At 62.8% G+C, this 57,671-nt stretch carries 47 protein-coding genes, 1 tRNA gene and 1 pseudogene (2 of these 49 running past the window's edge); 20 read left to right on the top strand and 29 right to left on the bottom strand.

What is annotated here, in order from left to right; all coding sequences use genetic code 11:
* Positions 1–498, top strand: the 3' portion of a protein-coding gene (locus tag ACOYR3_RS10385) for a DNA ligase (protein WP_422846344.1). It extends 432 nt beyond the left edge of the window; 498 of the gene's 930 nt are visible here — the last part of the coding sequence; its start codon lies beyond the left edge, outside the window; its stop codon occupies positions 496–498.
* Between the two features lie 157 nt (positions 499–655).
* Here ACOYR3_RS10385 and ACOYR3_RS10380 read toward each other — a convergent pair whose 3' ends face one another.
* Positions 656–3,028: an Orn/Lys/Arg decarboxylase N-terminal domain-containing protein gene (locus ACOYR3_RS10380; RefSeq protein WP_422846343.1), complete on the bottom strand. Its 2,373-nt coding sequence runs from the start codon at positions 3,026–3,028 to the stop codon at positions 656–658.
* Positions 3,029–3,174: 146 nt separating this feature from the next.
* Between ACOYR3_RS10380 and ACOYR3_RS10375 the strand changes: the two genes are divergently transcribed.
* From ACOYR3_RS10375 to ACOYR3_RS10360, 4 genes are all read left to right on the top strand, one after another.
* Positions 3,175–3,600, top strand: a complete 426-nt coding sequence (locus ACOYR3_RS10375; RefSeq protein ID WP_422846342.1) for an NfeD family protein — start codon at positions 3,175–3,177, stop codon at positions 3,598–3,600.
* Between the two features lie 104 nt (positions 3,601–3,704).
* Positions 3,705–4,634: an SPFH domain-containing protein gene (locus ACOYR3_RS10370; RefSeq protein WP_422846341.1), complete on the top strand. Its 930-nt coding sequence runs from the start codon at positions 3,705–3,707 to the stop codon at positions 4,632–4,634.
* Positions 4,635–4,813: 179 nt separating this feature from the next.
* A complete protein-coding gene (locus ACOYR3_RS10365; protein ID WP_422846340.1) occupies positions 4,814–6,049 on the top strand; it encodes a GGDEF domain-containing protein in 1,236 nt (411 codons plus the stop codon).
* A gap of 77 nt (positions 6,050–6,126) precedes the next feature.
* Positions 6,127–6,216: transfer RNA gene (locus ACOYR3_RS10360), tRNA-Ser, on the top strand.
* A gap of 145 nt (positions 6,217–6,361) precedes the next feature.
* Here ACOYR3_RS10360 and ACOYR3_RS10355 read toward each other — a convergent pair.
* From ACOYR3_RS10355 to ACOYR3_RS10340, 4 genes are all read right to left on the bottom strand, one after another.
* Positions 6,362–7,627 carry a hypothetical protein gene (locus ACOYR3_RS10355; protein ID WP_422846339.1) on the bottom strand — a complete coding sequence of 422 codons (1,266 nt, stop codon included), beginning with the start codon at positions 7,625–7,627 and terminating at the stop codon, positions 6,362–6,364.
* Between the two features lie 165 nt (positions 7,628–7,792).
* Positions 7,793–8,362: a hypothetical protein gene (locus ACOYR3_RS10350; protein ID WP_422846338.1), complete on the bottom strand. Its 570-nt coding sequence runs from the start codon at positions 8,360–8,362 to the stop codon at positions 7,793–7,795.
* 45 nt (positions 8,363–8,407) lie between these two features.
* A complete protein-coding gene (locus ACOYR3_RS10345; protein ID WP_422846337.1) occupies positions 8,408–8,734 on the bottom strand; it encodes a type I restriction endonuclease subunit M in 327 nt (108 codons plus the stop codon).
* A gap of 560 nt (positions 8,735–9,294) precedes the next feature.
* Positions 9,295–10,026 (bottom strand): hypothetical protein, encoded by a 732-nt coding sequence (locus ACOYR3_RS10340; protein ID WP_422846336.1) that lies wholly within the window; start codon positions 10,024–10,026, stop codon positions 9,295–9,297.
* 559 nt (positions 10,027–10,585) lie between these two features.
* Between ACOYR3_RS10340 and ACOYR3_RS10335 the strand changes: the two genes are divergently transcribed.
* Together ACOYR3_RS10335 and ACOYR3_RS10330 are read left to right on the top strand one after the other, a co-directional pair.
* A complete protein-coding gene (locus tag ACOYR3_RS10335; protein ID WP_422846335.1) occupies positions 10,586–10,891 on the top strand; it encodes a helix-turn-helix transcriptional regulator in 306 nt (101 codons plus the stop codon).
* A 270-nt stretch (positions 10,892–11,161) separates the two neighbouring features.
* Positions 11,162–12,565, top strand: coding sequence for a hypothetical protein (locus ACOYR3_RS10330; RefSeq protein WP_422846334.1), 1,404 nt, complete (start codon positions 11,162–11,164; stop codon positions 12,563–12,565).
* 109 nt (positions 12,566–12,674) lie between these two features.
* On the opposite strand, the gene ACOYR3_RS10325 is transcribed toward ACOYR3_RS10330, so the two are convergent.
* Positions 12,675–12,983 (bottom strand): helix-turn-helix domain-containing protein, encoded by a 309-nt coding sequence (locus ACOYR3_RS10325; protein WP_422846568.1) that lies wholly within the window; start codon positions 12,981–12,983, stop codon positions 12,675–12,677.
* 434 nt (positions 12,984–13,417) lie between these two features.
* On the opposite strand from ACOYR3_RS10325, the gene ACOYR3_RS10320 reads away from it, so the two are divergent.
* Positions 13,418–15,013, top strand: coding sequence for a flagellin (locus ACOYR3_RS10320; protein WP_422846333.1), 1,596 nt, complete (start codon positions 13,418–13,420; stop codon positions 15,011–15,013).
* A 130-nt stretch (positions 15,014–15,143) separates the two neighbouring features.
* Here the strand turns inward: ACOYR3_RS10320 and ACOYR3_RS10315 are convergent, their stop codons facing one another.
* From ACOYR3_RS10315 to ACOYR3_RS10295, 5 genes are all read right to left on the bottom strand, one after another.
* A complete protein-coding gene (locus tag ACOYR3_RS10315) occupies positions 15,144–15,323 on the bottom strand; it encodes a DUF6527 family protein (RefSeq protein WP_422846567.1) in 180 nt (59 codons plus the stop codon).
* 149 nt (positions 15,324–15,472) lie between these two features.
* Positions 15,473–16,861 carry a ThiF family adenylyltransferase gene (locus ACOYR3_RS10310; protein WP_422846332.1) on the bottom strand — a complete coding sequence of 463 codons (1,389 nt, stop codon included), beginning with the start codon at positions 16,859–16,861 and terminating at the stop codon, positions 15,473–15,475.
* Complete coding sequence (locus ACOYR3_RS10305) at positions 16,858–18,003, bottom strand: multiubiquitin domain-containing protein (protein ID WP_422846331.1); 1,146 nt, start codon at positions 18,001–18,003, stop codon at positions 16,858–16,860. The genes ACOYR3_RS10310 and ACOYR3_RS10305 overlap by 4 nt, the downstream gene beginning before the upstream one ends.
* A gap of 119 nt (positions 18,004–18,122) precedes the next feature.
* The gene (locus tag ACOYR3_RS10300) at positions 18,123–18,677 is read right to left on the bottom strand and encodes a DNA-binding protein (protein ID WP_422846330.1); all 555 of its coding nucleotides are present in this window, start codon (positions 18,675–18,677) and stop codon (positions 18,123–18,125) included.
* A gap of 9 nt (positions 18,678–18,686) precedes the next feature.
* Entirely contained in the window at positions 18,687–19,721 is a 1,035-nt protein-coding gene (locus tag ACOYR3_RS10295) for a hypothetical protein (RefSeq protein WP_422846329.1), read from the bottom strand.
* A gap of 207 nt (positions 19,722–19,928) precedes the next feature.
* Between ACOYR3_RS10295 and ACOYR3_RS10290 the strand changes: the two genes are divergently transcribed.
* From ACOYR3_RS10290 to ACOYR3_RS10265, 6 genes are all read left to right on the top strand, one after another.
* A complete protein-coding gene (locus tag ACOYR3_RS10290) occupies positions 19,929–22,805 on the top strand; it encodes an SNF2-related protein (protein ID WP_422846328.1) in 2,877 nt (958 codons plus the stop codon).
* A 142-nt stretch (positions 22,806–22,947) separates the two neighbouring features.
* Complete coding sequence (gene fic / locus ACOYR3_RS10285) at positions 22,948–24,096, top strand: protein adenylyltransferase Fic (RefSeq protein WP_422846327.1); 1,149 nt, start codon at positions 22,948–22,950, stop codon at positions 24,094–24,096.
* Positions 24,093–27,473: a site-specific DNA-methyltransferase gene (locus tag ACOYR3_RS10280; RefSeq protein WP_422846326.1), complete on the top strand. Its 3,381-nt coding sequence runs from the start codon at positions 24,093–24,095 to the stop codon at positions 27,471–27,473. The genes fic and ACOYR3_RS10280 overlap by 4 nt, the downstream gene beginning before the upstream one ends.
* Positions 27,470–28,636 (top strand): AAA family ATPase, encoded by a 1,167-nt coding sequence (locus tag ACOYR3_RS10275; protein ID WP_422846325.1) that lies wholly within the window; start codon positions 27,470–27,472, stop codon positions 28,634–28,636. Before ACOYR3_RS10280 ends, ACOYR3_RS10275 begins: the two co-directional genes overlap by 4 nt.
* Positions 28,633–29,247 carry a DUF4276 family protein gene (locus ACOYR3_RS10270; RefSeq protein WP_422846324.1) on the top strand — a complete coding sequence of 205 codons (615 nt, stop codon included), beginning with the start codon at positions 28,633–28,635 and terminating at the stop codon, positions 29,245–29,247. Before ACOYR3_RS10275 ends, ACOYR3_RS10270 begins: the two co-directional genes overlap by 4 nt.
* Entirely contained in the window at positions 29,244–32,531 is a 3,288-nt protein-coding gene (locus ACOYR3_RS10265) for a DEAD/DEAH box helicase family protein (protein WP_422846323.1), read from the top strand. The genes ACOYR3_RS10270 and ACOYR3_RS10265 overlap by 4 nt, the downstream gene beginning before the upstream one ends.
* 191 nt (positions 32,532–32,722) lie before the next feature.
* On the opposite strand, the gene ACOYR3_RS10260 is transcribed toward ACOYR3_RS10265, so the two are convergent.
* The 6 genes and pseudogenes from ACOYR3_RS10260 to ACOYR3_RS10235 all read right to left on the bottom strand — a co-directional run bounded on the left by ACOYR3_RS10260 (position 32,723) and on the right by ACOYR3_RS10235 (position 38,110).
* Positions 32,723–33,061 (bottom strand): XRE family transcriptional regulator, encoded by a 339-nt coding sequence (locus ACOYR3_RS10260; RefSeq protein ID WP_422846322.1) that lies wholly within the window; start codon positions 33,059–33,061, stop codon positions 32,723–32,725.
* Positions 33,054–33,419 carry a type II toxin-antitoxin system RelE/ParE family toxin gene (locus tag ACOYR3_RS10255; protein WP_422846321.1) on the bottom strand — a complete coding sequence of 122 codons (366 nt, stop codon included), beginning with the start codon at positions 33,417–33,419 and terminating at the stop codon, positions 33,054–33,056. Before ACOYR3_RS10255 ends, ACOYR3_RS10260 begins: the two co-directional genes overlap by 8 nt.
* Before the next feature lie 52 nt (positions 33,420–33,471).
* Positions 33,472–34,662 carry a tyrosine-type recombinase/integrase gene (locus ACOYR3_RS10250; protein ID WP_422846320.1) on the bottom strand — a complete coding sequence of 397 codons (1,191 nt, stop codon included), beginning with the start codon at positions 34,660–34,662 and terminating at the stop codon, positions 33,472–33,474.
* A 664-nt stretch (positions 34,663–35,326) separates the two neighbouring features.
* Positions 35,327–36,641: pseudogene (locus ACOYR3_RS10245) on the bottom strand (IS4 family transposase).
* A 92-nt stretch (positions 36,642–36,733) separates the two neighbouring features.
* Positions 36,734–37,348: a DUF6683 family protein gene (locus tag ACOYR3_RS10240; RefSeq protein WP_422846319.1), complete on the bottom strand. Its 615-nt coding sequence runs from the start codon at positions 37,346–37,348 to the stop codon at positions 36,734–36,736.
* A gap of 180 nt (positions 37,349–37,528) precedes the next feature.
* Positions 37,529–38,110, bottom strand: coding sequence for a hypothetical protein (locus tag ACOYR3_RS10235; RefSeq protein ID WP_422846318.1), 582 nt, complete (start codon positions 38,108–38,110; stop codon positions 37,529–37,531).
* 509 nt (positions 38,111–38,619) lie between these two features.
* On the opposite strand from ACOYR3_RS10235, the gene ACOYR3_RS10230 reads away from it, so the two are divergent.
* Both ACOYR3_RS10230 and ACOYR3_RS10225 read left to right on the top strand, forming a co-directional pair.
* A complete protein-coding gene (locus ACOYR3_RS10230; protein WP_422846566.1) occupies positions 38,620–38,928 on the top strand; it encodes a KGG domain-containing protein in 309 nt (102 codons plus the stop codon).
* A 205-nt stretch (positions 38,929–39,133) separates the two neighbouring features.
* Entirely contained in the window at positions 39,134–39,613 is a 480-nt protein-coding gene (locus ACOYR3_RS10225; protein WP_422846317.1) for a hypothetical protein, read from the top strand.
* A gap of 58 nt (positions 39,614–39,671) precedes the next feature.
* Here the strand turns inward: ACOYR3_RS10225 and ligD are convergent, their stop codons facing one another.
* Complete coding sequence (gene ligD, locus ACOYR3_RS10220) at positions 39,672–42,194, bottom strand: DNA ligase D (RefSeq protein ID WP_422846316.1); 2,523 nt, start codon at positions 42,192–42,194, stop codon at positions 39,672–39,674.
* 12 nt (positions 42,195–42,206) lie between these two features.
* Complete coding sequence (locus tag ACOYR3_RS10215) at positions 42,207–43,307, bottom strand: Ku protein (protein ID WP_422846315.1); 1,101 nt, start codon at positions 43,305–43,307, stop codon at positions 42,207–42,209.
* 208 nt (positions 43,308–43,515) lie between these two features.
* Here ACOYR3_RS10215 and ACOYR3_RS10210 point away from each other — a divergent pair, with 208 nt between their 5' ends.
* The 3 genes from ACOYR3_RS10210 to ACOYR3_RS10200 all read left to right on the top strand — a co-directional run bounded on the left by ACOYR3_RS10210 (position 43,516) and on the right by ACOYR3_RS10200 (position 44,746).
* Positions 43,516–43,842, top strand: coding sequence for a hypothetical protein (locus ACOYR3_RS10210; protein WP_422846314.1), 327 nt, complete (start codon positions 43,516–43,518; stop codon positions 43,840–43,842).
* Positions 43,843–44,041: 199 nt separating this feature from the next.
* On the top strand, positions 44,042–44,224 hold the full coding sequence (locus tag ACOYR3_RS10205) for a hypothetical protein (protein WP_422846313.1): 183 nt from the start codon (positions 44,042–44,044) through the stop codon (positions 44,222–44,224).
* A gap of 150 nt (positions 44,225–44,374) precedes the next feature.
* Positions 44,375–44,746 (top strand): hypothetical protein, encoded by a 372-nt coding sequence (locus ACOYR3_RS10200; RefSeq protein ID WP_422846312.1) that lies wholly within the window; start codon positions 44,375–44,377, stop codon positions 44,744–44,746.
* 35 nt (positions 44,747–44,781) lie between these two features.
* On the opposite strand, the gene ACOYR3_RS10195 is transcribed toward ACOYR3_RS10200, so the two are convergent.
* The 8 genes from ACOYR3_RS10195 to ACOYR3_RS10160 all read right to left on the bottom strand — a co-directional run bounded on the left by ACOYR3_RS10195 (position 44,782) and on the right by ACOYR3_RS10160 (position 52,659).
* On the bottom strand, positions 44,782–45,477 hold the full coding sequence (locus ACOYR3_RS10195) for a hypothetical protein (RefSeq protein ID WP_422846565.1): 696 nt from the start codon (positions 45,475–45,477) through the stop codon (positions 44,782–44,784).
* A 50-nt stretch (positions 45,478–45,527) separates the two neighbouring features.
* The gene (locus ACOYR3_RS10190) at positions 45,528–46,550 is read right to left on the bottom strand and encodes a mammalian cell entry protein (protein ID WP_422846311.1); all 1,023 of its coding nucleotides are present in this window, start codon (positions 46,548–46,550) and stop codon (positions 45,528–45,530) included.
* A 65-nt stretch (positions 46,551–46,615) separates the two neighbouring features.
* Positions 46,616–47,416, bottom strand: a complete 801-nt coding sequence (locus ACOYR3_RS10185) for an MlaE family ABC transporter permease (RefSeq protein ID WP_422846310.1) — start codon at positions 47,414–47,416, stop codon at positions 46,616–46,618.
* Between the two features lie 177 nt (positions 47,417–47,593).
* On the bottom strand, positions 47,594–48,064 hold the full coding sequence (locus ACOYR3_RS10180) for a MerR family transcriptional regulator (RefSeq protein ID WP_422846309.1): 471 nt from the start codon (positions 48,062–48,064) through the stop codon (positions 47,594–47,596).
* A 117-nt stretch (positions 48,065–48,181) separates the two neighbouring features.
* Complete coding sequence (locus ACOYR3_RS10175) at positions 48,182–48,772, bottom strand: DUF2894 domain-containing protein (RefSeq protein WP_422846308.1); 591 nt, start codon at positions 48,770–48,772, stop codon at positions 48,182–48,184.
* Positions 48,765–49,412 carry an OmpA family protein gene (locus ACOYR3_RS10170; RefSeq protein WP_422846307.1) on the bottom strand — a complete coding sequence of 216 codons (648 nt, stop codon included), beginning with the start codon at positions 49,410–49,412 and terminating at the stop codon, positions 48,765–48,767. Before ACOYR3_RS10170 ends, ACOYR3_RS10175 begins: the two co-directional genes overlap by 8 nt.
* Entirely contained in the window at positions 49,409–51,826 is a 2,418-nt protein-coding gene (locus ACOYR3_RS10165) for a DUF802 domain-containing protein (RefSeq protein WP_422846306.1), read from the bottom strand. Before ACOYR3_RS10165 ends, ACOYR3_RS10170 begins: the two co-directional genes overlap by 4 nt.
* A 26-nt stretch (positions 51,827–51,852) precedes the next feature.
* Positions 51,853–52,659, bottom strand: coding sequence for a DUF3348 family protein (locus ACOYR3_RS10160; protein WP_422846305.1), 807 nt, complete (start codon positions 52,657–52,659; stop codon positions 51,853–51,855).
* Positions 52,660–52,983: 324 nt separating this feature from the next.
* Between ACOYR3_RS10160 and ACOYR3_RS10155 the strand changes: the two genes are divergently transcribed.
* Positions 52,984–53,643, top strand: coding sequence for a YitT family protein (locus ACOYR3_RS10155; RefSeq protein ID WP_422846304.1), 660 nt, complete (start codon positions 52,984–52,986; stop codon positions 53,641–53,643).
* 142 nt (positions 53,644–53,785) lie between these two features.
* Here the strand turns inward: ACOYR3_RS10155 and ACOYR3_RS10150 are convergent, their stop codons facing one another.
* Both ACOYR3_RS10150 and ACOYR3_RS10145 read right to left on the bottom strand, forming a co-directional pair.
* A complete protein-coding gene (locus ACOYR3_RS10150) occupies positions 53,786–57,343 on the bottom strand; it encodes an EAL domain-containing protein (protein WP_422846303.1) in 3,558 nt (1,185 codons plus the stop codon).
* Positions 57,344–57,522: 179 nt separating this feature from the next.
* Positions 57,523–57,671, bottom strand: partial view of a hypothetical protein gene (locus tag ACOYR3_RS10145; protein ID WP_422846302.1) — the 3' portion only. It continues 94 nt past the right edge of the window; only the last 149 of its 243 coding nucleotides appear in the window; the start codon falls outside the window, past its right edge; the stop codon is at positions 57,523–57,525.

The following is a 57,671-nucleotide window of genomic DNA, read 5'->3' as shown; positions in this document are numbered from 1 at the left end:
GTGTTCGACCTGCCCGGCCACAGCGGCGCCTTTGACCAGCGCATTCCAGCCCTCGACACCCTGGTGGCAGGCATCGGCCAGCCCTGGGTGCAGGCGGTTGCGCAGCGCCGGGTGGCCTCGGACGCTGCCCTGCAAGCCCTGTTGCGGCGCACGGTGCGCGAAGGCGGCGAGGGGCTGATGCTGCACCGGGGCGCGTCGCTGTACCAGGCGGGCCGCAGCGACGATCTCGTCAAGCTCAAGCCCCACGAGGACGCCGAGGCCCGCGTGGTGGCCCACCTGCCCGGCCGGGGCAAACATGCGGGGCGCCTGGGCGCGCTGCTGGTGGAAATGCCGTCCGGCCAGCGCTTCAAGCTGGGCGCCGGCTTCAGCGATGCCGACCGCGCCCACCCGCCCGCCGTGGGCAGCTGGGTGACCTACCGCTTCCGCGGGACGCACGAGGGCGGCGTGCCGCGCTTTGCGAGCTTTGTGCGCGTGCGCGAGGACCCGCCGCCGCACTGACGGATCCGCTGGGCGGGGTCACGTCGCCCGATTTGCTATCAAAAATATAGCATCCAGCGCTTGCTACACCAGCCCTGGAATCCCATTCCATCAAAAATCCAGGTACAACACCGACCGCGCGGGCCGGGGCCGCACCAGCGGCGGCCTGCGCGGGCGCTCAGACGATGCGGCCGTAAGGGCCGTCGTCGCCCTGCTGCACCAGGTTCTCCGCAGTGGCCAGGGGCGACGGGTTCTTGCGCGTGGACCTATGGCCCTCGGCCACGCAGTCCGCGTAGTAGCGCACCTGCCCGTTCTCGTCCTCGACTTCCACCAGGCCGTGGATGTCGGTCTCGAAGCCGGGGCACAGCTTGGCAAACTCGCGCGCGAACTTGAGGTAGTCCACGATCTTCTTGTTGAATACCTCGCCCGGAATCAACAACGGAATGCCCGGCGGGTACGGCGTGACCAGGCCCACGGTGATGCGGCCCTCGAGCTGGTCGATCTCCACGCGCTCGGTCTGGCGGTGCGCGATGTGGGCGTATGCGTCGGATGGCTTCATGGCGGGCGTGAGGTCCGACAGGTACATCTCGGTCGTCAGGCGCGCGATGTCGTACTTGGCATACATCTCATGCACGTGCTGGCACAGGTCCTTCAGGCCCATGCGCTCGTAGCGCTTGTGCTGCTGGCAGAACTCCGGGAGGATGCGCCACATGGGCTGGTTCTTCTCGTAGTCGTCCTTGAACTGCTGCAGCGCCGTGAGCAGCGTGTTCCAGCGGCCCTTGGTGATGCCGATGGTGAACATGATGAAGAAGCTGTACAGGCCCGTCTTCTCCACCACCACGCCGTGCTCGGCGAGGTACTTGGTCACGATGGACGCGGGAATGCCGGTCTTGTCGAACTTGCCGTCCAGGTTCAGGCCCGGCGTGACGATGGTGGACTTGATCGGGTCCAGCATGTTGAAGCCGTCGGCCAGCTGGCCGAAGCCGTGCCACTTGCTACCGTTCTTCTTGCCCTTGCCATCGCTGCGGATGATCCAGTCCTCGGCACGGCCCAGGCCCTCGTCCACGAGCTTGTCCGGGCCCCACACCTTGAACCACCAGTCGTTCTTGCCGAAGTCGTCTTCCACCTGGCGCATGGCGCGGCGGAAGTCCAGCGCCTCCAGCAGGCTTTCCTCCACCAGCGCAGTGCCGCCGGGCGGCTCCATCATGGCGGCCGCCACGTCGCAGCTGGCGATGATGCTGTACTGCGGGCTGGTGCTGGTGTGCATCAGGTAGGACTCGTTGAAGAGGTGGCGGTCCAGCTTGGTGGTCTGCGAGTCCTGCACCAGCACGTGCGACGCCTGGCTGATGCCCGCCAGCAGCTTGTGGATGGACTGGGTGGCGTAGGTCACCGAGTGCTTGGGGCGCGTGCGCTTCTTGCCCATGGCGTGGTAGCTGCCATAGAACGGGTGGAACGCCGCGTGCGGCAGCCAGGCCTCGTCGAAGTGCAGGTTGTCCACGTAGCCATCGAGCATGCCCTTGATGGTCTCGGTGTTGTAGAGCACGCCGTCGTACGTGCTCTGCGTGAGCGTGAGCACGCGGGGCTTGACCTTCTTGGCGTCCACGCCCTTGAGCAAGGGATTGGCCTTGATCTTGGCCTGGATGGCCGAGGGCTCGAACTCGCTTTGCGGGATGGGCCCGATGATGCCGAAGTGGTTGCGGGTGGGCTTCATGAACACGGGAACCGCCCCGGTCATGATGATGCTGTGCAGGATGGACTTGTGGCAGTTGCGGTCCACCACCACGACGTCGCCCGGGGCCACGGTGTGGTGCCACACCATCTTGTTGGACGTGGACGTGCCGTTGGTCACGAAGAAGCAATGGTCGGCGTTGAAGATGCGCGCGGCGTTGCGCTCGGATTCGCCGATGGCGCCGTTGTGGTCCAGCAGCTGCCCCAGCTCTTCCACCGCGTTGCACACGTCGGCGCGCAGCATGTTCTCGCCGTAGAACTGGTGGTACATCTGTCCCACCGGGCTCTTGAGGAATGCCACGCCGCCCGAGTGGCCGGGGCAGTGCCAGCTGTAGGAGCCGTCTTCCGCGTAGTCGAGCAGCGCCTTGAAGAACGGCGGCTGCACGCTTTCCAGATAGCTCTTGGCCTCGCGGATGATGTGGCGCGCCACGAATTCGGGCGTGTCCTCGAACATGTGGATGAAGCCATGCAGCTCGCGCAGGATGTCGTTGGGCAGGTGGCGCGCCGTCTTGGTCTCGCCATGCACGTAGATGGGCACGTCCGCGTTCTTTCGGCGCACCTCGCCGATGAAGTTGCGCAGGCTCAGCACGATGGGGTCCAGCCCCTCGCCCAGGGTGAACTCCTCGTCGTCAATGGACAGGATGAACGCGCTGGCCCGGCTTTGCTGCTGCGCAAATTGTGACAAGTCGCCGTAGCTGGTGACCCCCACGACCTCGAACCCTTCGGACTCGATGGCCTGCGCCAGGGCGCGGATGCCCAGGCCGGAGGTGTTCTCGGAACGATAGTCTTCATCGATGATGATGATGGGAAAGCGAAACTTCATGCGCAGCCTCCGTGCAGCCGTGCCCTGCCCGGCAAAAATGGAAAGAGGCGCGAAGTGTAAGGAATAACGTTGACGCGCCTTTGAACCGCTGCGCTTTTGAACCAGAATGTGGTGCCACAAACACAACCACAACAAGGAGGTCGGGTATGGAGCAATCCACTGTCTGGTGGCTGGCCGCGGGGGCCTTGGTGGTGGCCGAGCTGACCACCGGCACCTTCTACCTGCTGATGGTGGCCGTCGGGCTGGTGGCGGGGGCCATTGCGGCCCACCTGGGCCTGTCCGCCCCGCTGCAGATCGTGGCTGCCGCCGTGGTGGGGGCCGGCCTGGTCGTCGGCCTGCACCAGATGAAAAGGCAGCGCCCCGGCGACCCTTCGCCCCGCGCGGACCGCAGCGTGAACCTGGACGTGGGCGAAACCGTGCTGATCGAAGCATGGAACGCCGATGGCACCAGCAGCGTGAAGTACCGCGGTACCACGTGGACGGCCATACACCGCCCGGGCATCACGCCCTCCGTCGGGATGCACCGCGTGGCGGAGCTGGTAGGCAACCGCCTGCTGGTCGACCCCGTGTAGCCGCCGCGCCACCCCGCCGCAGGCACGCCCGGCCGGCGGCCTTCGTGGCGGCCTTCTCCCTTCGCACAACCCCTTGCGTCGCACGCAATCTCCAAAGGTATTCCATGGACACAACCGTCATTGCCACCGTCCTCTTCATCATCTTCGTGGTGTTCGTGATCCGCTCGGTGAAGGTGGTGCCGCAGCAGAACGCCTGGGTCAAGGAGCGCCTGGGCAAGTACGCCGGCACGCTCTCGCCGGGCCTGAACTTTCTGGTGCCGTTCATCGACAAGGTGGCCTACAAGCACAGCCTCAAGGAAATCCCGCTGGATGTGCCCAGCCAGGTCTGCATCACCCGCGACAACACGCAGCTGCAGGTGGACGGCATCCTGTACTTCCAGGTCACCGACCCCATGCGCGCCAGCTATGGCTCCAGCAACTACATCATGGCCGTCACCCAGCTGGCGCAGACTTCCCTGCGCTCCGTCATCGGCAAGCTGGAGCTGGACAAGACCTTTGAAGAGCGCGACATGATCAACGCGCAGGTGGTGTCGGCCATCGACGAAGCCGCCCTGAACTGGGGCGTGAAGGTGCTGCGCTACGAGATCAAGGACCTCACGCCGCCCGCGGAAATCCTGCGCTCCATGCAGGCCCAGATCACGGCCGAACGTGAAAAGCGCGCGCTGATTGCCGCCTCCGAAGGCCGCCGCCAGGAGCAGATCAACATCGCCACCGGCGAACGCGAGGCGTTCATTGCGCGCTCGGAGGGCGAAAAGCAGGCCGTCATCAACAAGGCGCTGGGCGAGGCCGAATCCATCAAGGCCGTGGCCGAAGCCACGGCGCAAGCGATCGAGCGCGTGGCCGCCGCCATCCGCCAGCCGGGCGGCGAGCAGGCCGTGCAGCTCAAGGTGGCCGAAAAAGCCGTGGACGCCTACAGCCAGGTGGCCAGCGACGCCACCACCACGCTGATCGTGCCCAGCAACATGACCGAAGTGTCCGCGCTGATCGGCTCGGCCATGAAGATGGTGCAGGCCACGGGCACGGCCCGCAGCTGACGGCGGCAACGGCCGCCGGCTATTCCGGCCGCCGCAGGCTGCCGCCGCACGGTCCGCGCCGCGGGCCGTGCCCGAAGCCGAGCATCCGCACCGGGGCTTTTCCAGCGGCGGCCCCGCCCGCTGCAGATGGCCCGCTTCCGCCCCCCCTCTCCCCCCAAACCCTCCGCTGGCAAGACCCCATGGCCGCCACCCTCGTCGTCGGCATGCTCTGCGTGCACCTGTTGTGCTTCGGCGCAATGTTCCTGCTGATCAGTGCACGCCTGCAAGGCAAGAAGCTGGGCATGGAGGTGTTTGCCGTCGGTAATTTCCTGCTGGGCTCGGCGTACGTGCTGCAGCAGCTCGGCGGGCCGCCGGGGTGGGACGCCCTGAGCGTCGCCAACCACACCCTGACCCTCTGCGCCCCCGTTGTCTACTCGATCGGCGCCCTGCGGTTCTTCGGCCGGCCAACGCCCCTGTGGCGCCCCCTCATCACGCTCGCCCTGGCCTACACCGCGGCGCAGGTGGCCGTGCAGTGGGTGCTGGGCACGGCGGCCCGCTACGCCCTGCTATCGGGCCTTTCTGCCCTCCTCTTCCTGGCTATGGCAGCCGCCGTGGTCCAGGGCGCACGAACCTTTGCCAGGGACCTGCACGGGGAGATGTGCCTGTTCGCAGTGCTGATCGGCGGCCTCTGTGCGCTGAACGCGGCCAAGTTCGCCATCATCCTCCAGGGAGGGCTGCCGGCCCTGGACATGGGCAGCCGGTTCCAGACCGTGTTCTACCTGTACATGTCCTTTCTGGCCACCGTGCTCGCGCCCTCCATCATCTGGCTGGTGCTGCGCCGCCTCACCGACGAACTGCGCGCCATGGCCGCCCGCGACCCGCTCACCCAGCTGCTGAACCGGCGCGGGCTGCTGGAGGGGCTGGAAGCCCACTTCCGCTCACGCACCGCAGGCCCCGCACACCTCCTGATCGCAGACATTGACCACTTCAAACACATCAACGACACCTACGGCCACCAAGTGGGCGACGCCGTCCTCTGCCACGTGGCCGACGTACTCAAGGGCCTCATCCGCCAGGGGGACCTGGCCAGCCGCGTGGGCGGCGAAGAGTTCGTGCTGGTCTGCCTGGATACCGACACGGCCGGTGCCCTGCGCCTGGCCGAGCGCGCCCGCACGGCCATCGAGCGCAGCAACGCCATCGTGCCCCTCGGCACCCGCCCGCAAGCCCCCATCCGCTGCACCGTGACCATCGGCCTCTCGGAAGGCTTTGCGAGCGCGCAGGAACTCGACCACGCCATGCACGAAGCCGACGCCGCCCTGTACCGCGGCAAGACCGCCGGGCGCAACCGGATCGAGCAAGCCGGCAGCCATCGCGTCCCAGCCGCCGCCTCCGACTCGGAACCAAGCCCGGCGCCCACCTCGCCCGCAGTGCCCTGACGCGGCACCCGGCGACAGCAAGTCTTCTTCATCCCAGCGGCAACACCTCAAATTCGCGTGCTACAATTTGAGGCTCAGGAGAGGTGGATGAGCGGTTTAAGTCGCACGCCTGGAAAGCGTGTGTGGGCTAATCCCCACCGCGGGTTCGAATCCCGCCCTCTCCGCCAGATATGGCTCTAAGTTGTTGATTTTCAAAGACTTTTAGCAAAATCATCAAACCGTTATACGGCTGGTTATACGGTTGCTTTCAGCCAGTTTTGGCTCAGAAAGCGGCACACCCACCAGCCTGAAGAAGTTCTAGCGCCCCTGGCCCTAGAACTTTTTTTCATTGGTGGCTTCCCTTTTTGCATCAATGCCCACCAAACTGCTGCCTATGGCCGGCGTACCAAGCGGCTTCCCCGCCAGCGCCACCATGCCGCACATCAGCAGCCAGTGTTCGGTCGCTTTGAGTGCCGTCTCCAGCGCCCAGCGCTTCACGTCGGCCACTGGCATATCTCTGGGCACCCAAACCGCTTCATCCCAGTGCCATGTCGCCAGCCATGTGGCTTGGGCTCTTACATATCGCAGCTGCGGCGCCTGGTGGCCGGCCACCTCAAACCGCTCGGCAATGGCCGCTTGATGCACCGCAGACAGCCGCCCCTCCCCCTGAATCTCCAGCCACAGGCCCAAGCCTTGCGCCCAGCTTCTTTGGCGCAGTCGCAGCGCTGTGACCACGGGCGCGTTGGCTTGCAGTTCCCTCGCCTGCGGCTCCAGCACCACGCCAGCGTCGCCGTAACGCAATGCCGACCTTGGTGACAACTCAACACGCCATTCGTCGCTACTCGCGGCGGCGCTTGTTTCTTGGGCTACATGCACCTGCAACGCATCGGCCATACACTGCCACCACAGCACTCGCAGGCCCGACGCATCGTCAATGCCCATCGCTGCCCGCTCCCAATGGGCTACTTGCCGGGCCAGCACCCTTTGCGGCACCCCCATTGCCTCTGCCGCATCCCGAAACGCCAGCATGGCAGGCCCCTCGCTGACCGAATGCCCCAGCGCCCTGCGGGCAAACCGCAACACCCAGGCGTGGTCGGTACGCCCCGACTTGGCTTGCCACAACAGCACCACCGCCACCGCGCCCAGCGTATCGAGCGATTCGCGCAAGGCTTCTTCAAACCCGGCCGTGCCCATCCATGCATGCCACTGCCCCAGCTCGGTGATGTCATACGCCGCCATGAACCACACCAGCACGCGCAGCGCACGCACATGCTCCTGGGCCTCCACACCCCACAGCAAGCGCGCCACTTCGCCATCGCCTTCGTCGCTTTGCGGGTACTGTTCCAGCAAGGCTTGCAGATCCCGCCAGGACGCCAAGCCCAGGCGGTGACGGGCGTGTTTGCAGAAATACCGCACTGCAGCAATGCGCTGGGGTTGCGCGGGCGGGGTGTGAAGCGCCGTGTCCATCACCTCCAGCACCAGCTGCGCCGCACCATCACCGGCTGCGTGGGGAGATACCAGCCCAGGCAGGGGCGGCAACTCCAACAGCGCCGTGAGCAACCGCTCCAGCGGTGGGGGCGTCAAGGAATCGTCGGTCATAACAAAGCACCTCCAAACAAAACAACGCAAAACCGCCCCCCCGCCCGCCCTGCACCCATGCAGCAGCGGCACTGAGCTGTGAGCCCAGCGCTGCGGAAAGCGGAAGTTCAGGAAGAAGAAAAACAGGAAAACGAGCGAAGCTGAACGACAAAGCTGCCGAACGGCCTACTCGCCCTCTTGCGCCTGCACCACAGGCGACAGCACCAACACCGCGTCGATGTTCACGCGCTCACTGAGCGTGGCCACCACACGCCGTGGCTGCTTGCTCGCCCAGCCGGTCAGCATGGCGTTCCAGGGCACCAGCGGTATCGGGGCCATGGCCGGGTCCAGCACCAGCAAGTCGGCGGGTTCCTCCGCCTCGAAGCGCAAGCCCACCGCCAGCACCCAGTGCATGTAGCGCTCCGTAGAAAAGCACACCAAGCACAGCTTTCCGTCTGCCAGGGCATCCAAGGTGCGTTCCGCCACGCGCGAGCGCAATTCCTTGCAGTGCACCTGCTCGGCATAGGGGGCCAGCTGCTGCTGCAGCTCTTGAACCTCGCAGCCATCGAAGTAGTAGCGCTGCGCCACTTTGCGCAGCGCTTGCAAGCGCATGTCGCGGGTGTCCCAAATCAGCGCATTGCGCCGCACTTGGCCTAACACCATCAATGCCATCAAAACGCAGTGGTAGCCACAAGTGGCATCCACCTCCCCCTGGCGCACGTGCAGCCGCTGGTTGCCCACCATGGGGCCATGCATGCCAGCGCTAATGCGGGGGTGGCAATGGTAGGAATGCAGCATTGCTCAGTATTCCTCCGGCAGCAGCAAGGTCGTCGAGCGCCGGTCGGCCTCCGTGATGATCCACAGCCGGTGGTTCGGCGGGATGTCATAGGCCGACAGCAAACGGCTGCCGTAAGTGAGCGCCGCAGCGTTCGCTTCCTTGTCCTCCTGGCACAGGTCACCCCAATCCCCCGCGACGTGGCGCAGTACGAACGGCAGCGGTGCCAACTGCAGTGCTTCGAGCATGTCGATTGCACCGGGGGTGATCAGTACGGTACCCAAGCTGAACAAGGGCGTGCGTTGTTGTTCGTAACGCGCGCATGCGGCGGCCTGACCAGGCGAAGAGGTCATGGGAAAGCTCCTGAGTAGAAATGGAGAAAGGGAAAGGGGAACGAGGCGCTGTGCCGAGTGCCAGCACCGAACCACGCAAACCGCGAAGCACAGTGCGGCAATGCACTCAACGCCTTCCGCCACCGGCCCTGGCGATACGCCACCGCACAGCCAGCACCTCCGCAATGAAACGGCCACGGCCATGGCCGCGCCACGCGCGCGGCCATGGCGAAAGCCGCGCGCAAGCTACCGTGCCGTCACGGCACGAGGGGAGTCAAGCTGGGGGGGGTAAACGACCTGGGAATACAGGCGAATGCGGGAAGCTGATATTGATTTTTTGACAAACTACCAAAAAAAGTCGATTGAAAAATCAAAATAAACTTATGCTGGCATTATATCACAGCACCGGCATTGTTGATTTTGTGCAAATGCCAGAATATTGCGGAAGTAAATTACACGGCATTTTCAATGCAAATGAAATTTCGATTAACTCAATAACCCAATGCAAAATGCTTATTGCCTGATTTTACGGAGGCTTGAATTGCGATGACTGCATCACCCTCTCAGCACACTGCGACCCATCATTTCGCTTTTGTCTCGACAAATTCAGAGACGCCTCTAATAAACATACTCTCCTTCGTTTGCGTTCCAATTTTTCTTGAAATCTCACGATAAAGATCTTTTCTATTGCCGCTGTACTTATGGCGGGCATCTTTCCCTCTGGATTTTGCAAGCCCTGCAATTTTTCCAGACGCAACGGCCTTGTCTACATCTATTTTGATATTCTCAAGATTATGCCTCCCGACAATATCAACAACACTTTTCTTTTTATTATTCTTTACTAGCGGCCTGGAAATTAGCGGCTCAATCAATTCAATTTTACTTTCAATCTCATCTTTTGATGGAAATCCACCCAGCAGGAACACGTCAATAGGGATTGATTTACTGCCAATAGTCTTATTGCCGCCAGAAAGCAAAACCTCAAAATACCTAGCGCCACTCGACTTCCTCCACGAGGTGTAATGCTCAATAAAGTAGCCTTTATTCAGCACGCCACGCAGAACGAGGTAAAACCAGATTCTGTACCAAAATATTTTATGAAGACTTGTTTTTAAATTAATAGATGGCGATTCATTGGCCAGGATTTTCTGAACGCTTCTTCTTGCTTCAAGATCCTCCCTTGATTCCCTTGCAATGGGTTTTGATGCAATCTTATGCATCGCCAATACCTCATTCAAGCTATCAGGGATTTGTTTCTTTTGTGGTTTAACTTCGGGGTCAGCAGAAATAGGATTGGGCTTTTCATGTTTCAAGATCAATTGAATGAAAAACTCATACGTCCAATCGGACCTCAAATTGGATGCTGACTCTAATAGTCTCATTTTCATAGCGATTAATTGGTTGGTTGATTGTATTTTCAGGAACTGCGCTTTTACCCATCTATTCGATCGCCGCCACAGGCATCGCTTCATTCAGAAAACGACTCTCCAAGCGAGTGACGTCGCTCTGCACGAGTCGCTAGTTCTGGCGGCGTCAGCGGCACCTCCTTCTCCATTTTTCTTGTACTCCAGCACGGCACGGTTGCCCACTTTTCCACCTGGGCAGCTTTGCGCACTCACCCTCATTGCTCCACTTTCCACTCCGAGATTTTAGAGCGAATTTCTACCATTGCCACTTTCCACTCGAGTGCGTGTGCTGCGTCGCGCACTGTCAGATCAATCGTTGCTCGGCGCACAGCGAATGGGCCGCAAAGCAAGCATTGGTGCGGGTTTGCAGGGATCTGAACAACATTCTGAAAAAAACTGTGAACACCGATGGCTGGGCACAGCGCACGTCGCGCTGTTGTCCGTAGCACATACCTGGAGTAGATCCATGAATGAAAAGCTGCAAGCCGTCACGCTCAACAACGACAAGGTGGCGCGCAAGCGCAAAGAAGCGCGTCTCACCCTTCCCGATCCCTTACGCAACTTCAACGGCCTTCCCGATGAGGCCTATGTCCGCCTGCCCGTGGTGCTGATGCTGTTGGGGGTATCCCGTGCCACGGTTTGGCGTTTGTGCAAATCCGGCGCTTTGCCAGCTCCTAAAAAGCTGGGCAGCCGTATTGCCGTTTGGAGCGTTCAGGATTTGCGCAAAGTTCTGAATTCAGGCTCGCTTTGGACGCCATCTGCGTCGGCATAAATCCACGATTTATCAAGCGCGCCTCCCATCAAAAAAATCCCTATTAATGCCAAAAAACCGCTAGAAATTGGCGATTTTTGGACGAATTGCTGGAGTAGGCGCGCAGCTCGAATGCACTGTTTTGTAGTAATTGATTAGCTATGACCAAGCAATAGTTGAACAGCTAAAACTAACCAATCCTGTAAACCAATCAAGTGGCCAAATGGCAAAGCAATGAAGTGTCGAGCATATGAGTAGCGCAACACTGCACTGGTCATCACGGACACGCCCATGAAAAGCCAACTGGTCACGCATCAACACTTAAGAAAGAATTTTATGTCCGACTCACAAAAACTGATCATCCGCCTTCCAAAAGTTCTTCCTGAGCATGGGCCCATCCTGTTTCCCGCAAAGTACTTAATCGTCATTGATGAGAAGAGTGTTCTGACCCTCAAACCCGTGGATGATCATATTTGTGGACTGACCACTGCCAACAACAAGATTTCAGCGATTACCAATGCGGTGCATGAGGTGTGTGCCTATGTTTTTTCGCAAAATCACCCAGCAGCTCTGGTTGGGAGCAATGTGATCGTTCACAACCTCGTACATTATTCTGTGCCTACCTGTGTCTATATGCTGCAACGCTTATTGATTAAGAAGGGGGTAAGCCCGAGCTATGTGAATACCATCGGGGTGGAGCACTGTAGCTTTCAGGAGATCACGCTAACCTTCTGTTTGCAGTATGAGTCTGCGACACAGGCGAAAAATCTTCTGAAAAAACTCAAGCGCTACGCAGGAATTGTTTTGAAGTCACCGCGTAGCCAATCCGAAAAGGCATCGAAAAAGGTCGGCTTTGCAGGCTCCGGAGATAGTGAGTCGTGGTATATCAATAAGACGGATCATCGCTCAACGCGGTTCTATATCAAGGATCGAAATCAGGCTGGCACATATTCTTCTTTCGAGTCCCCTGAGGTGGCGAATAAAATCTACACGTTGGGACAGAAGCTGCTCCGTATTGAGATCACGCTGAACTCCCACTACCTGATTTCCAACGGGCTCGATGACCCTCAGGCATGGCGGGGTGCCAAGGGGGAAGCAATCTACGAACGTGAGTTCAACTGGCTGCGCCAGTTGTTGAAGGTGGACGTGGACTATCGGGTCAACAAGCCTCAAAAGCGCCATATGGATGGGTTGGGTGAGCGCGAACAGTCAGTGCTCGACTGGTATCTGAAGGGCAAGCCGGTGAATCGGCACTCGAAGCTCCAGTCAGGCGAGTGGAAGAAGTCGCCGATCAAGCGCCGCATTCAGGAGCGCCTTCGCATCGACATTGACATTCCTTGGAAGGAGCACTGCCGCATGGCGATCCCTGGGCTCAGCGGGTTGTTGTCGCTCGATCGGCTGGTTGTGCCCCCAGCGGAGTTGCGTGATCACTGCCATGTGTTGTCGACGGTCAAGCGCAAGAATCGTGAGCTGAAAGAATTGGCGAAGGCGGAGATCGCTGCGGCCGAAGCAAAGCTTGCGATGCAAGCACGCGCCAAGGGCAAGCGTGGCGTTGCCTCTCGCGCTGCGGCATCTGCAGATTCGTCTGTGCTGCAGGTGCTTCTTGCAGCGCTGCGGGAGAAGGGGGTGGAACTGTGTTTTTCCACGGGCGCGGGCGACGGAACGACGGCCGATATCTCTGATTTGATGGGGTAGTGTTTGCAGCCCTGTGGCTCGGTTTTTCCGAGCCACAGGGCTCAGGCTTTGGCATCGTTAGCCCTGATGTTGTTGGGCAACGTGGTGGCTCAGCCTCGTCCGCGCATTCCTAAACCGCCAACACCTTCAGAGCATCGTTGCGCGCAGTCGCGTTAGCCTTCTTGTACAAGAGCAGCAGCTCTGCAATGTCATCATCCTCATCCGCAAAGAAAAACGCCACAGGTACATCTAGCACCTTGGCCAATTTGCGCACGGTAAGCAAGTCGGGGCGGTGGATGCCCAGTTCGTAACGGTTGATTCGCGTGCTCGCCACGAAGGCATCAATTCCAGCCTCGATCCCCAGCATTTTTTGAGACAGCCCAGCATTGAGCCTGGCTTGCTTGAGCCTTGCTCCCCACCGTTGATCTGCCTCTGACATCTCTCGTCCCATAGGACTACGAGAGTCGTAGTTATGTGGTTCTGTCGATACTACGAGTTACGTTGCATCGGCTGCAAATCCTGACGATGAATGCCGCCTGCGCCTCTCCCGTAGCTCCCTATGGGTTGCTGAGCTCAACGACGTGCAGCAAGCGTTAGCGCCATTACGCCAATCTCACACCACTCCCACGGACACCCCTCAAAGCTACGAATTACGTAGCTATTCACCGCTACTTCCCGCCTTTGATGGCGGTCTATCTGCATATTCTCAGATGCTACGATTTACGTAGCTTTCAACGACGGTCGAGGCGGCCTATCGCAGCAGGAGGGAGCATCAATGACGGGGAGGCAGACTTCGAGTGGGCAGAGGAATGCACTCAACGGCGTTGGTGCCGTAAGGACCGTTGCGGCATGGATTGAAGCAGCGGGAGTGGCATGGCACTGACCATTTCCACCAACGTTCCGTCGCTGAACGCGCAGCGCAACTTGAGTGCGAACCAGGCAGGCTTGGCAACCACCATGCAGCGCCTGTCTTCGGGCCTGCGCGTCAATACGGCCAAGGACGATGCGGCGGGCTTGGCCATCAGTGAACGCATGCTCACGCAGGCCAAGGGCATGGACGCCGCTAAACGCAACGCCAACGATGGCATCTCGCTGGCCCAGGTAGCAGAAGGCTCAATTCAGCAGATGACCAACATCCTGCAACGTGGCCGCGAGTTGGCTGTGCAAGCGGCCAACGGCACCAACTCTCGGAGTGACAGACAAGCCCTGTTCGCCGAGTACTCGCAGCTGCTGCAAGAGTTTGAGCGTATGTCGCAAACGGCTAACTTCAACGGCCATAAGCTCTTGGACGGAAGCTTCACCGCGCAGACGTTCCAGGTGGGAGCCAACGCTGGGCAGACAATTGATGTGTCAGTGCCTGCGTTGAAAGCAAATACCTTGGGTTTTCACAGCGTATCTACGTCTTTGACGGGGAACACAGGAGACCTGGATTGGCCGCGCTTCCAAGATTTTGGCAGAAGCGGCTTCAACAATTGGATGACCTCCATCGCAACGGGTGCCACCGGCAGGAAGTTGGAGATTCAGGGACAGGAGCTGTCAATTGACGGCGTGTGGAATGTCGGACAGGTAGCAAGGCTCATCAACAGCCAAGAATTTGTGCCGGAAATCCAGGCAAACGCCGAAGCGAGCCTGTCCTTCTCTGCGCTGCCCAATTTCTCAGGTCAGATCACCTTGCGCTTGGTCGCAGGCGAGGATTACAGCAAGGCGCAGTCAGTGTCATTCGCCTGGGATGGGTCACCGAATGCTGCATTGGACGCAATGGAGGCCATCAATCGAGCAGCTGGCGTGACGGGCGTGCGGGCAGAGAACTTCTTCTTGGATCGAGGACGGCCGTTTTTCAGGCTGGTCAACACTGAAGGCGAAAACCTTCACATCATGAATGACACCAACCCTGCCGCAGATATCGTTTTGGCGGATTTGGGGTGGGAGGAGACTGGCGAAACGGGATTTGTGGGTTGGACCTCTCCCTCTACATTTCCCAGCACGCTTGGCACTGGCGTCTTCGGTACTGATGATGCTTACGCTATCAGCGCCCTGGAACTTGTGTCCGATGGTGCCTTCACCTTCAAGGGAGATTCCAAAGTTGAATACGATGTTGACGGTAACGAGACGCGCACGGGGCTGATACGCGGAAACCCGATCAAGCGAGTAGCACTGGACGATGTCTCTTTTGCTTCAACCAGAAAAGCAAACGAGGCACTGCAGGTTTTTGATGCTGCCATCAATCGCGTCAGCAGCGTAAGGGCGCAACTTGGTGCTGTGCAGTCGCGCTTTGAAGCCACGATTGCCAACTTGGACATCTCGTCAGAGAACACCGCTGCCGCGCACGCGCGCATCGTCGATGCCGACTTTGCCCAAGAGACGGCGCAACTGGCCCGCCAGCAAATCTTGCAAAACGCGGGCACTGCTATGGTGGCACAAGCCAATGCGGTACCAGAGCAGGTGCTGACCCTGCTGAAGGGCGTCTGAGCTAGCAGTTCAGGTCGTTGAACGTAAGCGGCTGGACATTCCACGAAGGAACCATCAAAGGAACCATGACTTAGTTGAGGCATGTTTGCAACGGGCCCATCCATGGCACACACCGCACAGCGTGAGCTTCTCACACCCACACCACTTTGCCGCCCCTTACAAAGTAGTGTGCGCGACATCCCTCGCTCCGCCAGACAGAGGGTGAAAGCGTGGGGTGGCCGTCCGAGTCGACCTGAAGTGACCAACGAGGACGGGCCTCACGAATCAGCGGAAGCTCCACTGGTTGGCCGCAGCCGCAAGGGCAACGCATCATGACCGACCATGATTCCCCACCTTCACGCAGCAACACCAAATCTCTTGACGGCAATTGATCAGGCGGCAACTCGCCCCGCACATCAATCACTTTTCGAGGACCAGCCCACCACTCAGTCAGCCTGAGCCAGGCAATCTTCAGCTTGCTCATTCGCGCTCCTGCGGACCAAGCACCGGCAGTCCCAGCAACGGCTCCGTGGCACCGATCCCCAGCAACGGGGTTGATTTCACCGGGAAAGCCGATTCGGTCTCATGCTCTTCAAATGCCTCTGCGAGCATGAAGCGCGTGCGTGCGAAGCTGCAGTTTGGCTGTTGCCGAAATGGGTATGCCCTGGCGATGAACTCCATGACGCATGCGCTTGAGGCGCGCATGTTGAGCGTAATCACCGAAGGGCCTTGTTCGGGCATGCCATCGATGTAACCTGCCTTGACTTGCTCGGCATGTGCCGCTGGGTCTGCCTCCTCAAGGGCCTCAGCATGCAGAGTTGCGGCGGTGTAAACACCGCGATCAGCCAAGCTGCTTCCACCAGGGAACACGTAGTCCACACGCCCAGTGACTTCTGCAATCGCCAGTCCGTGCGGTGTAGCACGAGTGGGGATGGCCACACCCACGTCGATCAATGGCAGCAGGAATGCCGCAGCCAGGCGGTCTGCCACCATCCGTGCGCGAAGCTTGTCGACACAACAAAAGACGACATCTGCTTGAGCCGCCGCCATCACCGCACGCCGGGTCATCACATCAGCGTCCACTGGCGAGAAAAAGGGTTCTGCCCGCAAGAGGTTGATGCGATCAGCAAACACGTGGACTTTGATCTTCGCGCCTTGTGCATCAGCCAGGGTGGTGTTCAGTATCCGGTTGAGGTTCTTCTCTTCAACGTGATCATGGTCGATGCCGATCACACGTCCGAAACCCAGTCGACACACCTGCTCAGCCGTCACGGAGCCCGTGCCAGAAACACCAATGACGCAGGCGGTCAAACGCCCAAGCTCCTTGCTCATCTCGGGGGTGAACGCCATTGGGCGCGATGCCGGGGCAGCAATCTGTTCACGCCACCAGAAGCTCAGGTCATCCCCCGCCACCGACACAAGGTCGACCGATGTCACTTGGCCGTTTCGGCTGTACATGCGCGCCAAGATACGACCATCAGGCAGCATTACGGCTGACCCATGATCCGCCGCGACCGCGGCCTGAAGGCACGGGATGACCTCCGAGTCACTCTCATCGTCGACCCGAGAAAAGTCCGGGTAGCCCGTTGGATGGGAATGCAGCAGGATGATGCTCAACCCAGCAGGTTCCGCCAGATCAACTGCTGCCTCGATGTACTCGCCAGGCCAAGTCAGAGCGTTTTCCGTACGGCGGCTGCAGGCTTGATGCGGCACCAGAACAAGGTCTTTCACCAACAGCCGCACACGCGGTTCGGGTACACGTGTGCACACCAATACGGCGGCGGCCTCCTTGCCATCACCGGGGAACAGGTGAGCCAACAACTGTCGGTGAGCTGCCTGCGTCAGACTCAGCGTGATTGCGGGCGTCATGCGCCCAGCTCCTTGAGCATGCAAGATTCAACCAAAGCCAGCTGGGTCTGCACGCAGTCTGAGTTCGGATCCCATGCACTCGCCCCATTGCGGTGGCGCGACCATCCCTGAAAAGTCGCCCCCTTGATGGTTGCCCGCACTTGGGTGCTGGGAACCTCCTGGCCGTTGGCCAGTGAGACAAGCGGCAGGAAATAGAACATATCGATCTGGGCGGCTGGATAGTCCAGCACGATCTCCAGGGCCAATTGGGCCTTGGATTGCGAGAAGCCCTCCAGCAGGGGGTAGTCATGGATGAGCAACCAGCGTCGCGTGGCGCCGGCGGCTGCATCGTGCTCGATCACGGTTTCCCATTTGAGGCCGAGGGCATCCAGGTACTGGTGATCCTTGGGCAGAAGCTGAAAGGCACGGGTAGGCGCAAGTGAAGCGCATTCCCCGTTGTTGACGTCTCGCAGCATGAGCCTGATCTTCTCAATTCCCGGCTGGCGCAAGTCCACGACATAGTCGCTCGTAATCTCCTGCTTTTGCTGGCCATGCACGATCAAGTAGATGTGCCACGACTTGTTCGGGTCGTAGCCAGCTCGCGCCATGGCGTCTGCCACCTTGACCTCTGGCTGGGTGTACTCCAACAAGACCCCCTGGATCGACAAGGTCCAGACCTGAGGCTTGATCCGCGACTTGAACGTCTCAACGCCGGGGAGAGTCAGGTCAACACGCTCGTTGACGGCGACCTCCACTGTGTCTTGCGGACCGATCAACTCGATCACCGTCTGAGGGTGGTTCCCCGCAAGCATTCGCAGCAGCGCCCCAGAGATGAAGCGATGTGGCCACTCATACTGCTTGCCATCGATGGTGAAGCGGTAAACCCGATCGCCCGAGGAAATCACGAACGTGTTCCCCTGCGCCAAGTTGATGCGCTCATCGAGCCGGATGCTCTCCATTCCTCCGCCGTGCAGCAACTGCAGCACGATCTGATCAGGGGAAGTAGGATGCCCCACCAAAGAGAGAAGGTGTTCCCCAAGCGCCTCATGCGCGTTGGGCGGGGTACAAACGCGCACGGTGCACAGCTCATCGCTGATCAGGTGCAGTTCATGGGTGCCGATTTCATGTTGGCTGTTCGCCGTAGGCTGGTTTTGGGCGCTCATTGCAGTGTCCTTTCTTTCTGCTTAAATGAATCTGTTTAACTTCGCCCGCAACAACACTGCCGTGGACTTGGCGTGAAGACTACCACCAAGTTCTGTTTAAAGCAAGCTGTTTACTCAGATTATTTGATGGCAAGGTACTTGAACTCGATGCCGCCTGTCTCAGCCACTTCCTCAACGCGCAAAAAGTAGCCCTCCAGGACCAACTTCTTCAGCCGCGTGCTGGCGTTCTGTACAGACAGGCCCAGATCGGCCGCAACCTGAGAGGTCGTCACTTGACCCTGCTGAAGCACGTAGTGGACGAGCGCCTTGGTCGCTTGGTTCATCTCGGGCCCGATCACTTCAAAGTCTTGCCCGTTCCAAATGACCATCGGCTGCGCCTTGGCCAGCGCCGCATAGCTCCAGTTGTCGATCAAGTCCCTGTTGTGCAGATCCGTGAGATAGATACCTCTCTCGCCACGCAGTTGCTTGGCGAGGGCGATCACGCTTTCACGAGGGAAAGAGGCGTCGGTCGCCTCAATGCCATCAAGGGAGATACCGAACACCCGAGTGGCCGGATGAGCCTCCACAAAGTCCGCCAGGCCACGGAAAACAGCCTTCCCTTGGCTATTGCCAAACGGGCGATCAGTGCCCCCCGTGAAGTCGCGTAGTTTCACGACGATGGAATTCCGGTTCATTTTAGCAGTTTAAAGAGCGTTGCCGGGGGCGTCAAGCGTGAGCCTGAAGTCGAAACAAATGTGTGTACCTTCGATGAGCACCAGGTTGGTGGCAGGCGCAAACCGCACGCCGTCGTCACTGTGCTCGATGCGCAACTCAAAATCGCTTTGCCGAACGGATATCGCTGCCTTGAACTTTTTCGCCTTGTCCCCCGAGATCTTCAGCCCGGTTCCACGGCCATCATCGTCAACCTTGCTGATGCCACCCGATGAAAAGACCTGCTTCAACAACGCAACACCGGGGTGACCTTTCGCGGATGCAATTTTTTTAGCCACCTCGGGGTAGCGCGCCTCCAGCACAGGCATCAAGGTTCCGACGATCCCTGCACCACTGTCTGATATGACGGCCTGGATTCTTCCGCTCGCCTTATAGAACTGAAGTCCAGCCAGCCCTGGGGCTTTCGTACCCGAATGTTCAAGAACATTACGGTATAGCTCGTACAAGATGGTGCTGACCGCAACGGAATAGCTTTCCCCCGCGCAACTTACGAAACTGCGCTCCAGCAGATCGGGCACCTCACGATCTTCCTTCGTTGGATCGATCGACCGAAGCTCCATAAGGCCATCATTGTTGCCCCTGAACTCCTGAGACCGGCCGCGCAAAGCCCGCTTGGGCAGCGCCAGAATCGCCCCATGCAAGTGGTCAAAAAAACCCAACCGGTCCAAGTAGGTGAACGTGCTCCGTGACTCGGTGAAGTCCAGCACCACTGTCTTGCCCGCGTGAGCAAGTTGATTGCTGAGCGCCAGCAGTCGAGTCAGCGCATCCAGCATCATACGAGAGCCCTTTTTGAGGCTGAATACCACTCGCTGACACGGCGAGTCCAGCGGCGAACCGGCCTTGCTCAACAACTTCTCGACGTCTTTGGCGGTCAGCCACGTCTTGCCTTCAACCCCAAATTCAACCCGCAGCTCCGCTGGTGGCACCAAAGACCAGCAGGAAGACTCGTCCTGATGGAATGTGTCCTTGTTCGCATGAAGCAACGCGTTGATGGTGGAGCGCTCCATGTCAAGGCGAGAAGCAATCGTTCTCGCCTTCAACCCTGGGTTTTGACTGACAAAGTCCCGAACGATTTCTAGCATTTCCTCAAATGATATTCGCCCCGCAGCAGCCAAGCCGGGTACTGAGCACACGGGCAGCCCAGCCCACCAGAGATTGCAGCCCATCGGTTACGCTTTCGTCCACAAAGACAGCTGACCGCAAGGGGAGAAATCGTGTCCAACAGCGCTCAAAGCATTTCCGCATTCCACGCCAAGTACTTCGCGTGGGAACTGTCCCGCAAGCGGTCCTCCTCCGAAGAAGACCGACTGTCCCAATCGCTGTTCGACGCCAGCGTTGACCTGAATCCCCATCAGATAGATGCTGCGCTGTTCGCCTTGCAAAACCCGCTGAGCCAAGGTGTCATGCTGGCCGACGAGGTGGGGCTCGGCAAAACCATCGAAGCCTCACTGGTGATGTGTCAACTCTGGGCAGAGCACCGCCGCCGCTTGCTGGTGATCTGCCCTGCAGCTCTCCGAAAGCAATGGGCACAAGAGCTGTCAGACAAGTTCAGCTTGCCCGCCGAAGTGCTCGATGCGCGCACGTGGGCACTCCTGCGCAAGGCCGGCGAGTTCGATCCGCTGAACCGAGATGTGATCAGCGTCATGTCGTACAACTTCGCGACGAGGATGGAAAAGCAGCTCGGCGCCATCCCATGGGACGTGGTGGTGATCGACGAAGCACACAAGCTCCGCAACGCCCACCGCAAAAGTCATGAAACCGGCCAATCGCTCAAACGCGCCTTGGCGGGCCGCAAAAAGCTCTTGCTGACAGCCACGCCCCTTCAGAACTCCCTGATGGAGCTGTATGGCCTGACTTCGCTGATCGACGAGAACGTGTTCGGTGATGAGCGCAGCTTCCGCACCCGATACAGCCACAGTGATGGCGATCTGAATGCCCTGCGACAGCGCCTGAAGCCCTTCGTGCAACGCACCCTGCGCCGTGATGTGCTGGAGTACGTGCCCTACACACAGCGCCATGCCCTGACCACGCCTTTCGCACCCAGCGACGCAGAGCAAGATCTCTACGCCTGCATCACGGCCTACCTGCAACGCGATTTCAGCTACGGCTTCCCGCTGCGACAAAAGCACCTGGTTTCACTGGTCTTGCGCAAGTTGCTGGCCTCATCCACCGAAGCCGTGCTGGCAACCCTGCAAGGCATGCGCGCCCGCCTGCAAGCGCTGCTGAACGAGCAGAGCATTGACGAAGACTGGCTGGGCAAGCTGCTGGACGACGAAGACCTCGAATCCGACTTGGTCGATGAGCTGGATGCTGAGGATGAAGCCACCGGTGCCCCCGCAGCCGTGGACTTGGCCTTGCTGAAATCCGAGATCGCCGAGCTCGACCACTACATCGACTTGGCTAGCAAAGTGAGAGAAGACCAGAAGTCTCACGCGCTGCTGCGAGCCCTTGATCAAGGCTTTGAGCGCATGGGCCAGATGGGCGCTGCGCGCAAAGCTGTCATCTTCACGGAATCACGACGCACACAGGAGTACCTGGCGCGCTTCCTTGAGGCGCACGGCCATGCAGGCAAGGTGGTGACCTTCAGCGGTCAAAACCAGGGGGCGGGCAGCAACGGCATTTACCAGCGCTGGTTGGCCCGTCATGTCGGGTCTGACCGTGTCACAGGGTCACCGGCCGTCGACCGACGTACCGCCTTGATTGACCACTTCCGCGAGCAGGCAGACATCCTCATTGCCACAGAGGCCGCTGCCGAGGGTGTGAACCTCCAGTTCTGCTCGCTAGTTGTCAATTACGACCTGCCCTGGAACCCTCAACGCGTTGAGCAGCGCATTGGCCGCTGCCACCGCTATGGCCAGAAGTTCGACGTGGTGGTCATCAACTTCCTGAACCAACGCAACGAAGCCGACCAGCGCGTGCTGGAGCTGCTGCAAGACAAATTCCACCTGTTTGACGGCGTGTTCGGTGCTTCAGACCAGATCCTGGGTCGCATCGAAAGCGGCATCGACTTTGAACGCCGCATTGCCGAGATCTACGACCAATGCCGCAGCCCCCAAGCCATCGAGGCCGCCTTTGCGCAGTTGCGAGCGGAGCTGGACGCTGACATCCAAGCGCGCATGCAGGAAACCGAACGCCTGTTGCTGGAGCACTTCGACGCCGACATCCATGACCGCCTTCGCACACACCGCGAGCGCGCAGAGTCGCAGCTCGACCGCGTTTCGCGCCTGTTCTGGCTGCTCACTCAGCATGTCTTGCACGGCCGGGCTCGCTTCGATCTGAACAAACTGTCATTCGATCTGCCTGAGCCGCCCGTGGCCGCCGCTCCTCCAGGCACCTACCAACTGATCCGCAAAGGTGACTCGGTGGCGGAGAAGGTGCTGGAACACGCCCGGGTGTACCGCCTGACCCACCCTCTTGGCGAGTACGTGCTCGACCAGGGCCGAAACACCGCCACACCCCAGGCATTGCTGCGTTTTGAATACCGCTCAGCCAAGCCCCGCATCAGCGTGGTGGAGCAATTGGCCGGCAAGGGGGGCTGGTTGCAACTGAATTTGCTGGAGCTGGACAGCTTTCAACGCGAAGAACATCTGGTGTTCACGGGCTGTACCGACGACGACAAGGTGCTGGATCAAGAAACATGCGAAAAGCTGTTTCAGTTGACAGCAACGGTGGCCCCGATTGACCTGCCGGCGCCCAACACCTTGCAAGGCAATGCACGCCGGCAACTGGACGCGGCGCTCAGCCGTGCCCTGGAGCAAAACGACAAGTTCTTCCAGCAGGAACGCGACAAGCTGGATGCCTGGGCCGAGGACCGCATCTTTGCTGCGGAGCAAGCCCTTGAGGACACCAAACTCAAACTCAAGACCCTCAAGCGCCAGGCGCGTCTGGCCACGAGCATGGACGAAGCCCGCAGACTACAGGACGAGACGCGAAAGGTGGAAGGTGATCAACGCCGCCAGCGACAAGACATCTTCGCCGTGGAAGACGAGATCGAAGCGCGCCGTGATGCGCTGATCGACGCGCTGGAAAAACGCCTGCACCGCGCCAGCCACACCCGCCACCTCTTCACCATTCGGTGGGAAGTGGTTTGACCTGTTCTGAAGCAGGATTTTGTCGACATGTGCTGTGCCATGTGTCGCATCGAACGACATGTAGCGAAAATGTGTCGATATTTTAAAGAAATTGCGACATGATGCCACTATCATGTCGCCCATTTCTCTTCAGAGAGCACAGATGAACGCTCCCGAGGCCGTTTGGCGGCCTGAGGCTCCCCACAACCAGCTGCCGCCTCTGCCTCCTTTGCAGGAAGTGGAGACAAAAGCCGTGCTGCGCGCTTGCATCACGGCTCGTGCGGCATTGGCTGAATTGAAGCAGGCGGCAGAGCTGATCCCGAACCAGACCATGCTGATCAACACGATCCCGCTGCTGGAAGCGAAGGACAGCTCCGAGATTGAGAACATCGTCACCACCACCGACCAACTCTTCCAGCACGCGCAAGGCGATGGGGCTGCGGACCACGCCACCAAAGAGGCGCTGCGCTACCGATCTGCACTGCACCGAGGCTTTCATGCCCTGCGGACTCGCCCCCTGTGCACCGCCACAGCGGTGGAGATTTGCCGCACCCTCAAAGGTGCCGACATGGACATCCGGCGTACATCTGGCACGCAAGTGGCCAACGACCGCACTGGCGAAGTGATCTACACCCCGCCGGAAGGCGAGGCCCTGCTGCGTGACCTGCTGGCCAACTGGGAGCGCTACCTCCATGAGCAGCCCGAGTTGGACCCGCTCATCCGAATGGCGGTAGGGCACTACCAGTTCGAGGCCATTCACCCCTTCATTGACGGCAACGGCCGCACAGGGCGAGTGCTCAACATCTTGTACTTGATCGAGTCCGGGCTGCTGAACCTGCCCATCCTCTACCTGAGCCGGCACATCATCACCCACAAGGCCGACTACTACCGTCTGCTGCTGAACGTCACCCGCGAGCAGGACTGGGAGCCTTGGGTGCTGTTCACGCTCCAAGCGGTGGAGGCCACCGCGCAGTGGACCACGGCCAAGATAGGTGCCATCCGCCAATTGGCCGAGCACACCACCGAGCACGTGCGCACCCACCTGCACAAGATCTACAGCCGCGAGCTGGTGGATGTGGTGTTCGAGCAGCCCTACTGCCGCATTGCCAACCTGGTCAACAAGGGCGTGGCCCAACGCCAGGCGGCATCCCGATACCTGAAAGAGCTGGCCGCCCTGGGCGTGCTGCGCGAAACGCAGGTGGGCAAAGAGAAGCTCTTCATCCATCCCAAGCTGATGCAGTTGCTGACCCGTGACAGCAACCACTTCACGCCCTACTCAACGACAGGGCTGCCCCTGCACATCAAGCCATGAGCCAACAAAAACAACGATTTGTGGAACTGCTGGAAGAGCTCTTTCAGCTGAATCAACCCGAGCTGGACTTCGGTCTGTACCGCATCCTGCACGCCCGCAGCCAAGAGATCCGCGCTTTCATGAGCGGCGAGCTGGCCACCGAGATTGACCAGGCCTTTGCCGGTCAGGCCGTTCAAAGCGCGCACGAGTTGCTGCAAGCCGCCAAACAAAAAGTGCTGGACGACCTGGCTGACGACGCCTTCGATGCTGCAGGCGAGCTCAAGCCCGAGTACCTCAACACCAAGATTGGCAAGGACTACCTCCAGGCACAGCAAGCAGCCCGCGAGGGCAGCGGACCGTTGTCGGACCAGGCTCAGGTGTATGACCACCTGTACCGATTCTTCTCACGCTACTACGACAAGGGCGACTTCATGTCGAAGCGCTACTTTGTGGCGGAGAACGACCAACGCGCCGCCCCCTATGCCGTGCCCTACGACGGGCGTGAGGTGATGCTGCACTGGGCCAACAAGGACCAGTACTACATCAAAAGCAGCGAACACCTGAGCAACTACAGCTTTGACTTGACCGAGGCCCTGCGCTTGGAAGCCCAACGCCAAGGCAAGGGCCAGGAGCTGGACTTTGGCGGCGAAGCAGGCTTGGAGCCGATGAAGGTGCACTTTCGCCTGGCTGCAGCCACAGAGGGGGAACACAACAACGTCAAGGAAAGCCAAGACCGCTTCTTCTTGATCCATGCGGCTGAGCCCATCAAGTTCGAGGCCGGCAGCCAAGGCCAGATTGAGCTGGTGGTGCAGTTTGAGTACCGGCCGGACCCTGACAAAACTGGCCAAACCAACACCTGGCAACAGCAAAAGCTGGCCGAAGCCGCTCAAGCCGTGTTGCAGGCGCTGCAGACAGCGGCGTCCGGCGATGGCAAGTCGCAGGCCTATGCACGAGGTTTGGCCCATCCAAGCCCGACAGAAAAACGCCCTGACCGCACAGTGTTGGCCAAGTACATGGCTCAGTTTGCTGACCGCAACACCATGGACTACTTCATCCACAAGGACCTTGGTGGGTTCTTGCGACGCGAGCTGGACTTCTATATCAAGAACGAAGTTATGCGCTTGGACGACATTGAAGCCGCCAGCGCTCCACGAGTAGAAAGTTACCTGGGCAAGCTCCGCGTGCTCCGCAGGATTGCACGTCGAATTATTAACTTCTTATCTCAAATTGAGGATTTCCAGAAAAAGCTCTGGCTAAAGAAGAAGTTTGTTTTCGATTCGCAGTACTGCATCACCCTGGATCGAGTCCCGGTAGCCCTATACGAGAAGATTGCTAACAATTCGGCGCAGATCGCCGAATGGATCGAATTGTATGCCATTGATCAAGTGACCGGCGATCTTACAAAAGCCAGCTTCACCGCCCCCCCGACAGTCGAATTTTTACAGCAGAACCAGTACTTGCTCGTCGACACTGGCCTATTTGATGATGCATTCAAGGACGAGCTTGTCTCCTGTATTGATGATCTGGATTTGAATCTAGACGGGCTTCTAATAAATTCCGACAACCTTCAGGCGCTGAACACCACAAAGAACTTGTATGAAGAGTCGTTCGACGCAGCGTACATCGACCCGCCATACAACACTGACGCGGGCCCAATAGACTACAAAAATGGCTACAGAAGTTCGTCCTGGATAACCATGATGAACGATCGGCTAGAAGCGCTTCGACCTTTGCTTAAGGCCGAGGCGGCGGTGTGCATAACGATTGACGACTATCAGGTTCACGAGCTTGCCAACCTCCTGGACAACAGCTTTGGAAAAGATTTACACCTTGGGACCTCAATCATACGAAACAACCCCTCCGGCAGATCCACTGTCAAAGGCTTGTCAATTTGCCATGAATACGCCTTTTTTTATGGTGCGTCAGAAAGTGCCGAACTGGCTAGGCTGCCGAGGACAGAAAAGCAACTAGAACGATTTACGGTCGAGGAAGGCGCACATGTCGACTGGCGAAACTTTCGCAAAGACGGCGGCTCAGTTACCCATAGAGCGGCCCGCCCCAAGCAGTTTTACCCTCTTTTTGTTAACCCGGAAGAAAACAAAATCCGCATTCCGGAAATGGAATGGGACGAGGCAAATCGTTCGTGGAAAATCCTCGAACTTCCCTCCGAAGGCGAAACGGCCCTTTTACCAGTAGATGAGAAAGGCAGAGATCGAGTGTGGAGCCTCAATCACATCTCGGCAATCGCCTCTATGGATGACCTAAAAATCAAGTACAGCCCCAAAAGTGGCCTGCAGGTTCTAAGGCGCCACACTCCCTCAGAAGGAGTGCTACCGAGATCATGGTGGGATAAAAATACATACGCTGCCAGAGAGTACGGAAGCGCAACCCTCACTCAACTTTTCGGAGAGGCGAGTTTCTCATTCGCAAAGTCGCCATTTGCTGTTCAAGATTGTTTGTGGGTATGCGGACTCAGCGAGGACTCAAACGGCAAGGTAATTGATTACTTTGGAGGGTCGGGGACCACCGCTCACGCCGCCATAAACCTGAATCGGCAAGACGAGGGAAAGCGGAAATATGTGCTTGTTGAGCAGGGAGCATACTTCGACTCAGTTCTCAAGCCACGTATTAAAAAGGCCATCTACTCTGCAGAATGGAAGAACGGCAAGCCGATTGATCGAAAGGGCATTAGCCACGCGTTCAAGTACCTTCGCCTTGAATCCTTCGAGGACACACTAAATAACATGGCTGCCTTTTCAACTGAGTGCAGCCCAGTCCTCAGTCAACACACGTCAGCAGACTTCAAAAGAGAATACATTCTTAAGTATTTACTCAATTTTGAGACTACAGGCAACCCAAGCCTCTTAAACGAGCACCTTTTCGCAGATCCCACTGCATACAAAATTCTTATCAAGCAGCCGGGCACAGACGTTCAGGCGCTACGCACCATAGACCTGGTGGAAACGTTCAATATATTTATTGGCCTGCACGTCACCTTGTTGGACAAGCCTCGCACCTATTCCATTCAAATGTGCAAAGAGGCGGACCCTGAACTCCCAGGAGATCAAGATACACGATGGGTCAACAAGGGTATTGACGAGGTTGACTCAGGCGACTATTGGTTCCGCATGGTCGAGGGCGATGTGTTCACCGTTCCTGGCGACGAACTCTCACGCGAACGAGTACTGGTGATCTGGCGCAAACTAACCGGTGACCCCGGCCGCGACCAGGCTGCACTGGAGGCTTGGCTTAACAAGATGAAGATCAACCCTCGTGATACCGACTTCGCCACCATCTATGTGAACGGCAGCCACGCGCTCAATACCGATGGCTCGGCAGGCGCGCGGGTGTGCATGATTGAAGAGACTTTTGCCCAGCGCATGTGGGAGGACGTGTGAACGACTCCACCAAAATGACTGGCATGAAAGGCCGCATCACCCGATTGAGCATCCAGGGTTTTCGCAGCCTCGCCCATGTGGATAGCCTAGAGCTGCCTCAGATGGCCTTGCTCATTGGCGCCAACGGTGCGGGCAAATCGAACTTCATCAAGTTTATCGAGATGCTGGGCTGGATGCTCAAGGGCAAACAGCTCCAAGGCTATATCGAACGCAACGGCTGGGCCGACAACCTGTTGTACATGGGCGCGAAGAAAACAGACAAGATCCGCGCCTCGGTCACCATTGAAACGCCCAAAGGCTTGAACGAATATGAATTCGTGATGGGCCACTTGCCAGCGGCCAACACACTCATGCTGATTGAAGAGCGCTACCGCTACTCAAATTCGGCAAAGGGCACGATGGCCAACTGGTATGAGATGGACAGTGGCACGAAGGAGGCGCAACTCCCCCTTGCGATCAAGGAGGCCCCTACTGCCAGCGCCAGGACAACCGCAAAGACAGTGACGCACCTGCTGCGGCAGTGTTCCGCCTACCAGTTTCACGACACATCCCCTAACGCACCGATCAAGCAGCCATGGATGGTCTCAGACCATGCTCGACTGCTGTCCCACGGCGGTAACCTGGCACCTGTGCTGCTGAACTTCTACAACGAGAACCCCAGGGCCTACAACACGATCGTGGAGCGAATTCAGCGAGTGCTGCCCGCATTCGACGATTTTGTCTTGGAGCCCACTGGTCCGGAGGGTAGACAAACCGTCGCCCTACGTTGGCGTGGCAAGTATGGCGATAAAACCTTCGGTGCTGATTCAACTTCAGATGGTTCGTTGCGCCTGTTCTGTTTGGTCACGTTGCTCAGCTCGCCTGAGGATCGCCTGCCAGACGTGATCTTTTTGGACGAACCAGAACTGGGCTTGCACCCTTTTGCCATCCAACTCGTGGCCGCGATGATGAGGTCGGTCAGTACATACCGGCAAATCATTGCTTCGACCCAGTCGGTTACGCTGGCCAATGAGTTCGAGTGGTACAACCTGGTGGTTGTGGATCAAAACCAAGGTGCATCCACGTTCCGCAGACTCAAAGAGGAAGAAGTATCAGCCTGGCTAGAGGACTATCGCGCAGGAGACCTGTGGGAGAAGAATTTGCTCGGGGGGACACCGGAATGATCCGTTTGGGCATCAGTGTCGAAGGCAAGACGGAGCGTAATTTTGTCAGCACAGTCTTGAAGCCTCATCTCGAGCAATTCGGCGTCACGGTAGTTGCAAGCCCCATGCATGGAAACATAAGCCTTGATCGAGTCAAACATGAGCTGAAGAGCTTTGTTCACGGGTTTGATCATGTCTCGACCTTCTACGACTATTACAAGTTTGTACGCGCAAAGGGTCGAACAGTCAGTGAGCTCGAAACGGCAATGCTTGAGGGATTAGAACAATCACTCAAGTCAAAAATCACACCGTACATTCAGATGTATGAGTTTGAAGCACTCCTTTTTGCAGTTCCTGACAAAGTTACAGAGTTGCTGCGCGGAAAAGAAAAGCAGACCAACCTCATGCGGGATGCAGTGAAGGAGTGCGGATCACCTGAGGCCGTCAACAAGGAATTCGACACCAAACCATCGGCTCGATTGGGCAGGATTTTCCCCGGCTATGAGAATCAGAAAGATTTGTATGGTGCACAGATTCTGCGGGAAGCTGGACTAGCTACGGTGCGAGAGGGATGTCCTCGCTTTAGTGTGTGGATCACACAACTCGAACAACTGGGCCAACAAGCGGCATGAACAAGAAGACCACGAAGTCCAGCAAGGCCGCACAGCCACTGGTGGCGAGCCACTTCCAGGATGCCCTGGTGCTCAACCAATGGGTGATCAGCCTGCTGGGCGTTGACCCACTGGCCGCTCACACAGATGCTGGGCGAAACAAGCGCCCATTGGAAGTGCTGGCCAAGACGCTGCGCGAGATTGAGCCGGGCATCTCGCCCGATGGCAAGCACCGCTTTGCCAAGGCGTTGACCGATCACCTGCAAGCCGGCGCGGTGATCACCACCGCCGACATCGAACGCTACGACGCCAACCTGGTGGCCCACACCCGCTGGATCAATGAACGGCGCAAGCACAAAGGCCCCATTGTCTGGAAGTACTTCCAGTGGTTGACGCTGTTGTTCGTTGAGATATACATCGACCGATACTTCAGTGACCGCCAGGGCCTGTGTGACGCGCTGAATGAATACCTTAAGCGCTTCAACGCCCACCATGATGCACAGAAGCGCTCTACCGGCGTTGACCTGTTCAATGTGGAAGACCTGAACAAGATTTGCCTGCAGAATGCCACAGGCAGCGGCAAAACGTTGCTGATGCACGTGAACCTGCTGCAGTTCGCCCACCATGCCAAGGCCAACGGTCTGGCAGACCGTTTCAGCCGGGTGATTGTGCTGTCGCCCAACGAGCGCCTGTCTGAACAGCACGAGCGCGAACTGCGGGACAACGGCTTCCACCCCGACACGCTTCGCCAGGACACCGACCTGCTGACACAAGGGCAGGCAGGCCTGACCACGCCCATGCTGACCGAGATCACCAAACTGGCTGACGAGCAGAAGGTCAAGCAAATGGCGGTGGACAGCTTTGGCGATGCCAACCTGTTGCTGGTCGATGAAGGCCACCGCGGCATGAGTGGTGGCGACTGGAAGGTCAAGCGTGACAAGTTGGCCGCCAAAGGCTTCACCTTTGAATACTCGGCCACGTTCAAGCAGGCGGTGAAGGCTGCCAATGACCGGGTGCTGGCGGAGAGCTATGCCAAGTCGGTGCTGTTTGACTACAGCTACCGCTACTTCTACGCGGATGGCTATGGCAAGGACTACCGCATCTTCAACCTGCCCAAGGATGAACTGGCGCACAAAGATGCCTACCTGACGGCCGCGCTGTTGGCCTTCTACCAACAGCTGCGCATGTTCGTGGAAGCTGGCAAGCGCTATGACGGCTACAATCTCGAAAAGCCGCTCTGGGTGTTTGTGGGTGCCAACGTCACCGGCAAAAGGGCGGTTGACGAAGAAAACGTCAACCCTTCTGACGTGGCCCAGATTCTCGACTTCCTTGCCAGGTTCTTGGCAGACAAGGACGCGGCCACGCAGCGCATTCACCAGGTGCTCAAAGGCAACGCGCAAACTTCCGGTCTGATGGACAGCAAGGGGCAAGACATCTTTGTCAACTCCTTTGCGTACCTCAAGTCAGCCGATCAGGATGCGTCATCGCTGTACGCAGACATCTGCACTCGGCTCTTCCACGCACCGGGTGGTGGCCACTTGGTGGTGGAACGGGTCAGAGGCGACAGCGGCGAACTCCTCCTGAAGGTGGGTGAAGCGGATCAACCCTTCGGTGTCATCAACGTGGGTGACGCCAGCGCTCTGGCCAAGCATTTGAAGGATGAACTGGAGACCAAGCAGTCCATTGCCGAAGTGCGGCCCAGCGAGTTTGGAGAACCCGTTTTCGGGGATGTGCACAAACCCAGCTCGCCCATTCACATGCTTGTGGGCTCCAAGAAGTTCATCGAAGGATGGGACTGCTGGCGCGTCTCCAGCCTGGGCTTGATGCGCATGGGGCAAAGCGAAGGTGCGCAAATCATCCAGCTGTTTGGTCGCGGCGTTCGCCTCAAAGGCAAAGACATCAGCCTGATGCGCACGAGCCGTTATCAGCCGGTGAATCCCCCCAAAGACATCCACCTGCTGGAAACCTTGAATGTGTTCGGCGTGCAGGCAGACTTCATGGAGACATTCCGGAAGTTCCTGGAAGAAGAAGACCTGCCGCCCAACGATGCGCCTCGTGTTGAAACCATCGATCTCAACGTGACGCACGACTTTGGCCAACAGCTCAAGATCCTGCGCGCCAAGTACCGCAAAGACACCCAGGAGCAATACGACTTCCGCAAGCATGGCCCCGTGGTCAGCTTCGAACTGGCCAACCTGCCGCCCAGCATGACTGTGGGTGGGGTTCGGGTGGTGGTGAACCGCTACCCCAGGGTGCAGATGATTCAAGCCGCCGAAGCCACACACCATGTCGCAGAGGCCGCTGCGCCCATCACGCATCAATTTGATGCCCTGCGCCTGTCCATGCTGAACTGGCAGCAAATGTGGTTCGACCTGGAGCGCTATCGCAAACAGCGCCACTTCGACAACGTGGTGGTGCGGCCTGAATCGCTGCGCGCCTTGCTGAGCAGGCCGGACTGGTATGTCATCGAGGTGCCAGAGGCTTGGTGGGCATTGTCGATGGGCAACGTCAAGCACTGGCAGTCGGTGGCCTTTGAGCTGCTGTGCAGTGCGCTGGAGCGTTGTTTCAACTACCACAAGCGCCGCTACATCGACCCACGCATGGAGCTCGTTCTGCTAACGCGTGATCACGAGAACCTGCCGGGTGAGGACGAGAACTATCAACTGATCGTCGAAGGCCGTGAGGACTACCTGATCGACGACATCAAGGTGCTCAAGCAAGAACTGGCTTCGGTTGGATGGCGCACAACGGGCCACGCCAAGGGCCTGCGACTCGACATTCACCTCTACGAGCCACTGCTGTCCAGTGAAAAGATCAAGATCCAGCCAGTCAGCCTGAATACTTCCGAGTTTCAGTTCGTTGAAGACCTCAGGCAATGGATGCTGGTGAATCAGGCCGCGCTGGAAGCAAAGCAATGCCACCTGTTCTTGCTGCGCAACTTGGCTCGCCGTGGCGTGGGCTTCTTTGAAGCGGGCAACTTTTACCCGGACTTCATTTTGTGGGGCCTCAAGGCAGATGGCACGCAGCGTATCGTTTTCCTAGACCCACACGGCCTGGAGCATGAGGGACCGGGCAGCGACAAGGTGAACTTCTCGTCCGAGATCAAGAAGTTGGAACAGCGCCTGGGAGACCCCCAGGTCAAGCTGGAATCGGCTATCTTGTCACCCAGCACCAACCGGATGCGAGTCGAACACTTGTGGAGCACGCGCGGCCTACCAAAGCCTGATCTTGAAGCCCTGCACGTCTACTTCATTGGCGAAAAGGGGTACGTGGATCAGGTACTGGAGTTAGCGACGAAGTGGTGAATGTAAGCCGCGCTGCTCATTGTCAAACGGAGTCCCCTCGCCCAACGGGCGAGGGCAAAAGGCTATTTTGTACAGCACCGAGTCTCCGCTATAGGGTGGCTGCTCAGCCTCTGAGCTAGGATGTCGTTGCCAATTAGCAACTGTGGGTGCAGCCGGTCCTAGAGGAAGTGCCCCGCTGGAAAGTAACCCAATCACGAAAGCACTGCAGTCTGTGTTGGAGCACCCAGTTCTGCAAAGTTGCTGATCTTCACCGCCCCATCAGGAAACCGTGCAATGACTTCCAGCTCACCCCCCATCGCTTGGATGTGGCTGCGTAGCGTTGAAAGGTACATGTCTGTGCGCTTTTCCATCTTGGCGATAGAGGGTTGCTGCACATGCAGCACATCTGCCAGCATCTTTTGCGACAGCCCCCGAGCTTGGCGCAGCTCGTGCAGTGGCATTTCGTCCAGCATGGTTTGCGCGAGTTCAGCGGCTTGAGCGCGCGCTTCAGGGCTCATTTCAGCCCGCAATTCAGAAAACTTCTTAGCCATCTATTTCTCCTTCACGGCGAAGCTGGTCAAGATGCTCGTCATACAACCGATCAGCGATTGGCACATGCACTTCGTACCAGCGGCTATCACCCGTCTTATCACCGCCGATCAATAAAATTGCCATTCGGCGAGGGTCAAAGGCATACAGCGTGCGAAACGGCCGCCCGCCGTGCTGCGTGCGCAATTCACGCATGCGCCCGTGGCGAGAACCGTTGATGCCACTGCTGTGGGGGTGACCGAGTGAGGGGCCACGCTCTTCCAGCAATGCTACCGAAGCCGCTAAGGACACTTGCTCCTGCTCAGACAAGCCTTCCCACCACGCTTCAAACTCATCGGTGTACTCAACGTCCCAAGACATAGTTAAATATAGCCTCCAAGGAATATTCCGTCAAGGGAATGGAACCTAGTGTTCACAGCGAGTGCTCAGCCCACGCCTGCATCATCGCGCGCCGCTTCTCCAGCATATCCCCGCGCCGGTAGGCAGCCTCCACCTTGTTGCCCACGATGTGCGCCAGTGCCATTTCCGCCATTTCCTGGGGGTAGTCAGTGGCTTCTGCCGCCCAGTCCCGAAACGAGGAGCGGAACCCGTGCACGGTGATGTCGTCGCGCTGCATGCGCCGCAGCACAGCGGTGAGCGTCATGTCTGACAGGGGTTTGTGGTCACGCGTGCTGGGAAACACGATGTCGGTATCCGCCAGCTTGGTGGCCTTCAAAGACTCCAGCAGTTGCACGGCAGCATCCGATAGCGGCACGCGGTGCTCTTTTCCAGCCTTCATGCGTTCGCCAGGGACAGTCCACAGCTTGTGCTCGAAGTCCACTTCGTACCAGCTCATGCCGCGCACTTCGCCTGAGCGGGCGGCGGTGAGGATGGTGAACTGCAAAGCCAGCGCGCCGATGCCGCTTTGCTGGCGCAGTTCGGTCATGAACGGTTTCATGTCGCGCCATGGCAGTGCAGCAAAGTGCTTTGATTTGGCAACTTTGGAGCGTGCGGGCAGCAGTGCGTCGAGGTGGCCTTTCCAGCGGGCGGGGTTGTCTCCCGTGCGGTACCGGTGCACGGTGGCCCAATCCAGCACAGCTTCCAAACGGCCCCGCAGGCGCGAGGCGGTTTCTGCCTTGGTGTGCCACACCGGTTCAAGCACGCGCATGATGTGAGCGGTTTCAATCAGCGCGACATCCATCTTGCCGATGATGGGGGCTGCGTAGGTTTGCAGTGTGTTCGTCCACTGGTCGGCGTGCTTGGCGTTCTTCCAGCCCGAGCGGTGTGATTCGATGTAGCGCTCGGCGCAACTGTCGAACGTGATGGTTTTGGCTTGCTCGGCACGCGCTACGGCAGCGGCTTGGTGCTTGACTTGCATGGGGTCGATGCCTTGGCGCACCTGACGACGCCATGCCATGGCTTTGTCACGGGCATCGGCCAGGGAGACTTCGGGGTATGGCCCCAGCCCTGTCCAGCGCTCACGACCGTTGAAGGCGTAGCGCAAAATCCAGGACTTGGAACCCCCTTCGGTGACTTTGAGCCACAGGCCGGCACCGTCGCCATGCAGGCCGGGCTCCTTGAGCCTGGTGGCTTGCAGTTGAGTGAGTTTGTTGGCTTTGACCATGGGTGGAGTTCGACGGAGACGAGACCCAAATTTTGGTCTCGTTATACGGAACAGTATACGGAAAAAACACGAGATTGGGAGATGCAACCAGAGACACCGTGAAACAACAAAACGCCTAAGTCATTGTTTCTATTGGATTAATTTCTGGTTTCGTGCGATTTCGTGACGCAACGGGAAACCCGGGTTCGACTGCCGCCCTCTCCGCCAACATGCAACCCCAAGTGATTCCATCACTTGGGGTTTTTTGTTTTCTGCCTTCGACGGTATGCCACTGGCTAGGCCATGTCGTGCCGGCTTTGGATAGGCGCTGTCAACCACGTTCAACCCGGCTGCCAAGGATTCATCCTCTTGAGCCGTGGAACGGCAACTAGGGCTCTAGGGAAGGAGGCGTGCTGCAGCTAGCTGGACGCAACGCCCCGCGAGATACGGGACTTCTCTGCCACGACCGGCACCCTGCAACGCGTGCGCAAGTTCATGGACCTGGAGAAATGACCTGCCGGCTTACCTCAGCCGCAAACCCTGGCCCAGGGAAACCCGGTCGGGCTTCACGCCAACAATCTGTTCGACGCCCAGGCTGGCCAGGTTCCGTGCTTCCTTGAGGTAGCTGGGGTTCTTCTGGTCGACCCCAGTGCGGTACAGCGTCAGGACATAAGAGCCATCCGTTTCAAGGTCTTTTCCCGGCAGCCTTCTTAAGCAAGCGAGCGGTAGAGAAGTGGGCGCGAGCGATGGCGCCGCCGACGTAGCCTTTGGCTTGAGCGACCTTGGGCTTGCGTTTGGAGGTGGCCAGTTGTTTGGGGCTCATGAGGCTGGCCAGGCGCAGCAGGCGTTCGAGCAGTCGCCCGACATCGCCGCCGGGGCGAGGCAGTTGCTCGGGTGGCAGCATTCGCAGCATCGTCCCGTAATCGGCCGCGATGTCCACCGCCAGATGGTAGGTGGATACGTCCAGTTCCGGATGGCTTTGGCGATGCGCATGTTCGATGAGTTGTTTGAGCACCGCCAGCACGTTGTACGCCAGCACCGCCACCGCAAATCCCAGCAGCGCCGCACGCGGGTGGCCCAGCGTCTTGATTTCGCTGTTCAGCACGGATTCCAGGCGGCCGAACAGACCTTCAATGCGCCAGCGCTTGCGGTACAGCTGCGCGATGGTGGCTGCGTCGACCTCGGGCGGCAGGTTGCTCCACAGCACGAGGGCCTGGTCGCCGGACTCGGTGGGCGTGTGCAGCGTGAGTTCGATGCGTCGCCACTGCCGCAGGGCTCCTTCGTGGGGTTCGGCCAGCTCGATAGCCTGCTCGCGCACCCCGCCCGTCTCGATGGCGGTGGCCTCGCTCCACGGCCCGCAGCCGCGGATGGCGCGCGTGCTCGCGCACGATGCAACCCGCACCGCGCTCGGCCAGCCCTTGCACGATGGCCCGGGTGCAGAAGTGCCGGTCGCCGATCCACACCTGCTGAGCCTGCGCCTGCTCAATCAGCGCCGCCGCGCCCGTGCGCTCGCTCTCGTGGGCGTCCTCGCAGGCCACGATGTCGCACACCAGCGCGCTGTCCGGGTCGTACACCACCAGCGTGTGGCCTGGCAGCGCCGCGCCCCGTAGTCCGCGCAAGGGGCCCAGCCGCTTCTCGCTGGCCGGCAGATGATTGCCGTCGAACACCCGCAACTGCCAGCCCGGCAGGCTTTGCCGCTCGGGCATGCCGCTCACCAACGGCGCCAGACGCCGGGCGCTGCCTTGCACCAGCGCCCGCAGCACGGCAGGCTCGGTGCGCTGGACCTCGGCATACAGTGCGGCCAGCGACACCGGCAGCTGCCGGGCCATCTTGCGCGCGGCCGCATGCAGCGAAGGCCGCAGTCCCAAGGTGACCAGCAGCATCAGCTCCACCACGCTGGAGAACAGCAGCTCCCGGGGGTACTGCCGTTGCCGGTGTGCCTGGAACACTTCGTCTATCCAGCTCGCTGGCAAGGCCTGTTCCAGTGCCAGGTGCGCCATCACCGCGCCCGGTGCCTGCTCCTCAAACCGCTCAATGATTTCCCGCCAGATTCTTTGCTCCCAGGTCCCACGATCCCCGTGAAATCAGAAGCTTAGATGATCAAACTCCAAAGACCTTGAAAGGGATGGACATAAGAGCCCGTGATGGCGCAGGTCTCGAACAGCTCCTGCTTCTGCGCGTCGCTCATCGCGGCAAACGCCGGTGTCTGCGACAGCGCATCGTTGATGTCCTGCAGGATCAGCTCCTGCTGCGCAGTTGGCAGCTCGGTGCCGCCGCCCAGGACATAGTGGGACGACACCAGCAGGTAGGTGATCGCCCCCGCAACGTTGCTGCCCAGCCGGGCGGACTCGCCACTGTCCTTGAGCAGCTGATCGTACGACGCCAGGATGGCAACATACGCCTCCAGCCGCCGCGCACGGGTCTCGTCGGCAGGGCCCGCCATCCGCTGGGGCATCAGCGGCGTTCTGGTGCGGGCAAAACTGGTGGCAGACAGCGGCATCCGCTTCGCGGAGGGCGTGGCTTGCGGCCCGGAGGGCAGGCGCGACAGCATCATGGTGTTGACGCTGCGGTAGACCCCCAGCGGAGACTGGTTGCTCCACAGAAAGGGGCTGGACCCCGCCGCGGTCCAGGACTGTGCGCTGGCGGAGACCGCACTGCAAACAGAGAGGACCCACAGGCCGAGGCAACGGCAACGAGACAGGCGCATGGAAAACAGGAGGCAGGAGGTGTGAATGGGGAGAGCCAGACCCAAGGGTAACCATGTCCCGCCACGGCGGCCGTGCGCCGGCCGCAGCGCTTGCAGCATTCCGTGATGTAGTTCCGGTGTTCCGCCGCCGATGCCACGCAGCCCACGGGAGTGGGCTAACGGCTAACGGCTAACGCATGCTCACGCGCCGGGCGCCGCGCCCGAGGCGTCCGAAACAACGGCGCCGTTCTCCGCGGCAATGCGCAAGTCCGCCGGAGGGACCAGGGTCAGGTGGTCGTTGCTCACCACCGGCACAAAGCCCATCGGCCCCCGGCGCCGGTGGAATGGCGTGGAGAATTTCTCCGCGATCAGGCTGGTCACCTTTTCAAAGAAGGCGGTGTGCGAGGAAGCCCCGTTCCCGTAGTTGAGCTCCATCTGGTTCCAGCGGATCCGCCATACGCCTTTGACCCGCTGCACCCCCACGCGCACATGCTCGTCCAGGCATTGCGTCTCCAGCTTGAAAAACAGTGTCAGGCCGAAGTAGACGAACCCGTCGTCCCCTACCTGCAGGCGCGGCGACAAGGTGAAGCCGCCGTCGCGGACACGGTCCAGGTGCTCATCCAGGCCATGGAACTCCACGTCCGTGGACTTGGCCCCCAGGTATTCGATCAGCTCCACGCGCAGCTTCTCCGCGAAGACCTTGCACTCGTCCTTGTAGCGGTCAAATTCCTTGCACCAGGCTTCTGCCTTGGCCTGAAGTTCTTCAAACACAGTGGTTGCCATGGTTTCAACGCTCCTGTCATCGCGGCACTGCCGCAGGCGCCGCGGGATGGGCGGGGCGCCGTGGCTTGCGGGCGGTCCACCGGGCCGCGGGATCTGAAACGCGGCGCCGTGACGCAACGCCGTGCGGCCACGCGTCAGCGGCGGGGTGAAGCCCCAGCCTCCAAACCGGCTTCATCCAACTTTGCGACAGCCCCCGGGCTGGTGCTGTAGGACTGCAGGCATCACGGCAGTGGGGCGCCCCGGAGTTCTGCAGGCCCGCCGTGGGACAGGGCCTACCCGGGCGCCGGAGAAGGCCCTGAATTGCGGTGGTGCGAGCCGCTCGCGCAGCCCTGCGAAAAGTCGCTCGCCCAGGGGGCGATGAAAAGCCGCTTGGCGCGCCCCCGCCATCGTCAAACCCCACCTACGGTCCGGTAGTCCTGCGCCTACGGCCCAGCCCATGGCCCGCCAAGACAGTGAAGTCTCACACGGAATGACCCGTGTGCAATGTGTTCAACCTCCAGGAGATCGAAATGGCAAACAGCAATCAAGGCAATCAGAACCAGGGCAACAACAAGCAAGGTGGCTCCGGTTCGGGCCGAGGTTTTGCATCCATGGACAGTGACCGCCAGCGCGAGATTGCGGCCGAAGGCGGCCGCGCTGCCCACGCTTCGGGCAATGCACACGAGTTCACCTCCCAAGAAGCCCGCGAAGCCGGCTCCAAGAGCCACGGCGGCCAGGGGCAAGGCACGCGCGCATCCAGCGATGGCGGCAACACCCGCGGTGGCTCCTCGGAGCAGCATGCGCGCGCAGGCAGCCAGAGCCATAAGAATGACCGCTAAGTGCTAGATGCAGCGGTCGGGGCCCGGAAGCCGTTTGGCGGCTTCCGGGCCCTGCTGTTGCCACTGCCCTGCGCCCTGGCGGCCTGGGCTGTCAGGCGTTTAGGCCTGTTCCTACAAAGGAGCAACATCAGTACGGCCAGCATCAAGGGCTCTACCCAGTCAAACTTTCGCAGGCGGGGTGCCTGCCTGCATTTCCAGGCAATCCATGACTACATCGCTTTCCAACCAATGGGGTTCCAATCTCCAGAAGGCCCAGACCCACCAGCCGGACTGGGACCAGTACGTGGTCGCCAAGGTCAAGAACGTGCGCGCCGCGCTGCTGTCCGGCCTCGACACCTTCAGCATGGAAGGCTTCACCGTACCGATGGCCACCGGCTTCATTGAGCTTTCGGGCATGCGGGCCGGAGCGTTCCGTACGTTTTTGAAGATCGGGTTCACAGAATCCAACCGGGTGGTGCTTCCCGCGTTTCAACTGGTCGAGAACGCCGCGGTTGGCACCCTCATTCTCCCTACCCACTGCTTCGGATCGGCGCTGCAGTTTGCCAACAGCCCCATGGCCCATTTCCGCATTGGCGGAGACGGCCGGCGCAACGCGCTGGCGTCAGATGTGGCCCTGCTCAGTTTTTCGCTGACCCAGCCCGAGGAAAAAGAAGGCCCGGAGGCCGGGTTCATCAACGTGCGTTGATCCGGTTCGCGCAGGGCCGCCGCAGTTCTGCAGGCTCCGCCCCGACCTGTCTCGCAGATCACCGGTCGGGGTGAAACCCCAGCGCTTTCATCGCCACCACCAACGATACGGCCGCCCCTTCGTACCCTTCCCACGGCCCGTTGCCGGTGTGTAGCCGGCGCTCCACCGTGCGCAGCGTCCATTGCGCGCCTGAGGTGAGCGTGTCCAGCTCGTCCCACGTGACCGGGACGGACACGCCCATGCCGGGCCGGGCGCGGGCCGTCCAGGCGCTGGCCGTGGTGGCACCGAAACCATTGCGCAGGTAGTCCACGAAAATCTTGCCCACGCGGTTCTTGGGGCCGCTCTTTTCCACGAAGCGCTGCGGAATGGTGCGGGCCAGGTGCTGGACGATGGCCTGGCTGAAGCCTTTGACGGCGTCCCAGTCGTGCAGCCTCTTGATGGGCACCACCAGGTGCAGGCCCTTGCCGCCGCTGGTTTTCAAGAAGGCGGGCATGCCCAGTTCGGTCAGCATGAGCCGCACCAGCGTGGCGGCGTCCTGCACGTGCTCCCAAGGGGTGCCCTCGCCGGGGTCCAGGTCGAACGTAATGCGGTCCGGACGGGCGATGCGGTCCTTGCGGGCATTCCAGGTGTGGAACTCCACCGTGTTCATCTGGGCGGCTGCGAGCAGGCCTTTCGGCCCCGCCACTTCCAGCAGCGGGGGATGGTCCGGGTAGAGCTGCGGCGCCAGCTGGCGCACGCCTTCCATCCGGCCGGCATCCAGGTGCTTTTGAAAAAACAGCTCCCCCTGCACCCCGTCCGGCGCGCGCACCAGCGAGGTGGGCCGCCCTTTCAGGTGCGGCATCATGAGCGGCGCCACCGTGGCGTAGTAGCGCACCAGGTCCAGCTTGGTGGCGCCGGTGGAGGGGTCGATGACGCGCTCGGGATGGGACACGCGCACGGCGGGCGCGCCGCTCTGGGGGGGGACGGAGGTCGGTGGTGCCATGGTCTGCGGTTTCTCCCGGTGAATGTCCTGGGGCTGCCTGTCCTGGCGCAGCCCCTTGAAGACGGCGTGGCGAATTTTTGCGTCCTGCGTCCACTCCGCGAACGCCACCTCGGCCACCAGCCGGGGCTCCACCCAGTGCGCCTTCCTGCCGACGGACCGGGGGTTGGCGAACGGGCTGGACGCGGCGTGCAGCGCCTGTAGTTGCGACGCCAGGTCCTGCAAGCGTTGCTCGTTGAAGCCGGTGCCCACGTTGCCTGCGTAGCGCAGTGCGCCGTGCTCGTCGTACACGCCCAGCAGCAGCGACCCGATGCCGGTGCGGCTGCCCTGCGGGTCGGTATAGCCGCCAATCACGAACTCCTGCCGGTGGCTGCACTTGAGCTTGATCCAGTCGCCGCTGCGGCGCGACATATAGACGCTGTCCTTGCGTTTGCCGATCACGCCCTCGAAGCCGAGCTTGCAAGCCGACGAGACCAGATCCGCCGGCGCTGCTTCAAACGCCTCGCTGAAGCGCACGTTGTCCTCCGCAGCTGCCTGCACGAGGCTCCGAAGCCTCTCCCGCCGCTGCTCCAGCGGCACGGAGCGCAGGTCGGCACCGTCGGCATACGGCAGGTCGAACGCATAGAAGACGAGTGCGTCGGTGGACGCGCCGTCAAAGGCGTTTTGCAGTGCCTGGAAGTCGGGAATGCCCTGGCCGTCCAGCACCAGCACCTCGCCGTCCACCCAGCCGGATTTCAAGGGCAGGCGGGCCAAGGCCCCGGCCAGGCGCGGCATCCTGGACGTCCAGTCGTTGCCGTTGCGCGTGAGCAAGCGGGCCTTGCCCTGCTCCACGCGGGCCAGCAGACGGTAGCCGTCAAATTTCAGCTCCCACAGCCACTGCGCGGTATCGGCCGGCGGCCGCTCCACCAGGGTGGCGAGCTGGGGGGCCAACGTCCTGGGCAAGGCGGCGGCGACGTGCGCCCCGCCCGGTTCGCCGCCCCGCCGGCTCGCGCGCGTTGCACGGGCCGGTGGCGCGGACGCTGGCGCGCCGCCCGTGGGAGGCCAGGGGACCGGCGGCGCGGTCGCCACGCTGTCGGGGAGTGCCTCGACCACATTGAACTCGCGGGCGGGCCGCTCCAGGCCGTCGCGCTCCTTGATCAACAGCCAGGGCTGCTGGCGTTCGTCGCCCCGGCCGTGCATGCGCACCAGGGTCCAATGGCCCTGCAGCTTGTGGCCGTAGATCTGGAACTTGAGCTTGCCATTGCGGTAGCCCTCGTCCGGGTCGCCCTCCGGCACCCAATAGCCGCTGTCCCAGATGATCACCCGGCCGGCCCCGTACTGCTTGGGCGGAATCTGCCCCTCAAAGCGGTTGTACGAAATCGGGTGGTCCTCCACCTGCACCGCCATGCGCTTGTCCGCGGGGTCGAAGCTCGGCCCCTTGGGCACGGCCCAGCTTTTCATCGTTCCGTTCAGCTCCAGCCGAAAGTCATAGTGCAGGCGGGTGGCCCAGTGCTTCTGGATGACGAACTGCCGGGCGTGCTGGCCCGGCGCTCCGCCATCAGAGGGTTCGGGCGTGACGGCAAAGTTGCGCTTCTTGCGGTATTGCGCCAGCGAATCGCCCATGGCGGCACGTCCTCAGGCGGCCCGCCGGCCGGGCTTGCGGGCCGCGGCGGGGGCCCGCTTGGCCGCAGGCGCCTTTTTGGCCGGCGCCTTTTTGGCCGGCGCCTTTTTGGCCGGCGCCTTTTTGGCCGGCGCCTTTTTGGCCGGCGCCTTCTTGGCCGGCGCCTTCTTTTTGGCCGCCGCCGGTTTGGCCGCTGCGGGGCGCGCGGCGGACTTGGCCGGCAGCCGGGTCACCGATCCGGACGCCGGCCGGTCCGTGCCGGGCGGCGTCTTGCCCTCGAGGCTGCGCCGCAGCAGCGCCGTCAGGTCCAGCACCTCGGCGCCCGCCGGCGCGGTGGGCGCGTTCTCCACCGGGGCAACCTCGGCAATGTCCCCGGCGGATGCTTTCTGCTCGACGAGTTTGTGGATTTCATCCGCGAAGGAGTTGCGAAAGCTGTCGGCCTTCCATTCCTGCGTCATGTCGTCGATCAGCTGGACCGCCATGGAAAGCTCGGCGTCCTTGATGCCCGCCGCCCGGGCGTCGAGCGGCGGCAGATTCAGTTGCTCGAACGAGCGTATCTCGCCCCCCCAGCGCAGCAGGTTGAGCACCAGCGCCCTGCCGCACGGGATCAGGACGGCCAGATGCTGCTTGGCCTGGATCACCACCTTGGCCACGCCCACCTTGTTGCTCTTGCGCAGGGCCTCGCGCAGCAGGGCATACACCTTTTCGCCGCGCTTGAGCGGAGCGGTGTAGTAAGGCCGCTCCAGGTAGACAAAGGGGATTTCGTCCGCATCGAGAAAGGCCTCGATCTCGATGGTCTGGGTCACCTTCGGAAACGCCGCGGCGATCTCCTCGGCCGACAGGACCACATAGCGGCCTTCTTCGTACTCCACGCCCTTGACGATATCGGCGGCAGCGATTTCCTTGCCGGTCACCTTGTTCACCCGCTTGTAGCCCACCGGCTGCATGGACCGCTTGTCGAGCCAGTCGAAGTCGATGCCCAAACTGGCCGTGGCCGAATACAGGCCCACCGGGATGTGCACCAGGCCGAAGCTGATCGCGCCCTTCCACAACGTGCGGGTGGATGTCGGTGCCATATTCCGGTCGTGGGCCGTTTCAGCCTTGCTGTCGCTCATTTCCAGCTCCTTGCGCTGCAACGCACCCCAACGTAGCGAACCCCGCACAGCTCGGCTGTAGGACATCGCCTGCTATCCGACAGTTCCCTGCCCAGCCCCGGCCTGCGAAAAAGCGACAAAACGCATCAACTTGTTGACATTCGTTCGCCCAGTTGCCACCCTTTGCCGCCCAGATAAAAATGGCCGTCTGCACCCAAGGAGCGCACGCATGCCCATGGAGCTACTCTTCAGCCTCGCCCAAAGCCGCCTGCCCGTCACCGTCGACAAGCCTTGTGACATTGACAAGCTGCGTGTCATTGCAGCGGCGCAGTTGGTGCAAGCCCGGCTGCCGGAAGTGGGCGCCGCGGAGCAGACCGCCGAGGTGCTTTCGATTACCGCGCAGGGACGCGCCGCGCTGGTAAAGACGTATCCCCACCACGCCTTTCACTTCGGCCCCCTTGCGCCGGCCGCTGCCGCCGGCAGGTCGGATTGGCCCGCCTCCGACGGGAGCTACCGGCTGGAGCGCGACACGGGCAAGACCACGCTCGATTCCTGACAGCCTGCGAGTCGCGGTGGATACCGCAGGGCGCGGAGCCGCGGACGCCTGCCAGGGGCTTGCGAGAGAGTGCCGGAGGCCTCCTGTCGCCTTTGTCTGACAGACGCTGAGCACCCCGTTTGGTGAAATCTTTTTCACTGGCCATTGCGGCTGGTTTGGGGTCATTGGGGCCCCTGCCCTCCGAACAAAGGAATCCACCATGAAGCGCCCACCCTCGCGTCCCGGAACCCGCGCCCTTGCGGCGTTTGCCGGCACGATTGTGCTTGCAGTGCTGGCCGCGGCATCGTTGTTGATGCCCGATGTGGCCGTGCAGTCGGTGGACTCCATGCCCCTGCTGCCGAGCGGGCTCGATCAGATGCTCACCGCGGGCCTGTTTGAATGAACCTGGCCGCAGGGGCTTGGAAGGCACCCGGGGGCTCACCGCCTCGCATTTGCACCGCTGCGCAACACGTTGTAGCAAAAACCATAGCATCGCAGTACCATTCAGCGCCGCGCACAAGGCCGTGCGGCGCATGGAGAATGGAGGACGACCGTGATCCCACGTATTCGCATTCCTGCAAAATTTTCTTCTTTCCTGTGGGCGGCGCCGGTGGCTGTGGCCCTGGCCGGCGCGTTCAGCGGTTGCGCCCACCCGCGGGATGGCACCCTGGAAGAATTTGCCCGCTGGCACGACAACGCCCGGGCCGAGGCCGAGGCGGGGCTCCTGAGCTGGAGCGAGCTGTACAAGCAAAGCTTTGACCGCCTGACCGCCCTGCCGCCGTCGTTGCAACAGGACACGCGGCTGGAAAACACGGTGCTGCTGCTGTCCACAGCGCGCAAGTTTGAAGCGCATGAGATGAGCGCACAGCAGTTCGCCACCGAGCGCGACCACATTGAAACCCAGCTGCAAGCCCGCCTGCGCTGAGCTGGCCGCTGGTCCCGCCGTGCGGGCGGGGCCCATCAACGGGACGGGGCGCCGCCCTGTTCCACAAGGTCCAGGCGGCGGCGCAGTGCCGCAGCTCCGGGCGCATCCCCTGCCGCCTCGGCCCTGCGCGCCTGGAGCGTGAGCCACGCCATCAAGGGCCTGCGCCACCCCTGGGCGGAGGCGGTTTCCGTGGCCACTGAAAGCACCTCCGGCGTTGCCCGGCCAGCTTGCAACAGCACCGCCGCCGCCACCAGGCGCGACAGCGGATCTTCCACAGACGGCAAGGCCGCACTCCCCGCCGCAATGACCTTGCGTTGCGCCTGCGGCAGCAGCGCCGCCTGCTCCGGCGCGAGGGGCCGGCCGGCAAGGTAGTCGGCATAGGCCTGTTCGCTGGCTGCTGCGTCGGCACGCAAGGGCTCAAACCGGTCGCAGCCTGGCGGCTCCAGGCTGGCGGCCTGGGCCGCGCAACGCATCAGCTCCAGGCGGGCCATCAGGTCGGGCCGGCCGGTGCGGGCAACCTCGGCGCGGGCACGGTCCCACTCCAGCCGCTCCACCCGGGGGTTGCCGGACAGTTGGGCCTCCAGGGCCTTTTGCGCGGCGCCCTGGGCGTTCATCTGCCAGTCGGGAACGCGTGGGCCGCTGGAACACGCCGGCAAGAGCGCAGCGGCGGCCCATGCCGCAGCCAGGGCGAGCGCGGCGCGCCCGGGGCCGGCGGCCAGGCGGCGCGGCATGGGCGACTGGACCCGGGGCGCGGGGGATGGTGGGGCAGCGGCAGGGATCTTCATGGCAGCTTGAGTTCCGTTTCCCGCGCAAAGGGCCATTTGCGGTTGATCTCGTTCACCAGGCTTTCCACCTTGCGCAAATTGCTCTCGACCTCTGCGCGCAAGGCGCCCAGGTCGGTGGAGGCCTCCCGGGCGTTGACGCCGATGGCCTGGGCCTCGGCCAGCACGGCGTCGACCTTGCGCAGGCTGGTGCGCGTGTCGGCCAGCAAGCCGTTGAGCTGCCCCACGGCCGCGCGCACCTCCGGCACCAGCGCGTCCTTGCTGCCGTCGGCGCCGAATACCTGGCGGTCGGCCCGCGCGGCCATGCCGTCCAGCCGCGCCAGCAGGGCATTGGTGCGCTCCAGGGTCGCCACGATCTTGCGGGCATCCGCCTCGTTGCCCATCAGCACGCCCAATGCGCCGCCGGGGCCGTTGAGGCGTTCCGTGAGTGCGCGCACGTTCGCCAGGCTGCCGCCCAGGGCGGCGTCCTGCGCGGTCAGGGCGTTGAGGTTGGCCAGCAATTCGCGGGCGGATGCCATCAGCTGGGGGATCTCGGCGGTGGCGTCGCCGCGCAGTACCGGGCGCTCGGCGCCATCGGTCAGCGGCGGGTCGTTGAGCATGCCGGAGTAGGCACGGATGTTGGTGCCCCCCACAATCCCGCGCACCAGCGTGAACACGCTGGACTCCCGCAGCCAGTGGGCATCCTTGCGCGGCACGTCGACGATGATGCGGGCGTTGCCCGACGCCGCCAGCTCGATGCGCCGCACGCGCCCGATGGGAAAGCCGGAGAAGGTCATGTCCATGCCGACCACCACGCCTTCGGAGTCTTCGGCCGTGAGCACCAGCGTCTGCGTCGGCTCGAACGCGCCACGCGCATACAGCAGGTACAGGCCGGAGCCCACGATGAGCGCCAGGGTGAACAGCAGCAGCGCCGCCGCCTTGACCTCCAGATAAGCCACCGGGCGCAGGACCTCGACAGGCGGTACCTCGGCGGCAGGCGGCGGCGTCGTGTGCGGGCGGGGGTGCTTCTCGTCGTCGTTCATGGGGACCATTGCGTGTTCGCAGGAAGGTTGGGGACGGACAGGCAAAAGAAGAGAGACCGTGCCGGTCAGTAGTAGTTGCCCATGAGCGAGGCGATCTCGATCATCAGCAGCACGGCAAACATGCGGGCCAGGCCGCCCAGCTCGGAGTCCGGCTGGGTGCGGTCGCCCGCGTCGTACAGGCCCGCGGCCATGGGGATGAGCGCCACGGCCAGGCTGAAGAACACGGTCTTGAGCACGAACACCAGCGTCACGCCGGGCGAGAACACCTGCCCGAACATGCGGGTGTAGCTGGGCAGGCCCGCCAGGTTGAAGCCATAGACGCCCACGTACACCAGCACCAGCGCCACCACGCAGCTGAGGGCCGCCAGGGTGATGCAGGCAAACACGCCGGCCACCACGCGGGGCAGCAGTTCCATGCGCACGGGGTCGGCCCCCTGGCGGCGCAGCGCCGAGAACCGGCCGCCATCGCGCAGCCGCGTGATGTGCGTGCCATTGGGGATGGTGCAGCGCATGGCCACGAACAGCGCCGCCGTGAGCGGGATCAACTCCAGCACCAGCACGCGGATCACCATCTCCAGCGCATAGCGCGACAGCCCGTAGCTCAGCGCCGTGACCACCACAATGCGGGTGATGACCAGGCTGATCAGCGCGGCCAGCACCGTGAAGCCCACGAGCACGGGGGCCGTGTCGAGATAGATGTGGCGCGCCAGCGCCCGGCGCGTGCCCTTGCCGTAGCTGGACGGCGACAGCACCAGCACCAGCACCACCGCGCCCAGGTACAGGATGCGCCACCACGCAATCGCCCAGCGCCGCGCGGTGCGCCACAGCCGTTCTGGCAAGAAGAGACCGGGGAGGGAGGGGGCCATGGCCGCATCATAGCGGCGCCCTCCCGGCCGGCCGAAGGCGCATGCCGGCCGCAAGGAATACAAGTGTTTTTGGCCTCTAGCGCCCTAAAGACAAGCGCAAGCAGCTATGCTATTTATAGCAAACAACAGCCCGCGGAAACAGCTACTCACAACCGGCGCAGCGCACGGCCGGCGTGCTCACACATGGCGCTTGCCGGCGCTGCCCGCTGGCGCGGCAGGCGGCTGCGCGTCGGCCCGCTCGTGCAGGGCTTCGATGATGCGGCAATGGGCGTCGGTGCCGTCGCACCGGTTGCGCAGCGCCAGCAGGTCGGCCTCCAGGCTGCGCAGCTCGGCCAGGCGGCTGCGCACATGCTGCAGGTGCTCGTCCAGCGCGACGCGTGCGGCCTCGCAGTCGGCCTTGCGGCTCCAGTCCAGCTCCAGCAGCGTGCGCACCTCGGCCAGGGACATGTCCATGGCCCGGCACAGGCGGATGAACCGCAGGCGGTGCACGTCGTCGGCGCTGTACAGCCGGTAGCTGTTGTCCTCCCGCGCGGCAGGGGTGAGCAGGCCTTCCTTTTCGTAATACCGGATGTTGGCCGCAGACACGCCGGCCTGGCGCGCCACGTCGCCAATGCGGTACTGCGGGGGCGGCACAAGGGGCGGGGGCATGGGACTTTTTTCCTCACAACGCGGAGCGGCCATCATGCCACTGCACCGCCAGCGTGGCCGGCCCGCCTGCCGTGCCCTTGCAGCGCGCTGGCCCGACAGCAAGGGGTAAAGGCGACGTCAGGACTTGGCGCGCGGAGCCCGACCCGGCCGGGCCGGCGCCCGCACCGGCCGCGCGGACGCCTGTTCCAGCCACAGCAGGCTGTCCACCTGTGCCACGAAGTGCCGCAGGTAGTCCGGCGAGAGCGTGCGCATCAACGCCAGCGAGCGCAGCATGAGACGGTGGGGGTTGAGCGGGCCCGCGTTCTCAGGGCCGCGCGTGAAGGCCCGGTCCACCTGCTGCTCCGCGGCAATCTTGACCCAGACTTCGCCGAAGCGGCGCACACTGGGCAGCTCGGCCGGGCTGTCCGCGTCCTCCCCCAGCGCCGGATCGGCATCGGCCTGCGCACGGGCTTGCAGCTCCTGGTTCAGCAGCGCCAGCGGGGACGGCGACGTTCCCGGCAACACATGCGGTGGCGGGCTGGCCGGGGCAGCGTGGGCGCGCCGCGCGTAGGCCTCCACGGCCGCCTGCAGCCGCACCGCCAGCACCTGCTGCACGGCGGGCGGCTGGCCGGGCAGCCGGGCGGCCAGCACCTCCAGGTACCGGAAACGCACCGGGTCGCAGTGCTGGGCACCCGCGGCGCGCAGGGACTCCAGGGTCGGCTCACTCATCGCGGGGCGGGGACACCTTGGCGGCCCGGGGCACGGGGGCCATTTCCACCCGGCGGTTCTGCGCCCGCCCCTTTTCGTCGGCGTTGTCGGCCACGGGCTGCTCTGCGCCAAAGGCGGCGGCAAACACCTGCGACGAGGGCATGTCTTCTTCCACCAGGGCGCGCGTCACCGTCAGCGCGCGCTGGGCCGAGAGCTCGAGGTTGTCCGCAAACCGCTGGTGGCGCCCCTGCACCAGCGCGGTGTTGTCCGTGAAGCCGCTGACCATGAGCATCTCGTCGCGCTCGCGCAGGTACACGCGCAGCGGCTGCACCAGGCTGCGCAGCAGCTGGCGCCCCTCGGCCCGCAGCTCGGCGGAGCCGGGGGCAAACAGCACGCTGCCGCTGATGCCGATGCGGCCTTCGTTCACCGTCACGCGCCCGCTGGCAAGCGGAATGGCAAGCGCTTTTTCCAGGGCCATGCGGCGCTTTTCCTCGAGCTGGCGCTTTTCCACTTCCTGCTTGAGGCTGGCCACCAGATCGATCTGCACCACCAACACACCCACCAGGATCAGCACGAAGGCCCCCAGCAGGCCGGCCATCAGGTCGCCAAACACCGCCCACACGGGCGCGGTGGCGTCGGCACTCTCGTCCAGGTCCGTCACGCGGCCACCCCTTGCACCGAGGCGGCCCTCTGGCCGTTGAGCCGGCGCAGGTCTTCCACGATGCCCTGCTGCGACGCAATGCTCAGGTCGATGACCTCGCGGGCCTGGGACACGTAGTAGGCCAGTTGCTCATCGCTGCGGCTCAGGGACTGGCCGATGGCGCTCTCGATGCGCTGCAAGCTCTCCATCAGCTTCTCGCTGCTGGCCGTGAACAGCCCCACGCCGTGCCCGAACGACTCGCCCAGGCTGGACAGCTCCACCGCGCTGGCCGCGACATGCGCCGAGACCTCGTCAACCTTGCCCGCCTGCGCACCCAGCGCCTGCGCGAATTCCTGCCCGGCCTTCTCCAGCACGGAGGCGGCCGACCCCACCAGGGACTCGATGGCCGCGCGCTGCTGGGCCGTGGCCTCGCTCACGGCCTGCAGGAGCGTGCCCAGCTGTTCCATCATGGCGGCACGCTCGGTCAGGGCGGCGTTGTCGCGCTCGCTCAGGTGCGCCATCTCGCCGCGCAGCTGGGTAATCACTTCGGCGGCCGCCTGGGGCACGTCCGACGCGGTCTGCAGCAGGCGCGTGAGCGGGGCCTCCAGCGCCGCCCCCAGGGTGGCCAGGTGGCCCGCCACCGCGCCCTGCAGCGCGTCCAGCCGGTCCACGGCCGCCTGCCCGCGCAGGGCTTCCGCGTCCCGCAGCGCGGCCAGCTCCGTTCGCCACACCCCGGCCAGCGCGTCCATGCGCTGCGCCTGCGATTCGACCCACCGCGCCTCGGCCTCGGTGCGGCTGTGCAGCAGCCGGTCCGACTGCTCCATCAACTGCGCCGCGCTGCCCAAGGCCTGCTGGACCTGTGCGGCCATGCGCTCGCCCAGCTGGGCGGCCGAGGCCTCCAGCACACGGCTGGCCTCCAGCTGCTGCTGCGCAGCCTGTTCCGCAGCGCGCTGCCAGGGGGTGGCGAGGCTGTCGGCCAAGCCTTCCAGCGACTGGTGCCACTGGGCCAGGCGCTCCTGGTCCGCTGCCGCCTGCGCCGCCTGCGACTGGGACGCCGCGTGGTGCAGCGACTCCAGCACCGCCGAGGTCCGCTGCTCCAGCGCCTGCGACGCGGTGAGCAGCGACTGGTCCAGCTGCGCCGCCGCGCCTTCCAGCGCATGGCACAGCGCCGCTTGCTGCTGGGCGGCCTGGGTGCCCGCGCGCTCCCATTGCGCGGCCACCCGTCCGGCCAGGTCGTCCACGGAACGGCTCCACAGCGCCAGCCGCTGCTGATCGGCGGCGGCCTGGGCCGAATGCACCTGCCCGAGCGCGTCCTGCTGCGCAGCCAGCACGGCCATCGTGCGCTGCTCCACCGCCTGCGTGATGGACTGGAGCACGGCCTCCAGGCGCACCGCCTGCTCGTCCTGTTGCTGCACGTGGCGCAGCGCCGCCTCCGTCCAGGTGCCGGCCACCTGGCGGGCGGTGGATTCCCACTGCGCCGACAGGGCCTGCATCTGCCGATCGGTGGCGTCGCGCAGCCGCTGGTGCGAACGCTCGGCCTCCTGGGTCAGGCTGGCCATGGCCTGCTCCACCACCGGGCGAATGGTCTCGCCAGCCGTGCGGGCGGCGGTGTCCAGGCTGCCGCGCAACGACGCGCCCACGGCGTCGGCCAGCTGGGTGTAGGCGGCCGTGGCCTCCTGGTGAAACGCCCGCTGCTGCTCCTGCAGCGCGCCGGCCAGCTGGGCCTGGCGGTGCTCCAGCCCGTCGGCCAGCCCCTGCAGGCGCTCGGCGATCAGGGGCATGGCCTGGGCTTGCGCCTGCAGGGCGTCCCACACGGCCTCGCGGCGGTGGGCCGCCGAGAACGGGCGCAGCGCCGTGGCGGTGCGCGCATCCAGCAGCTGCAACGCGGCCAGCCGGTCGCGGCGGGCCAGCGCGAGCATCAGCCCCAGCATGGCGGACGCGGCCACCCCTGCGACCGAGGTGCCAAAGGACAGCCCCAGGCCCTTGATGGGCGCCGCCAGCGCAGCACGGATGGATTCCAGGCTGGACGAGGCCTCCAGCGCAAACACGGCGCCCTTGAAGGTGAGCACCATGCCCAGGAACGTGCCCAGCATGCCCAGCATGACCAGCAGCCCCACCAGAAAAGGTGCCAGCGCCGGCCCCGGCAGGGCCGCGCGCTCGCCGTCCATGCGCCGGCGCACCGGCCCGCGCAACGCGGCAGGCAAGCGGTCCAGCCAGGCCTCGAGATCGCCCAGAACCGCCGGCGGCTGCGGCAGCGCCGCCAGCGCGGCAGTCAGCGCTGCCGTCGCGCGGCGAAACCGCAGCAGCTCAACACCGCCCAGACCGTAGGCGGCGGCGATCACCACCGTCACGCCCAGCGCCAGCGGGCTGGAGCCCAAGAACCCCCACCCCACCCAGGCCACCACCGCCATGCCGACTGCGAAGGCGGCTGTCATCCCATGCTTGTTGCTGTTCATCCAAATTACCAATCTGTCACTGTTTCTGTGGCGGTTTCATCCCCGGCGCCCAGCGGCTGGCCGGGGCCTTCAGGGGCGGCCTGCCAGGCCTGGGCGGCCTCCAGCAGCCCGGCCAGCGGCTGCAGCCGCACCTCCAGCTCGGCCTGCAGCAGGGCGCGCAGATCCTGCTCGAAACCGTGCAGCCAGCCGCCGGGTGCACGCCAGCGCTGTGGGTCGTCGTCCTGCCCCACGGCCTCCAGCTGCTGCTGATAGCGCATGCGCCGGTGCGCCATGCGCCGCTCCAGGTGGCCCGGCAGCGATGCCCACAGCTTCTGCTCGCGCGCGGCCAGCATCTGCTCCATGGCGGCATCCAGGGCGGCCAGGCGCCGCAGCGCGGCCGGGCCGCCCGCGAGGTGCTGGCGCATCTCCCCCCGCAGCGTGGCCAGCCGCATTTCCATCTGCTTTTGCGTGGCCAGGTAGCGGGCCGCGTGCGTGGCAAAGTCGGCTTCCATCTCGGGATCCGGGCCCGGGACGGGGGTGTGGTCGGCCCGCTCGCGCAGCGGCCGGGCCCGGGTGGGCCGCGCCACCACCAGCGCGGACAGCTCCGCCCGCGCCGCGTCCAGCCCGGCCTGCAGCGCAGGCACGTCGGGGGCCGAAGCGGGGTCCGCAGCGTCACCGTCAAACCCGTCCGCGGACTCCAGCTGGTGCAGCCACCGGCCGAGCTTGACGGCATCCACGGTGCTGAGCCATTGGCTGAGCTGCTCCGCAAGGTCCGCACGGTCCGCACGCACAGGCGCAGCCTGCACCTGCGTCCATTGCTGGAGCAGGCGCACGAGTCGTGAACGGTGAAGCCGGTGGTGCTGGTGCATGGGTCGCCCCGCCGCAGGGCCCACCCGCAGCACCTTGGCACTGTGGGCGGGCCCTGCGGCGGGCAAAACCGGCTATTTTCGCAGGAAGCGCAGGGGCGTCCGCCACGGCTGCCGGGCGTTGCACGTGTTACATGTTCGGGAGGCGGTGCGCAGCGGGGGGCCGCCACCCTCGCCCGCGCCTGGCCAAAGCCTTTTCATCGGCCCACACTTTCTTGACCGGGGACAAGCCCTGCCAGGGGTGCACATGCTCCAATCGCCGCTTTCACGCCGCGCCCGCCCCTTGCCGCCATGCCGAACGCTCCCGCCGCCCCTGCCCCATCCGCCGCCGTTGCCAGCCCTGCTGCCGCGCCGGTGGCCGTGCCCCACACGCTGACCGAGGACGCGGTCGCCATCTTCACCGGGGTGCTGCTCATCTCGGTGGGGATCGCGTTCTTCTCCAGCGCCGGCCTGCTCACGGGCGGCACGGCCGGCCTGGCTTTCCTGCTGCACTACGCCACGGGCATTGGCTTCGGCAAGATCTTTTTCGTGCTGAACCTGCCGTTCTACTGGCTCGCGCTGCGCAAGCTGGGGCGGGCGTTCACCCTGAAGACCTTTGCCGCCGTGCTGCTGTTGTCGGTGGTGACCGAGTGGCAGGGGCAGTTTCTGCAGTTTGCCCGCCTGCAGCCGCTGTATGCCGCCATCGCGGGCGGGCTGATCACGGGCACCGGTTTCCTCGTGCTGTTCCGCCACCGCTGCAGCCTGGGGGGCGTGGGCATTGCGGCGCTGTACCTGCAGGACCGCTATGGATGGCGCGCCGGCAAGGTGCAGATGGCCGTGGACTGCTGCATCGTGCTGCTGGCGCTGTGGACGGTGGAGCCCCTGCGGGTGGTCTGGTCCATCGCCGGGGCCGTGGCGCTGAACCTGGTGCTGGCCATGAACCACCGCCCGGGCCGCTACATGGCCGTGTGAACGCGGCGGCGTCAACTGGCGCCTGAAAGGCTGTGCCCAGCCAGGACAGTTTTTGCCGGATTTTCAGCCCCATAGCCCAGCGATGGGACGGACCGCTGCGGTTCATTCTTGCGGCCAACGACTTCCAAAGTCCTACAGCCACCTAGCTGGGCGCCTGCCAGCCCAGCCCGCTGCGCAGGCGCTCCTCCAGCACCTCCGCAGGCAGCGGCCGGCTGAACAGGTAGCCCTGCCACAGCGTGCAGCCGTGGTGCTCCAGGAAGGCGCGCTGCGCCTCCGTCTCCACGCCCTCGGCGATCACGTCGATACCCAGGCTCTGCGCCATGCCGATGATGGTCTGCACGATGAGCGCGTCCGTGCGCTGGATGCCGATGTTGCGCACAAAGCTCTGGTCAATCTTGAGCTGGTCCAGCGGCAGGCGCGTGAGGTAGGACAGCGACGACTGCCCGGTGCCGAAGTCGTCCATCGAAAACCGCAGCCCCAGCGCCCGCAGCCCGTTCATCTTGGCGATGGTGTCGTCCACGTTGTCCAGCGCCAGGCTCTCCGTCAGCTCCAGCTTCAGCCGTTCGGGCCGGGCCCCGGTCTGCCGGAGCACGGTGACGACCTGCTCGATGAAGTCCGCCTGGCGGAACTGGCGCGCACTCACGTTCACGGCCAGCTGCAGGTCGGCCGTGACGGGATGGTCCTGCCAGCGCCGCAGGTGCTCGCAGGCCGTGCGCAGCACCCAGGCTCCGATGGGCACGATGAGGCCGGTTTCCTCGGCCAGCGGGATGAAGTCCGACGGCGGCACCATGCCCCGCGCCGGGTGGTTCCAGCGGATCAGCGCCTCGGCGCCCACCACCCGCACGCCGCAGCCCACCTGCGCCTGGTAGTGCAGCGTGAACTGGCCCTGCTCCAGCGCCTGGCGCAGGTCGTTCTCCAGGGCCGCGCGGGCCGTCACGGCGGCCTGCATCCGGGGGTCGAAGAAGCGGATGCCATTGCGCCCGGCGGTCTTGGCGGCATACATGGCCAGGTCGGCATGCTTGACCACGTCCTCCACCGTCTGCCCCTGGCCGCTGAAGAGCACGGCGCCCACGCTGGTGGTGCTGTGCACGTGGTGGGAGGCGAGCTGGTACGGCCGGTTGAGCGCGGCCAGGATCTTCTCCCCCACGTCCTGCACCTGCTCGGCGGCCTCGGTGGACTGGGCGTCCAGGTCCTCCAGCAGCACCAGGAACTCATCGCCGCCCAGGCGCGCCACGGTGTCGCCCTCCCCCACGCAGGCCTGCAGCCGCTGGGCCACCTGCTGCAGCAGTACGTCGCCCATGTCATGGCCCAGGGTGTCGTTCAAGGTCTTGAAGTGGTCAAGATCCAGACACAGCAGCGCGCCCTGCATGCCCGTGCGCGCGCTGGTGGCAAACGCCCGCTGCAGCCGGTCCAGCATGAGTCGGCGGTTGGGCAGGTGCGTGAGGGGGTCGTAGAAGGCCAGGGTCTCGATCTCCCGCGCCGCCTCGGCCTGGGCCGTCACGTCGCTGAGCGTGGCCACGTAGTGGGTGACGGCGCCGCGCGCGTCCTTCACCGCGCTGACCACCATGGCGTGCAGGGCGACCGCTCCGCTCTGGCAGCGGTTCCACACCTCGCCCTTCCACTCGCCGGTGGCGGCCAGGCTGGCCCACAGGGCGTCGAAGAACGCCTTGTCGTGGTGGCCCGACGCCAGCAGGCTGGCGCGGCGGCCCACCACGTCCTCGGGGCTGTAGCCCGTGATCCGGCTGAAGGCCCGGTTGGTGCGCAGGATCACGGTCTGGGCGTCCGTCACGATCATGCCCTCTTGCGACTCGAAGGCAATGGCGGCAATGCGCAGCTCGTGCTCGTCGCGCTTGCGCAGGGTGATGTCCTTGCCCACGCCGCGGTAGCCGCAAAACACGCCCTCTTCGTCAAAGATCGGCGTGCCGCTCACGCACATCCAGTGCACCTGGCCCGTGCGGTCGGTGCGGGGAAATTCAAAGTCGCGGAAGGGCTCGTGGCGGGCCAGCTGGGCGCGGTGTGCTTCCCACTGCGCTGCGTCCATGCCGGGCGAGGCGATCTCCCAGCGGGTCTTGCCCATGAGCTGCGAGGCTTCCTGCACCGGCAGGTTTTCCGAACTGCCCTCGATCCAGCTCAGCCGGAACTGCGCATCCTGCTCCCAATACCAGTCCGACGACAGCGCCGCCAGGGTGCGAAACCGCGCCTCGTTGGCTTCCAGCCGGCTGCGCACCCGGTAGGCCTCGGTCACGTCGCTGAACACCAGCACGACGCCGACGATGATTCCCTGCGCGTTGCGGATGGGGGCCGCGCTGTCGGCGATCTGGTACTCGGCGCCGCCCCGGGCGAGCAAGGTGGTGTGGTTGCTGAGCGCGACCACGTCGCCGCGCTCCATCGCCAGCCGGACCGGGTCCACCTGGGGCTGCCGTGTCGACGCGTTGACGATGCGAAAGACCTCCCCCAGCGGCCGGCCCGCAGCCTCGTGCAAGGGCCAGCCGGTCAGGCGCTCCGCCACGGGGTTCATGCGTGTCACCCGGCCCTGCGCATCGGTGGCCACCACGGCGTCGCCGATGGAATGCAGCGTGATGGCCAGGTTTTCCTCGCTCTGGCGCAGCTGCGCCTCGGCGTCCTGCCGCGTGCGGGCCATGCGGTCAAAGCGCTGGCCCAGTTCGGTCAGTTCCGCCAGGCCGGTTCCCAGCGCCTGCGGCGCATAGCGGCCCTGGGCCAGTGCGTCCGTGGCCTGCAGCAACCGCCGCAGCGGCCGCATGACGCCGCGCTGCACGCCCTGTTGCGCAAGCACGAAGGACAGCGCCAGACCAGCCAGCAGGAAGGCCATCTCCGTCCACAGCAGGCGGTCGGCGGCTGCATGCAACCGGTCCAGCGGCACGGCAAGGCTCATGGTGGCCACCGTTTTCCCGCCGGTTTCGATCAACGGCTGGTACGCGACCATCTGCTGCAGGCCCTGCGCATCGCGGCGGTGCACCACGCCTTCGCCCGAACGCCGCAAGGCGGCAGCGAGGTCCCCATCGGCCCAGCGGCTCCCCAGCTCCTGCGTGTCGGGCGGGAAGCGGGCCACGACCTGCCCTTGCGCATCCGTCACCCGGGCCACGGCGCCCGGAGGAAGGCGCAGATCGGCCAGCCGCGCGCTCCACCACTCCAGCGAGACCACCGCCACGGCGGCGCCGACCACCTCCTGCCCGCCCGCGGGAACCACCGGCACCGCAAAGTTCAGGCTGGCCACCTGGGCCGCACGATCGATCTGGAAGGCGCCCACCGCAAAACTCCGCTGGGTGACCGCCTCCTGGAAATACGGCCGGTTCGCCACGTTCACGGGCCCTTTCAGGGGCCGGGCATTGCACAGCAGCTCGCCGTTGGACTGCGGCACGCCCAGGTTGACGTAGATGGCATTGAGGGCGAGCACATCGGCCAGGTATTTGCCGCACTGGGGGTCTGCAGGGCGGTGCACCTGGGGCATGGCCGCCAGCTGGTACAGGAAGCTGCGCGTGTTCTGGACCAGGCGCTGCTGGGTGGCGGCCACCGCGCGCAAGGTGACCTGCGCATGGCTTTCTGCCGCCGCGATGGCGTCCATGCGGTGCACACGCGCCTGGTAAACCGCCAACAGCACGGCGGGCAGCGTTGCCACCAGGACCAGCCAACGGATGCGGGCCGGCAAGGTACTCCAGGTTCCTACAAGCCATGAAGGCATACCGCCCCTCTCGTCTTGCCAACGTATTCCGCCCGGCCCCGCTGCTGCGAACGAGGCCACCCACCGACCACCGTGGCGCATCGTAAGGCCTACCCCCTCCGCAAAGCAGCCCTTATTAACCCTCACAGCAAGCCGGTTTGCGCAGGGCCAAGGGAACCGATGCGCCCCCGCCGTATCATTCACGCATGCGTCGCGGCTTTGCTCTGGTTCTGATGGTGGTGCTGGTCCTTCGGGGACTGGTCGGCACCGCCATGGCCGCGGGCGTACTGCCCCCCGTGCTGCCGCAGGTCCCCGCCGCCGTGCAGCACACGCACGCCCACGATCAGGG

It is taken from the genome of Acidovorax sp. M2(2025), from assembly GCF_049330835.1.
Lineage (GTDB): Bacteria > Pseudomonadota > Gammaproteobacteria > Burkholderiales > Burkholderiaceae_C > Acidovorax.
Note: the sequence above shows the minus strand (reverse complement) of the source record. Positions and strands in the feature narration are given on the sequence as shown.

Excerpts from the sequence above, each read along its gene's own strand:
- ACOYR3_RS10325 (WP_422846568.1), bottom strand. The coding sequence starts at position 12,983 with ATGTCAGAGGCAGATCAACGGTGGGGAGCAAGGCTCAAGCAAGCCAGG.
- ACOYR3_RS10210 (WP_422846314.1), top strand. The coding sequence starts at position 43,516 with ATGCCCATGGAGCTACTCTTCAGCCTCGCCCAAAGCCGCCTGCCCGTC.
- ACOYR3_RS10180 (WP_422846309.1), bottom strand. The coding sequence starts at position 48,064 with ATGCCCCCGCCCCTTGTGCCGCCCCCGCAGTACCGCATTGGCGACGTG.
- ACOYR3_RS10305 (WP_422846331.1), bottom strand. The coding sequence starts at position 18,003 with ATGAGCGCCCAAAACCAGCCTACGGCGAACAGCCAACATGAAATCGGC.
- ACOYR3_RS10240 (WP_422846319.1), bottom strand. The coding sequence starts at position 37,348 with ATGCGCCTGTCTCGTTGCCGTTGCCTCGGCCTGTGGGTCCTCTCTGTT.
- ACOYR3_RS10235 (WP_422846318.1), bottom strand. The coding sequence starts at position 38,110 with ATGGCAACCACTGTGTTTGAAGAACTTCAGGCCAAGGCAGAAGCCTGG.
- ACOYR3_RS10345 (WP_422846337.1), bottom strand. The coding sequence starts at position 8,734 with ATGACCTCTTCGCCTGGTCAGGCCGCCGCATGCGCGCGTTACGAACAA.
- ACOYR3_RS10355 (WP_422846339.1), bottom strand. The coding sequence starts at position 7,627 with ATGACCGACGATTCCTTGACGCCCCCACCGCTGGAGCGGTTGCTCACG.
- ACOYR3_RS10300 (WP_422846330.1), bottom strand. The coding sequence starts at position 18,677 with ATGAACCGGAATTCCATCGTCGTGAAACTACGCGACTTCACGGGGGGC.
- ACOYR3_RS10175 (WP_422846308.1), bottom strand. The coding sequence starts at position 48,772 with ATGAGTGAGCCGACCCTGGAGTCCCTGCGCGCCGCGGGTGCCCAGCAC.
- ACOYR3_RS10150 (WP_422846303.1), bottom strand. The coding sequence starts at position 57,343 with ATGCCTTCATGGCTTGTAGGAACCTGGAGTACCTTGCCGGCCCGCATC.
- ACOYR3_RS10190 (WP_422846311.1), bottom strand. The coding sequence starts at position 46,550 with ATGAACGACGACGAGAAGCACCCCCGCCCGCACACGACGCCGCCGCCT.
- ligD (WP_422846316.1), bottom strand. The coding sequence starts at position 42,194 with ATGGGCGATTCGCTGGCGCAATACCGCAAGAAGCGCAACTTTGCCGTC.
- ACOYR3_RS10155 (WP_422846304.1), top strand. The coding sequence starts at position 52,984 with ATGCCGAACGCTCCCGCCGCCCCTGCCCCATCCGCCGCCGTTGCCAGC.
- ACOYR3_RS10295 (WP_422846329.1), bottom strand. The coding sequence starts at position 19,721 with ATGGAGCGCTCCACCATCAACGCGTTGCTTCATGCGAACAAGGACACA.
- ACOYR3_RS10330 (WP_422846334.1), top strand. The coding sequence starts at position 11,162 with ATGAAAAGCCAACTGGTCACGCATCAACACTTAAGAAAGAATTTTATG.
- ACOYR3_RS10230 (WP_422846566.1), top strand. The coding sequence starts at position 38,620 with ATGGCAAACAGCAATCAAGGCAATCAGAACCAGGGCAACAACAAGCAA.
- ACOYR3_RS10370 (WP_422846341.1), top strand. The coding sequence starts at position 3,705 with ATGGACACAACCGTCATTGCCACCGTCCTCTTCATCATCTTCGTGGTG.
- ACOYR3_RS10255 (WP_422846321.1), bottom strand. The coding sequence starts at position 33,419 with ATGTCTTGGGACGTTGAGTACACCGATGAGTTTGAAGCGTGGTGGGAA.
- ACOYR3_RS10380 (WP_422846343.1), bottom strand. The coding sequence starts at position 3,028 with ATGAAGTTTCGCTTTCCCATCATCATCATCGATGAAGACTATCGTTCC.
- ACOYR3_RS10280 (WP_422846326.1), top strand. The coding sequence starts at position 24,093 with ATGAGCCAACAAAAACAACGATTTGTGGAACTGCTGGAAGAGCTCTTT.
- ACOYR3_RS10270 (WP_422846324.1), top strand. The coding sequence starts at position 28,633 with ATGATCCGTTTGGGCATCAGTGTCGAAGGCAAGACGGAGCGTAATTTT.
- ACOYR3_RS10185 (WP_422846310.1), bottom strand. The coding sequence starts at position 47,416 with ATGGCCCCCTCCCTCCCCGGTCTCTTCTTGCCAGAACGGCTGTGGCGC.
- ACOYR3_RS10215 (WP_422846315.1), bottom strand. The coding sequence starts at position 43,307 with ATGAGCGACAGCAAGGCTGAAACGGCCCACGACCGGAATATGGCACCG.
- ACOYR3_RS10195 (WP_422846565.1), bottom strand. The coding sequence starts at position 45,477 with ATGCCGCGCCGCCTGGCCGCCGGCCCCGGGCGCGCCGCGCTCGCCCTG.
- ACOYR3_RS10265 (WP_422846323.1), top strand. The coding sequence starts at position 29,244 with ATGAACAAGAAGACCACGAAGTCCAGCAAGGCCGCACAGCCACTGGTG.
- ACOYR3_RS10260 (WP_422846322.1), bottom strand. The coding sequence starts at position 33,061 with ATGGCTAAGAAGTTTTCTGAATTGCGGGCTGAAATGAGCCCTGAAGCG.
- fic (WP_422846327.1), top strand. The coding sequence starts at position 22,948 with ATGAACGCTCCCGAGGCCGTTTGGCGGCCTGAGGCTCCCCACAACCAG.
- ACOYR3_RS10315 (WP_422846567.1), bottom strand. The coding sequence starts at position 15,323 with ATGCGTTGCCCTTGCGGCTGCGGCCAACCAGTGGAGCTTCCGCTGATT.
- ACOYR3_RS10250 (WP_422846320.1), bottom strand. The coding sequence starts at position 34,662 with ATGGTCAAAGCCAACAAACTCACTCAACTGCAAGCCACCAGGCTCAAG.
- ACOYR3_RS10375 (WP_422846342.1), top strand. The coding sequence starts at position 3,175 with ATGGAGCAATCCACTGTCTGGTGGCTGGCCGCGGGGGCCTTGGTGGTG.
- ACOYR3_RS10320 (WP_422846333.1), top strand. The coding sequence starts at position 13,418 with ATGGCACTGACCATTTCCACCAACGTTCCGTCGCTGAACGCGCAGCGC.
- ACOYR3_RS10365 (WP_422846340.1), top strand. The coding sequence starts at position 4,814 with ATGGCCGCCACCCTCGTCGTCGGCATGCTCTGCGTGCACCTGTTGTGC.
- ACOYR3_RS10205 (WP_422846313.1), top strand. The coding sequence starts at position 44,042 with ATGAAGCGCCCACCCTCGCGTCCCGGAACCCGCGCCCTTGCGGCGTTT.
- ACOYR3_RS10310 (WP_422846332.1), bottom strand. The coding sequence starts at position 16,861 with ATGACGCCCGCAATCACGCTGAGTCTGACGCAGGCAGCTCACCGACAG.
- ACOYR3_RS10165 (WP_422846306.1), bottom strand. The coding sequence starts at position 51,826 with ATGACAGCCGCCTTCGCAGTCGGCATGGCGGTGGTGGCCTGGGTGGGG.
- ACOYR3_RS10335 (WP_422846335.1), top strand. The coding sequence starts at position 10,586 with ATGAATGAAAAGCTGCAAGCCGTCACGCTCAACAACGACAAGGTGGCG.
- ACOYR3_RS10350 (WP_422846338.1), bottom strand. The coding sequence starts at position 8,362 with ATGCATGGCCCCATGGTGGGCAACCAGCGGCTGCACGTGCGCCAGGGG.
- ACOYR3_RS10225 (WP_422846317.1), top strand. The coding sequence starts at position 39,134 with ATGACTACATCGCTTTCCAACCAATGGGGTTCCAATCTCCAGAAGGCC.